Consider the following 57671-nt stretch of genomic DNA (forward strand, 5'->3'; position numbering starts at 1 on the left):
GGGGCCGCGCCGGGCGGGGGGCCCCCCCCCCGCGGGGGGGGCGGGCCCCCCGCTCGACGTACAGGCAGGTCGCGGACCTACTCGTCGTCCTCGGCCTTCTTGGTGTTCTCGGCGGTCTCGGCGTTCTCGGAGCCGTCGCCGGGCTTCTCGTCGGCGTCGCCGACCGCGGACTCCAGGCCCAGCTGCTCCACGAGCCACTTGTCGAACTCGATCGCCGCCCGCACCCAGCTCACCGTCGAGGAGACGAAGAGCTCGATGTTCACGCCGGCGCCGATCAGCAGCTGCGCCTCGCCGATGAGGCGGACGGTGCCGTCGTCGTGGGTGTGGGTGTAGACCTTGGGCCACAGGGTGCGGCGGTTCCAGTCGTCGATCGACTCGAGCAGCTGCGCCTTGTCGTCGATCCCGTGGGGCCGGTCGTAGAACGTCCGCACCGAGTAGACCGCCTGGTCACCCTCGCCGCGGAACATGAAGTACGTACGGAACTCCTCCCACGGCGCCGCGAGGTCACCCTCGTCGTCGACGACGTACTTCAGCTCCATCTGGTCGAGGAGCTGCTTCACGAGGTCCTGATCCGGGACGACGGGGCCCGCCGGTCCACCCTGGGGCTGCGGCTCTGGCTGGCCCCCGAAGTTCGGAATCGAGGACGGGTCGATGCTCACCGTGATTTTCCCTTCGTACGGATTCCGCCATCCTCCCCCATGCGGGGAGGGGGGTGGCAAGCCCAGCAGGGGTCTGTCAGCCCTGGGCTGACATGATCCGGCCTGTTGCACCAAGGCGCGGTAACAGGCGGAGGGGAATCGCATGGCGAACGAGCGAAGCGATACGGGCGAGCGACCCGAGCCGGTCGTGCGGCCGCAGCCGGCGGGCCGGACCAGGTGGGGCATGGTGGCGGCGATCCTGGCACTGCCGGTGTTACTGGTGGTCGGCCTACTGGTGCTGGTCGGTGTCTGGGTGCTGACCGACGACGAGGAACCCGATGGGGCCAGGATCAAGAAGGTGCCCTGTGCCGAGGCGCTGGCGTTCGGCGGGGCCGAGCTGCCGTCGGGTGCGCAGGACGCCGAGTGCACGGTGCAGTCCTGGATGGACACGAACTACCAGGCCGACTTCCGCATGCCGCGTGCGGACGTGAGCGCCTGGCTGACGGACGCCTATCCCGAGGCGCCCGAACCGGGCGGCCCGGGCACCCAGGCCTGTGTCCACGGCTCGGACTACTGCTTCCAGCTCGACGTCACCGAGCACCCCGGGGCGGACGCCTACTACGTCAACGTGAACGTGGCGTACGAGAACGCCGAGACCGCGCGGGTGCGGTACTCGGCGTTCACGACGTGACGTGAGCGGGGTCCGGGGGCGCTACAGCGCCTTGCGGGCCGCCGGACCCACGATCAGGCCCTCGCCCTCGCCGAAGGTGTCCACCCGGACCGTGTCGCCGTCCTTGACCTCGCCCGCCAGGATCTCCTTGGCGAGCCGGTCGCCGATGGCCGTCTGGACCAGGCGGCGCAGCGGGCGGGCGCCGTACGCCGGATCGTTGCCCTCGTCGGCGAGCCAGGCCAGGGCCGCGTCGGTGACCTCCAGGGTGAGGCGGCGCTCGGCAAGCCGCTTGGCCAGGCGGTCGATCTGGAGGCGGGCGATCCGCTCCAGTTCCTCCTTGTTCAGCGCCGAGAAGACGACCAGGTCGTCGAGCCGGTTGAGGAACTCCGGCTTGAACGAGGCCCTCACCACCTCCAGGACCTGCTCCTTCTTCTCCGCCTCGGTGGACACCGGGTCGACCAGGTACTGACTGCCCAGGTTCGACGTCAGCACCAGGATGGTGTTGCGGAAGTCGACCGTGCGGCCCTGGCCGTCGGTCAGCCGGCCGTCGTCCAGCACCTGGAGCAGGACGTCGAAGACCTCCGGGTGCGCCTTCTCCACCTCGTCGAGCAGGACCACGCTGTACGGGCGCCTGCGCACCGCCTCCGTGAGCTGGCCGCCCTCCTCGTAGCCGACGTAGCCGGGAGGGGCGCCGACCAGGCGGGCGACGCTGTGCTTCTCGCCGTACTCCGACATGTCGATGCGGATCATCGCCCGCTCGTCGTCGAAGAGGAAGTCGGCGAGGGCCTTCGCCAGCTCGGTCTTGCCGACGCCGGTCGGGCCGAGGAACAGGAAGGAGCCGGTGGGGCGGTCGGGGTCGGCGATGCCCGCGCGGGAGCGCCGTACGGCGTCGGAGACCGCCTGGACCGCCTCCGCCTGGCCGATGAGGCGGCGGCCCAGCTCCTCCTCCATGCGCAGCAGCTTCTGGGTCTCGCCCTCCAGGAGGCGGCCCGCGGGGATGCCGGTCCAGGCGGCGACGACGTCGGCGATGTCGTCCGAGCCGACCTCCTCCTTGACCATGGTGTCCTGCGCGGCCTCCTCCTCGGCCTCGGTCGCGGCCTCCAGGTCGCGCTCCAGGGTCGGGATCTCGCCGTACAGCAGCTTGCTGGCGGTGTCGAAGTCGCCGTCACGCTGGGCGCGTTCGGCCTGGCCGCGCAGTTCGTCGAGCTTCTCCTTCAGCGCGCCGACCCGGTTGAGGGACTGCTTCTCCTTCTCCCAGCGGGCGTCGAGCAGGCGCAGTTCCTCCTCCTTGTCGGCGAGGTCGCGCCGCAGCTTCTCCAGCCGCTCGCGGGAGGCGGCGTCCGTCTCCTTGCTGAGCGCCAGCTCCTCCATCTTCAGCCGGTCCACGGACCGCTGGAGCTCGTCGATCTCGACCGGGGAGGAGTCGATCTCCATCCGGAGGCGGGAGGCCGCCTCGTCGACCAGGTCGATGGCCTTGTCGGGGAGGAAGCGGGAGGTGATGTACCGGTCGGAGAGGGTCGCGGCGGCGACCAGGGCCGCGTCCGCGATCTGCACCTTGTGGTGGGCCTCGTAGCGACCCTTGAGACCGCGCAGGATCGCGATGGTGTCCTCGACCGTGGGTTCCGCCACCAGCACCTGCTGGAAGCGGCGCTCCAGCGCCGGGTCCTTCTCGATCCGCTCCCGGTACTCGTCGAGCGTCGTTGCGCCGACCATGCGCAGTTCACCGCGCGCGAGCATCGGCTTGAGCATGTTGCCGGCGTCCATGGCGGAGTCGCCGCCGGCGCCCGCGCCGACGACGGTGTGCAGCTCGTCGATGAAGGTGATGATCTGGCCGTCGGAGTTCTTGATCTCGGCCAGGACGGTCTTCAGCCGCTCCTCGAACTCGCCGCGGTACTTGGCGCCCGCGACCATCGCGCCGAGGTCGAGCGCGACGAGCCGCTTGTTCCTGAGGGACTCGGGCACGTCGCCCTTGACGATCCGCTGCGCCAGGCCCTCGACGACGGCGGTCTTGCCGACGCCCGGCTCGCCGATCAGCACGGGGTTGTTCTTCGTACGCCGGGAGAGGACCTGCACGACGCGCCGGATCTCCTGGTCCCGTCCGATGACGGGGTCGAGCTTGCCCTCGCGGGCGGCGGCGGTGAAGTCCGTGCCGAACTTCTCCAGGGCCTTGTACTGCCCCTCGGGGTCGGCGCTGGTCACCCGTCGTCCGCCACGCGCCTTGCGGAAGGCCTCCTGGAGCTTGTTCGCGGTCGCTCCCTGCCGGCTGAGCACCTCGGCGGCCTGCCCGCCCTTGGCGGCGATGCCGATGAGCAGGTGCTCGGTCGACAGGTACTCGTCACCGAGGTCACGGGCCCGGCTCTGCGCGTCGGCGATGACGGCGAGCAGCTCGCGGTTGGGCTGCGGGGGCGCGACGGTGGACCCGGTCACGCTGGGCAGCGCGCCGATCACCCTCTCGGCCCCGGACCGCACGGCGGCCTGGTCGGCGTCGACGGCGGCCAGAAGATCGACGATGTTGTCGTTCTCCTGCCCCTGGAGCAGAGCCAGGAGCAGGTGGGCGGGGATGAGGTCGGCGTGTCCCTGGGACACGGCGGTGTTGCTGGCCGCGTTGATCGCGTCCCGGCTCCGGTTGGTCAGCTCGGCGTCCACGTTCGCTGTCTCCTCCTTGCGTCAGCGCTCTCCCGTACTGACTGTGTCAGCGTACACAAAGTTGAGTCTATTCCACTCAAGGTGTGCGCCGGGAGTCCGGGACGGGTTAGGTTCCGGACCATGGCCGCATACCCCCAGGACCCGGGCGCCCCGGAAGCGCCGTATCTCGCCTTCTGGCGGGAACGGCATCTGTGCACACTGACCACACCACGCCCGGACGGCAGTCCGCACGTGGTTCCGGTCGGAGTGACGTACGACCCCGAGGCCGGGCTCGCCCGGGTCATCGCGCACGGGGGCAGCACGAAGGTGCGCAACGTCCTCGCGGCGGGCCCCGAGGGCGCCCGGGTGGCGGTGTGCCAGGTGGACGGCGGGCGCTGGGCCACCCTGGAGGGCAGGGCGCGGGTGCACCGGGAGCCCGACCGGGTCGCGGAGGCGGAGCGCCGGTACGCGCAGCGCTACGGGCGCACACCGAGCCCGAACCCCGCGCGCGTGGTGATCGAGATCGAGCTGACCCGGGCCATGGGACGTGGCTGACGCGGCCGACGCGGCCGACGTGGGTGACATGGGTGACATGGGGTGACCAGATCCGTCCCCGGCGTTTTTCGGCCAAGGCTCAAGCAGGCGCATGTGCGGAAATGTCGCCGCAAACTGCAGCGGCGTCACCGTGTTCAGGTCACGGTGACGCCGCTGCGGGGGGAAGCACCTGAGCGATCTGTTACGACGGGGGAATCGCGTCAGGCACTGCGGGGGGTGGCTGAGATGGTCTTCAGGGGCGGAGCCTCGGGCTCCACCAGCCTGTGGTCCCGCTGGTCCAGGTTCACGAAGATCATTCCGTATCGAATGGCGCACCGCACGGGCTGCGGCGCCCCCCGGGGCTTGCGCAGGCACCGGTAGGCCCGTACGTCCTCGTCCTCGTCGCGCGTCACGACCACCGGCTCACCGAACACGGTCACCATCAACGAGTCACCGCTGTGGGGGATGGCGGTGACCAGGTCGATGAAGTGCCAGCCGGAGCGGTAGGCGGTGGCCATTTCGCGGCGGAAGGAGCGGTCGTCGGGTGGAGTGGTCATGACTCGGCGACCCACGTGCTGTCGCTGGGCGCGACCCATGTGCTGTCACCCGGCACCGCCGCCGTGATCACCCATGTGCTGTCGCGTGGCGCGACCCACGTACTGTCCGCGGGCGCCGCGACGGTCTCGGTACCCGTGCTCCAGGTACTGTCGCGCGCCGTGTCACCCGTCGTTCCCGCAAGGCCGCTCAGCGCGCCGAAGGCCAAGGCGGCGGAGAAGGCGGCGGCAAGCGCCGAGCGAAGCATTCTCTTATGCATAGTCGGCTTCGTCCTCATTTGAAGGTCACCTCTCCCCCGTCCACTACGACGATGGCCCATTCGGGCACGTCATGGCCACACAATCGATGCATCATGTTCCTGCACGTTCAGGACCCTGGGGGGTGGAGATTTGACGAAAAATCAGACAAAGCAGACACATCCTCATGCGTCGACTGAGCTGTGCGAGGAAGGTCGCCGTCTCTATGGGAACGCTCTTCGGACGGGCCGCATAGCCCGTGCGGATGTGGAGCCTGCTCCGTGTTTGATGGAGTTCGCCCTGCTTCATGCGGACCCCGACGACGCGAACTGGCTACGTCCGGTGCCCCCGTCGATCGCCCTGTCCCAACTGCTCAACCCGATCGAACGCGAGATCACCCGGCGCAGACGGCTGTCGGTCGAACTCGCCGACGCTTTCGAGCCGTTCATGACCCTCAGCGCCCAGCCGACGCCGACCACACACTCGATCACGGTGCTGGAGGGCATCGACCGGATCAACGCGGCACTCGATCTGGCCACGTCCCAGTGCCAGACCGAGATGCTCACCGTCCAGCCGAGCCGCCGGCGCCTCGAGCACACCCTCGTCCAGGGACTCGAGCGCGACAGACCGCTGATCGACCGCGGCTGCCGTATCCGGACCCTCTACCAGCACACGGCCCGGTACAGCCCCGAGACGCTCGGCTACGTCTCCCGGTTCACCGACGGCAAGGTGGAGTACCGCACCATCGACGAACTCGTGGAGCGGCTGATCATCTGCGACGAGACCGTCGCCTTCATCCCTACCCGGGACGACGGACAGGTCGCCCTCGAACTTCGTCACCCGGGGCTCGTGCGCTACCTGATCAAGGTCTTCGAGTTCATGTGGGGCCGCGCGGTGCCGCTGGCCACCGGCGCCCCCTACGAGACCGCGCCCGACGGCATCACGGACATCCAGCACTCCATCGCCAAGCTCCTCGTCGAGGGGCATGTCGACGAGGCCATAGCCCGCCGACTGGGCATGAACGTACGGACCTGTCGGGCCCACATCGCCAAACTCGCCACCGCGCTGGGCAGTGGCAGCCGCGCCCAGCTCGGATTCCTCATAGCCCAGTCGGGGCTCCTCAAACAGGAACCCTGACAGCCGCCCGGACAGCCGCCCCCGAATGCCGCCCCCCACCGGCCCGGAACCATCGAACAGGAGAAGGAAACGCAGTGAAGGCGCCGCCGCACCCCCACCACGGCGTGGAGAACCTGTGCGCCGCGGGCACGACCCTCTACGAGCAGGCCCTGCGCGTCGGGCGCGTCAAGGCCGAGGAGGCCGAGGCGGCGGCCCCCTGTCTGCTGTCCTTCGGCCTGCTGCATCCGGTCGTGGACGACCCGGACCTGCTCGAACCCGTGTCCCCGGCCCTCGCCCTGCACCGGCTGCTGCGCGCCTCGGGCACCCGCATCGCCGACGAACGGCGCCGCGAGGAACGACTGGCGACCCTGTTCGAACCCCTGATGCGGATCACCGGCAGCCGCACCGCCGGCCCGGATCCCGCCTCCCTGCGTCTGCTCAGCGGCACGGAACGCATCAACGGGGCAATCACCGAGGCGACGGACGAGGCGACGGACGAGTTGCTCTGCGTCCAGCCCAACGTCCACTACAGCGGGCCGCGCGCCGAGACGGCCCAGACCGTCGCCATGGCCCGCGACCAGGCCCTGCTCGACCGGGGCTGCCGAATCCGCACCCTCTACCAGCACACCCAGCGCCACCAGCCCTACGTCCTGGCCCGCTACGAGCAGCTCCGGGGCGACGTGGAGGCCCGCACCCTCGACGAGGTCACCGACCGTCTCATCGTCATCGACGGCACGGTCGCCTTCATCCCCGCGGGCGAGGACGGCCGGCTGGCCCTGGAGGTCCGCCACCCGGCCCTCCTGACGTACTTCACCGTCACCTTCGACCGCCTGTGGCGGCTGGCCACCCCCATGTACCCGCAGGCGGTCCGCCGCCCCTCCTTCAACGGCGTCACCCCCCGGCAGCAGGCCATCGCCGCCCTCCTCGTCGAAGGGCACACCGACGCCGTCATCGCCGACCGCCTCGGCATGAACATCCGCACCGCGCGCGTCCACATCGCCAAACTCGCCACCACCCTCGGCAGCGAGAGCCGCGCCCAACTCGGCTACCTCATAGGGCAGTCGGGGATCCTTGACCGGGAACAGAGCCGGACCCGGGCGCAGGGGCAGGAGCCGGAACCGGGCCGGGATCAGCCACCGGCGCCGGAAGACTGACCGGCGGCGGATCCGCCTCCCCGGACGGCCGGTCGAGGCCGACCTGCGCGATCCGCACCCCCAACTGGGTCCGGCTGGCCGCGCCCAGGGTCTCCGAGAGACGCGCGATGTGGGCCCGGCAGGTGCGGACGCTGATGCCCAGGCGCTCGGCGATCACCGCGTCCTGGTGGCCCTCCGCCAGCAGCGCGGCGATGGACTGCTCGCGGTGGGAGATGCCCTCGATACGGGTCTCGGGCAGCGGCGCGGTGAGCGGGATCGCCAGCCGCCAGAGCCGCTCGAAGACCGTCACCAGGTAGGAGACGAGAGCCGGGTGGCGCAGCTCCAGGGCCATCGTCCGGTCGCTGTTCGCCGGGATGAAGGCGACCGTGCGGTCGAACAGGATCAGCCGGTCGATGACCTCGTCCAGGGTGCGGGCCTCGACCGCGTCGCCCATCAGCTCCAGATAGGTGAGCAGGCCCTGGCCGTGCCGGGCCACGTGGTTGTAGATGTCCCGCATGCGCACGCCCCGGCCGCGCAGCTCCAGCGCCCGGTGCAGGCCCTCCGACAGCTCGTGCTCCCGCCGGATGCCGCCGGGCTGCACGGTGAGCACCTCGGCCGTACACGCCTCGGTCGCCGCGTCCAGGGCTGCCTGGATGCGGGAGGCGCCGTCCAGGACACGGATCGCCGCGCCCTCACCGGCCGCCGCGCCCCGGCCCGGCCCGCCGAGGCCCGCGTACCACTCGAAGGCGGCGACCGCCGAGCCCATCCGCCGACGGCTCGCGCTCACCTCGTCGTACAGGCCGCGCAGCAGCCGGGTCATGACCTCCTGCGGGGAGGTCGGCACCAGCCAGTCCATGTCGTCGGGGTCGGGGTGCAGCAGGGCGAGTTCCAGGAGGCACGGGACCGGCTCGGCGTCGGTCCGCGTCACCCGGCCGCGCCGTACGGCCCGGGAATACACCCGATCCCCGGCCTCGCACAGTCGGTCGGCACCATGTGGATGCTGCTCCGTCCCGTGCCCGGTCATCGCCCATCCCACCCCCGCCGTACGCCTCTTCCGGAGCGCAACTATGCGCGGCCCGGACCGGCTCCGCAACACGGCTCCTTCGGCCGACGCCAGGGAAAACCGCCCATCTGTTCCCGTTTCTCCCCGCCTCCTCCCGTCGCACTGCAACAAGCTGACGGTGGTGCAGGGGGTACCTGACGGTGCATCGTTGATCCCGCTTGCCCCCGGGTGCTCCCCACTCGGGGGAGAGCGCGGCCGACCCGGCCGGACCACGGGGGAGTCCGGCCGGGCGACAGGCCGACCCCGCGCGCGCGGGCTCCCGCAGGGGATTCCACCTGCGCGAGGGGACCGCGGACCCGCGGGTCCTCGTCCTCACCCGGGGCCCGGCAATGCCGCCCACTTCGAACACGACGTGCCGACACGGCTGACGGGCGTGCGGCGGACCTCACTGTCACGGCGTACAGCCTGGTGCAGACGGCTCCTTGGGACGCGCTGCCACCGACCCGACTGGCCGGAAATCGCCGCCCGCACAGCCGGCTCCCGGCGGCCTCGGCGGGGCGGCGCCGAGCGGGCCGGCGATCGGCCCGCCGGACGGGCGCGCGCGGTTCAGATGAGCCTGAGGGCCTGGCAGGCGGCCTTGAACTTGGCGGTGCAGATGTCGGAGACCTTGTAGATGCCGTCGGCGATGACGGTCGTCTTGATGTTGTCCTTCGTCAGCGCGACCACGGGCACCAGTTTGGCCGGGATGTTCTTGTTGGTCGGGCTGTCGACCTTGTCGCGGGTCAGGGCGTCGAACTGGAGGTCGCGGCCCTGGACCTTGGCGACGGCCGCCTCGGCGGCGGCCTCGGCCTCGCCGGGGTACGGCTTGTAGACGCTCATGAACTGCTCGCCGCTGATGATGCGCTGCACTGCCGCCAGCTCCGCGTCCTGCCCGGTGATCGGGGGCAGGTCGGCGTCGGTGACACCCGCGGCCTTCAGGGCCTTGATGATGCCGCCGGCCATGGCGTCGTTGGCGGAGTAGACGCCGGCGATGTTGGCCACGCCGAGCGCGTCGATCGCCTTCGTCATGCTGGCCTGGGCGACGTCCGGGCTCCACTTGTCGGTGTCGTACGACTTCGCCACGGTGACCCGGCCGTTGAGCTCGCTGAGCGCGCCCGCCTTGAACTGCCCGGCGTTCGGGTCGGTGGGCGAGCCGTTCATCATGACGATCTTGTCGCTGGGTTCGACGTTGGTGATGGCCTCCACGAGGGTGCGGCCCTGCACCTCGCCGACGAGCTCGTTGTCGAAGGAGACGTACCCGTCGATCGGCCCCTGGGCCAGGCGGTCGTAGGCGATGACGGGGATCTTCGCGTCCTTGGCCTTCTGCACCAGGGTCGCGATCTCCTTCGAGTCGACGGCGTCCAGCAGGATGACGTCGACCTTGTCGTCGATCATCTTCTGCATCTGGGTGTTCTGGGTCCTGGCTTCCCCGTCGGCGTTCGCGTACTCGGTCGTGCCCTTGTTCTGGGTGAGCTCGGCGACCTTCTTCTTGATGATGGGGTAGTCGAAGTCCGCGTACCGGGTGTTGGTCTCCTCCGGCATCAGCACGCCCACCGTGAGTTCGTCGCTCCGGGTCGGTGTCGCACTGCTGCTGTTCTCCGAGGCCCCCAGCACCCCGCACCCGGCGAGTGAGAGGGACATCGTGGAGGCGACCACAGCTATGGCGATACGACGCATTCGGGGGCTCACTTCAGGTGCGTTTAGGTGCGATCCGGACATGGGTGCGGCATGTTGGACCCAGGTGTCTGAAAAAGACAACGCGGCGGCGGCCACCGGCGTCAAGCTGAACTACTTAACGAAGTAGCAACATCACCCTCCGCTTAGCGAGTGAAGACACATGGAGACGACGCGGAGGGATAGCGAAGAACCGGCGCGGACCCGGCGGGGGACCGAAGGGGAACAGGGGCACGACGACGTCGCGCTCACCCCGCCCGGCGGCGCGATGCGACGGTGGACGGCACCGCGTCGCAGTCGGTGCGCGACGCTCCGGCCATCGGCCCCTGACCAGCGGAATTACCGCTTCCGGCGCTGTTGCGAAGTGGTGACGAACCGGCGATTGATCAAATATGAGAACCGGGTGAAGATGAGTGCACCGCGAGCCGCCGGGGGGACAGGCAGAACCGGCGGTAACGCGCCTCTCACCTTTCGCGGCTCTCTCGTCGCGCAGCTCTCTCAGAACTCTCGCTCAGCGCTCCCGGCATTCTCGGCCGGCCCGACTCGCTCGGCCGGCTCAACTCTTCCGTCTTCGTAGACCCTTGTTGATTCCTTGGGGGGATTCATCATGTCCGCTCGTTCCGTCGCCGCCCGCCGCATGCGTACCGTGGCCGCGACCGCCGTCGTCACCGCTGTCGCCGGCGCCGCCTTCGTCCCGGCCACCGCCGTCGCCGCCGACAAGGCGGGCGGGCACGCGCTGAAGATGTCGCTCGGCGCGCCCACCCCCGACGGTCCGCTCAAGCGCGGCGGGGCGACGGAGTCGATGATCCTCACGGTCACCAACTCCTCCGACAAGGCGCAGGACTTCTCCGCCTGGCTGCCGGGCGAGCCCGACGGTCCGAGCCCGGTGCTGAAGGACTCCATCGTCTTCGACGTGACCGCGATCGACGCGCCCGCGACCAAGTCCGCCATCGGCCACCAGGACGGCTTCTTCCAGGGCGAGTTCTACCCGGCCTCCGGCAAGGCCTTCTCCGCCTTCTCCATCCCGGCGAAGACCGAGTTCACCTGGAAGGTCACCGTCGGACTCGGCGCCTCCTACCCCACCAACGACGGTGACTTCACCCTCACCGCCGGCCGGCTGGTCGGCGACATCGACGACGACCCGGCCCGCAACACGGTCCACTTCAAGGCCGACCCGCAGATCAAGCCCGGCAAGCTCGACCTGACCTGGGCGAAGAACACCGACGTCGTCGCCCGCCCGGGGCAGCGTGCCTCCCTCACGCTCAGCACCAAGGCCGACGGTCCCGGTGAGTTCCCCGCCGAGCTGCACCGCACCGTCTCCGCGCAGGACTTCCGCGACGGCGCCGGTCACCCCGACTTCGTCCTGGAGGCGAAGATCGGCGGCGAGATCGTCAAGCTGAAGGAGACCAACGACAGCATGTGGGAACTGCCCACGCTGCCCAAGGGCTTCGGCGCGGCCTCCGGCACCGCGAGCATCGACCTCTACCTCTCGCTGGGTGAGCACAGCGACATCAAGAAGGACACGGCCGTACCGCTGGAGGCGCTGATCTCCATGGACGACTCCGGATACTTCAAGTCGAGCACCACCAAGGTGACGGCCGGGCCGGCCGAGGCTTCGGGCTCGCCGTCGGCGACCCCGTCGGGGTCCGCGTCGCCCTCGCCCTCCACCTCCGCCCCGGCGACCCCGTCGGCGTCCGCGTCCAGCTCCGCGGCCACCACCACGGGCGGCACCGCCACGGGCGGCACCGCCACGGGCGGCACCACCGGCGGCACCACGAGCGCGACCGGTTCGCTCGCCAACACCGGTTCGGGCGGCGTCCTCTACGGCGCCCTGGCAGCCGTCCTGCTGGCCGTCGGCGGTGCGGCGGCGTGGTTCGGCACGCGTCGCCGGCGGACGGTGGGCATCTGATCCCCCACCCCCTGAGCGGTGGAACGACGAGGGGCCCGCAGGCATCAGCCTCCGGGCCCCTCTTCGGTGTCGAGGTACGGACGGAGTCGAGGTACGGACGGAGTCGAGGTACGGACGGAGTCGGGCTACGGCCGTCAGCGCGCCCCGGGGTCGTACTTCTTCAGTGAGGCCTGGACCTCGGCGGCGTACGCGCCCTCCCACCACGGGACCGTCTCCACCAGCACCGGCTTGGTGCCGGAGGCGAGGACGAGGGCCCGGCCGGGCGGCATCGCGCCGAGGTCGGAGACATGCAGGACGCGTTCCCGGCGCGTGGACTCGCTGATCGCGCGGTTGCCGGACCAGCCGCCGAACTCCGACTCACGGCTGGTCTGGTACTCACGCAGCTCGAACTCGCCGGCCAGCTCGCTCAGGTCGCCGAGGAAGCGGGTGTCGGAGACGCCACCGCCGTAGACCCGGACGTTCGCGGCGGACCACAGTTTCTCCATGCCGCGCTCGCCCCACACCTCGATGCCCTGCGCCCAGGACTGGAGGATCGTCATCAGGATGATGCCGCGCGAGCCGTAGTGCGAGTACAGGTCGGGCAGCGTCCGCCAGCGGCACACGTTGGCCGCCTCGTCGAGGACACCGACGAGGGGCAACGGGAGGCGGCCGCCGCGCTGGGTGGTGGCGTACTCCTCGGCGGCCTCGACGACGGCCACGGTGAGCGCGGTGACGAGCGGCCCGGCGGAGTCGCGCCCCTCCCGGCTCAGGGAGTACAGGGTGCCGGCCCCGCGGACGAACGCGTGCGGGTCGAACTCCCCCGCGTACTCGTCGGCGGGCGGCGTGACCCAGCGGTTGACCTCGGGATTGACCAGGCAGGACGCCATCTGCTGGGCGACGCCGTAGATTCCGCTGCGCTGCTTGTCGGGGGCGTTGATCACGCCGGCCAGCCCGTCCGCGGACATGGCGTGCCCGGCGCCGCGCAGGATCCGCTCCGGGGCGTCGTCCCTGGGGTTGGACAGCCAGGTGTAGATCTGGGTGATCGGCGCCTTGGCGCAGGCGGCGGCGAGCAGCAGGTTGGCGAGCAGGTCCTGTCCCGCCGGGTCGAAGAAGGCGTCGGTGGAGGCGTTGGCGTCACGCGAGCCACTGGCGAAGTGGTCGGCCATCTTGCGGGCCTTGGCGACGTCGGTGACGTACGACAGCGGGTTCCACCACCAGCTCGGCTCCTCCTGCGCGACCTGCTGCGGGTCGAACACCCACACCGGCCCGCGCGCGGTCCGCGGACCCCGGGTCGCGTCCACGATGTCGCGCTTGTTGGAGGTGACGAGGACGGCGCCGGGCCCGTCGAGGATGGCGGGGATGGCCCGCCGGGTCGTCTTACCGGTCCGGGGGCCCCAGATGTCGACGTGCATGTCCTCGTACGACCCGTACAGCGGCTGGCGCCCCCTGACGGACCGGCCGATGAACACGCCGGGCGTGCGCGACTGCACGCCGAGGCGCTCGGCGGTGGCGGCCGCGCCCTTCATGGTCAGCTTGCCGAGCTCCTCGCCCTTCGCGAGGTGCTGGGCGGCGCCGTCCACCTTGGGCTTGTTCCTGAACCGCTCCCGCACCCGGTAGGCGGCCAGGCCGAGGATCCCGGCCACCACCGCCTCCCCGGCCGCGACGGCGCTGGCCGCGGAACCCGGCCAGCTGTAGTCGCCCTTGAGCACCTCGACGAGGAACGTCAGCGGGTTGGCGGCCGGCGCGGGCGCGTCGGAGTACCCGGCCCCGATCTTCGCCGCCAGCCAGGCACCGGCCCCCACGAGGAGCACGACAGCGACCGCGATGACGATCTCGAAGGTCCAGTCGTCCTCGGCGCGGGGCTTCTTCTGCTGTTCTGCGGTCACCCGCGGGTCCGTCCTTTCTGGACTTCGGAAAGTGTCTGGGGGGCTCGGTCGAGGGTCCGGTCAGGACTTCGTCGCCGCGAAGGTTAAGAGGGCGGTGCCGAGCGGGCAGCCGTCGCCCGTGAACTCCATCGGCATGTCGGCGTCCTCGGGGAGCGTGCCGAGCAGTGTCCCGGTCCCCCCTCTCCATGGTCGCGTCCTCCTGACCGAGCTCGGCGTACAGGGCACCGCGGGTCACGGCACGCGGCCGGATGTCCTCGTCGCCGGCGTCCTGTGGTTCGCCCGGGCAGAGCGCCGGTCGGGCCGCGGAGGCCGACGTGCCGGGTCCGGCCCGGCCGGCCGCCTGCGCCTGCGCCTTCGCGTCCGCGTCCGCGCCTGCCGCAGCGTCACCGCTTCGGCAGCAGGTGACGAGTTCCGGAGACAGGACGGTCCCGGCGACGACCGGCCTCAGGTGCCGCGAGGTCGCCACCGGCTCAGGCGCCCTTCGCCTTGCCCGTGCCGTCGCCCTCGACCGGGTTCGTGCCCTGGGGGATCGGGACGCGGTAGACGCCGGTGATCTGGTCCTGGTAGTCCCACTTGCTGAACTCGACCGACTTGCCCGGACGCGGAGCATGGATGATCTTGTGGCCCTTGGAGTCCCAGACCAGGCCCACGTGCCCCGAGTGATTGCCCTCCGGCCGGAAGAAGATGACGTCGCCGGGCTGGGCCTCGGACAGCGGCACCTCGTACTTCTTGAGGTAGGGCTCCTGTGTGTAGGTCGTCGTACCGATGTCGATCTTCCCGCCGCTGGCCATGTAGTACGCCCACTGCGTGAAGCTGGAGCAGTCGAAGCTGGTGGGGTTCTCGCCCTGGAGCCGCGGGGCACCGAACACGTACGGGACGCCGATGCCGCGCTGGGCCCAGCCGAGGACCGCGCGGATCACCGGGTCGTCGGAGTCGGGGATGACGCCGGAGGCACCGGCGCCGTCCGGGGCGACGGCCGCGCTGCCGTTCTCCTGCGCGCAGGCGGCGTACTGGGCGTCCTTGCCCTGGTCCTGGCCCTCGTCGGTGGATCCCGGAACGGTGCCGTAGTCCGGGCTGGCGGTGATCCGGCCCTTCATCCACTCCTGCGGGTCGACCATGCCCGGGCCCGCGTCCTGACCGGCGACGAACGGGTTGTCCACCCCCGGCATGCGGACCTCCCAGTGCAGATGGGGTCCGGTGACGTTGCCGGTCGCGCCGACGGTGCCGATCTGCTGGCCGCGCTTCACGGTCTGTCCGACGGACACCTTGATCGACGTCTGGTGGGCGTAGAGCGTGATCACACCGTCCGCGTGCTGGATCTCCGTCTCGTTGCCGTACGAGCCGCCGGGACCGGCGTGGACGACCTTGCCGTCGGCCGGTGCGTAGATCGGGGTGCCGGAGGTGGCCACGAGGTCGAGGCCGGTGTGGTAGCCGAGGCTCCACATGCTGCCGTTCTCGTGGTACTTGGTGCCGAGGGTGTAGGTGCCCTCCTTCAGGGGCCACTGCCAGCCGGCGCCGCCCGTGGGCTGCTTGGCGGCGGGGAACGCCACGGTGGTGACACCCGTCGAGTCGAGGGTGCTCGTGCCGTACGCGGCCGGTGCCATGGCCGTGGTGGTCTTCGCCCCGTCGCTCCCGTCCAGTGCCGGGGTGGACCACGAGCGGGGCGATGTGGCGGCGATGCTGAGCGCGTTGCCGGGCTCGGCGTTGTTGCCGACCGGCTCCGGGATGTCCGACTGCTGCCCGAGAGTGGGGAAGTCGGGGTTCTTCTCGACGGTCGCCTTCAGATGGGCGTACCAGCGCTTGATCAGGTCCTGATCACCCGTGAGCACCCCGTGGTAGCGGGTGGCCTGGGTGATGACGACACGCGGGTAGATCGTGTTGGACGCCGTCGAACCGGAGTAGGTCTGCAGTGCCTTGAAGGGAGCGGTCTCGGCCTTCTTGGCGTGCAGGAAGTTGGCGGCGGCCCAGGCCGCGTCGTCGATGTTGTAGAGGTCCTTCTTGCCGTCGCCGTTGCCGTCGGCGCCGTAGTCGGTCCAGGCGGGGGTGCCGAACTGCAGGATGCCCATGTAGCCGAGGGAGTTCTTGCCCCCGGGCGCGGCCGACTTGTCCTGGCCGTACTTGGTCTCCTGGTACATCTGTCCGGCGATGAGCCCCCAGTCGAGGCCGTCGTAGCGGGCGGCGGCGCGCATCGCGGCGAGGATCATCTTCGGCGGTATCTCGTTGCGCGCGGTCTCGCTGGGCATGTACATCTTGCCTGCCGGCAGGATCGGATTGGTGGCCGCGGCGTCACCGGTGTTGCCGGCGCTCGCGTTGTCGGCGTAGTCGCCGCAGGCGGCCGCGACGGCGCCGTTGCCGGTCCCGCCGATCATGCCCATGAGGACGACGATCGCCAGGGACATGCCGCCGAAGGTCAGCAGCCCCCCGCTGCCACCGAGGACGAGCCAGAGCTTGAGGTTGCTCTTGCCCTTGCCCTTGCCGTCGTCCCGGCCACCTCCCCCGGACGCGGCCTGACGGGCCTTCTTGGCGGTCTTGGCGACCTTCGCGGCCTTCTGCGCGGCCGCGAGTACGGCGGGTGCCACCATGTCGGCTCATTCCCCCGATTCGTCGGAGGCGCCCACGTCGCCGAGACCGAAGATGTCGAAGCCGGAGACGACCCACTGGCCGCTCTCCTCCTTGACGGTCACCAGCCACTTGTTGGACTCCGTGGCGGTGCCGCCGTTCGCGGTCCGCGCGGCGGTCACGCTCACGACGCTGGAGATCGAACGGCCACTGTCACGCACCAGATCATCCGAGATCATCGCGTCCCGCTCGACGGTCGCCGTTCCCTTCGAGGAGCACCGGTCGGCCTCGCACTGGGCCCACTCCTTGCCGGTGGGCAGGGTGGTGGCCTGCTCCATCTGCGTTTCACCGGTGGTCAGTCCCAGCAGCGGGCCGCTCCAGGCCGCCGGCTTGCTGGTGTGGTCGTACGTGCTGAGGCCGGCCATGTACTTCGTCATGACCTCGTGCGCCTTGGCCACCTCGGTGAGCGCGACGATGGGGGTGGCGCCCCCGCTCGGCTCCTGTGTGCCGTCGGCTCCGGTGTCCCCGTTCGCGGCGTCCTGCCCTTCGGACGGCGCGGAAGGGGTCGCCGAACCGCTGTCGCCGCTCTCCTCGTCCCCGTCGAAGACGGTGAACACCGTGAGCACGGCGATCAGAAGAACACCGAGCACCGCCAGGGCCAGCAGCCCCGAGCGCTTGCCCTCCGCAGGCAGATCCACGTTCCCGCGCCTCCCTTGTGCTGAGCCGGTACGGCGGGTGACCGGGACACGGTAGGTGGAGGCGGGCGAGGGGGGCTGCGAGGATTCCCGGCGAGGAAAGGGGGCCGCTCACTCGGGAAAGTCGAGCGGGAATTCGGGAGAGGACGACGGTGCAGGAACTCGCCCCGGTCGCGCTCCGCCAAAGGCCGCGGTCACTCCGTCGGAGCCCACTTCACCGCGGTGCCGTAGGCGACGTAGTAGCCGTTGGCGTGCTGGTAGGGCGCGGGGTACGCGCAGATGCTGACGCCCAGGACACCGTCGGCGCCGAGCGACTCCGCGTGTGCCTGCATGCTCAACACCGCCTCCATCGCGCTGTACCTCTCCTGCCCGACGGCAAGGCCCAGAGCGGTGTGCGGGTGGGGCGGCGCGTCGAGCGTCGTCATGTAGAGGAGGTCGTCGGCTTCGTAGGCCGCCTGCACCTTCTGCAGGCGCTGCTCTCGCTCCTTCTTCTCCGAACGGTTCACGGCGTCATCCTCCCCCGCCCGCTGACGGCGATCACTCCGGCCGCGGGTCGACCGGCAGCGGGTCGAACGGGTAGGCCGTGTGCCCTTCCTTTGGCGAACAGGCCGCGAACGGACCCGAGTCGGCGTCCATCAGGACCCGCAGATGCGGGTCCGCGTGGTGCAGCCACCACGTCGACATGCCGAGCGCCGGGTCCTGGCGCAGATGCTCCCAGGCCAGCCAGAGCGCGGACAGACGGGCGCCGGCCTCGGGGTGCTCCCACCACTTCGGGCACCAGGTGGCCGACGAGCCGTTGACACGGCGGCGGATCACCTGGGCGAGGTAGTCGGCGACGAAGAGGAAGACGTCCGCGAAGTAGAACTCCGGTTCCCCGGCTGCGGGTTCGGTATCAGTCATCATTCGACTCCTGCGGTGAACTGCTCGACATGGGTCCCCTTCGGTCGTTCTCGGTCAGGAGATCACTCGATCTGTCAGCGCTCTCAGGTCAGGAAGATACCGAGGAGCAGCAGCCCGACGACCACGGCGCCCATCACGATGCGCGCCGTCGGGTCCTCGCGTTCCCACAGGTCGTGGACGACGGCCCAGCCGGTCATCCGCGCGGCACGGCCGCCCTGGAGGCGCGCGCCCAGGTGCGGCTGCTCCCCACCGTCGTCCTCGTCGTCGGACGGCGACGGCTGGGAATCGTCGTCGATCCCGACCGGCAGGCCCTGTTGCTCCTGGGCCACCAGGACCATCTGCTCGAGGAGTTCGGGAATCGTGTTCGGTGTGAGCGGATAGGCGAAGGTTCCGTACGGCGTCTCCACGCACAGGCGGGCCTGCCACGGGTTGCCGGGCTCGTAGCCGTCGACCCAGGCGTGGTCGCTCTGGAAGACCTGCGAGGCCTGGGGAACCTGGAGGGGCGGTGGCGCCTGGCCTCCCGTCGGCGCCTGCTGGGGCACGCCCAGGAGGCGGGGGTCGGGCTGCTGCGGATGCCCGCTGTGGTCGCTCAACTCTCGTCCTTCGCCGGGTCCGTCGGGTCCAAGGGTGGTGCCGGGTACATCGGTACGTCGGGCAGACCACCTGCCCCGCGCATTGTGGGCCGAGGGCAGCCGGTGCGACGACCCACCTTCCCGACATGTCCCTGCCAGTTTTCCCGACATCTTTCCCGATGAGCACCGGCCGGGAATTCCTCCTCTCCCGACGAGGAAAGCGACACCGGTCCCGTGGCAGGTCTTTGTCACACTGCCGGGGCACCTGGCTGGGGCCAGGGCCCGTCGTGCGGTGCGGTCGTGACGCGCTCAGGCGGACGGGAATCCGACTCGCTGGAGTATCCGACTCGATGACAGACCACAACAGCCCTGCTGGCGCGGTCGGCGGAGGCGAGCCTTCCGGGCAGCCCGGGTCCTTCGGTCCTCCCCAGCAGCCGCAGCAGCAGGCGTGGCAGGGACAAGGGCAGCAGGCCCCCGTCCCGCAGCAGCCGCAGCCCACCGCCCCGCAGGCTTCCCAGCCCCAGCCCCAGCAACTCCCCTCCGACGCGGCCCGCGCGCAGGTCGCCGCCGCCTGGGTGCGCAACACGCCCCGGGCCGGCCAGGCCGCCGTACCGTCGCTGCCGCCGCGTGAGGCGCCTTCCCAGGGCGAGTCGAAGAAGGAGAAGCGCGAGCGGGAGCGCGCGGCACGCAAGGCGGCGTACGAGCAGAAGAAGACGGAGAAGGAACAGCGCAAGAGGGGCGGTGCTGCGACGGCCGCCGCGCCCCACGCCGCCCCTCCCACCGCCCGGGCCGTCCCGCACCCCGCCCAGGCGGCCACCGCGCCCGCGCACCGGGCCCCCGCCGCCGGCGCCCCGACGGTCTCGCCCGGGCCCACGGCGGGCGTCTCCGCCACGGCGGCCCGGACCACCGTCCCGGCCGAGGCCGCCCCGAAGCCCCGCCCCCAACGCGACTTCGTCGTCCCGAAGCCCGGTGGCCGTGTCTCCACCGGTGGCCGCCGCACGCACGTCGCGCTCCGCGCCACCCTGCTGATCACCACCTGTGTTTTCGCGCTGGGTTCGTGCGGTGTGATGGGGCTGGTGGTCGGGAAGTCGTCCGGGCCCAAGACCGCCGGGTTGGACACCGCCGACGTCACCAAGTACCGCCTCACCGAATTCCCGACGCAACAGGCGGCGACCTTCGCGGAGCAGTACGCCCTGCTGTGCATGACGTTCTCCCCGGAGACCGCGTCCGCCCGCCGCGTGAACCTCGCCCGCTACGCCTCCGCCGGCGTCGACGCCGAATGCGGCTGGAGCGGCGAGGGAACCTCCACCGCCGTCTCCGCCGCCTGGGACGGAACCGCCGAGACGCTTGCCGAGTACGGCGACCACGGCCGCTACATCGGGGTCCAGGTCCGTACCGACGACGGCACCCTCACCACGCTCACCGTCCCCGTCTACGTGAAGGACCTCACGACGGGCGAGGGCATGCGCGTCGCCGGCGACGTCGGCCAGATGCCGCTGCCCGCCCGCGCGGACGTGCCGGAGATCGACCAGGACAACGAGGTCGCGGACGACGCTCTGGGGCAGCAGCTCCAGCAGCAGGTGCTGCCGGGCTACTTCACGGCCTGGGGCGCCTCCGACGCCACCGCGATGACCCGCTTCACCACCACCGACGCCTCGCAGTCGGCCACGTCGGGCCTGTCCGGCCGGCTGACGACTCCGACGATCAACGACGTCGTCGCGCTCGTCCCGAAGAGCCTGCAGAAGACCGACCCCTACACGTACCCCGTCGGGCAGCCCGTCGAGGTTCGCGTGGTCGTCGACTGGGGCGACCCGAAGGGCGAGACGGTGCGCCGCGCCTACCGGATGACCGTGGTGAACACGGCCCAGGGCTGGTTCATCAAGGACATCCGCGGCGGTGTGCTCGACTCACAGGGCGGACGGGCCGACAACGACGCGGGCGCCGCCACAGGCACCGCTTCCCCCTCACCCGGCCCTTCGACGTCCGCCTCCGCATCCGGCCCCGCCTCCGCACCCGCGACCACTCCGTAGTCCGAGAGCCGCAGCCCGGCGGTTCCCGTCCGGGCCCGTACCGCCCTCCCCCTGCCACCGTCCTACTGCTCGACCACTTGAGAGGAAACACCGTGTACTTGGCCGCCACCACCATGGAGGACATGTTCGGAGAGATCGAGACGATCCTCCGCAACGCCGGCACGATGGTCGCCGTCATCGCCCTCCTGATCCTCGGCATCCGCATGCTCCTGTCGATGAAGCGCGGCGACGGCATGCGCGAGGCATTCCAGGGCTTCGGCATGATCGCGCTCGCCGCCCTCATCATCGGCGGCGCCACCGGCCTCGCCGGTCTGCTCATCGACCTCGGCGGCCAGATCGGCGGCGGCAACGGCTGACGGACCCGTCGCCGGATGGATCGTCAGTAGCCGTCCCTAACAGGGGAGTTCGCAGTCATGAGCCAGGAGGCACCGGAGCCGCTGGTCGCGTACGACCACACCGACCTGGTCAACCGCCCCAAGCGGATCTGGAACTGGGGCAACATCCCGCTGCCGGGCCTGCTGCTGCCCGCGCTGGGCGCAGCCTTCGGCTTCGGGCTGATCTGGCTCATCGCACTGTTCACGATGTCGGCCTTCCTGCCCTTCCTGGGAATGTCGATGTGGACGTCGATCCTCTACTTCGGGCCGCCGTTCGCCGTCTACTTCGTCTGGGGACGGCCGCTGCCCTCGGCGCTCACGCTGAGCCAGCAGATCGTGGTGTGGACCGACTGGTGGTTCCAGCCCAAGCGCCTCCAGGGGCTCGCCGCCGACCAGGAACCTGAGGAGCTGCACTGGCAGGTCATCCTCTTCACTCCCGGTTCGCCCCGCTGGCAGTCCCGCTACGAAGCCGCGCGCCGGGCCGCCTCCGAGCGCGGCAGCGCCTTCTCCACCTACCGCTGACCCCCTACACGTCAACTACCCCAGGGTGACTCCTCCATGTTCATGTTGATCCTTTTGGGCGGGGCGGCCGCCTTCTTCGTGGTCGCCATGATCATGGCCGCCTCGTCGAGCAAGAAGAACGGCCAGGGCGGCTCGAGGCAGTCGTCCTCCTCCCGCTCCAAGCCGTCCGGCTCGTCGGCCGCCGCCCGTCGTGAGGACCTCCGCCTCCCCTACCGCTACGCCGACGACATGATCTTCGTGCACGGCGACTCGGTGTGGACGGGCATGGTCCTGCCCAACGCCATCGACGAGTACCTGAACGCCGGCGAGCTCCAGGCGATGGCAGAGGGCCCGGCCCGCGGTCTGCTGAACCTGGCCCGCGGCGACCGCAACGTCGAGTGCCACTACCGCAAGGTCTACCAGCCGATCACCGCCATGACCTGGGCGGAGGAGCTGAACGCGATCGCCTGGGAGCCCACCGAGAACTACAAGGCGTACAACCTGCGCAAGGCCGAGTACCAGGAGCGCATCGGTGCCAAGCGCGAGCGCAACATCCTGCTGGTGAAGCTCGGTTCGCTGAAGCGCACCAACGGCGGCAGCGGTGTCGTCGCCCAGGACGACGAGCCGTACGACGAACCCGGCCTCCTCCAGGGCGTCCGCGGCGCCGCCGACCAGGCCGCCGCCACCGCGACCGGTGTCACGGACGAGTATCTCTCGCCACACGTCCTCGCCGAGTGGACGCAGGTCGCCATCGAGGTCCACGAGAGCCTGGAGGGCCTCAAGGGCACCCCGCTCAGCCGCGAGGAACTCGTCTGGCTGATCCGCAAGCCACTCCACGGCGACCTGCCGGTCCCGCCGGAGCCCGTGCTCGGGTCGCGCGCCTGGGGACCGAACCAGTTCGACCTGGTCGTCGACTTCTCCGGCGAGAACCGCAAGACGCACATCGTGCTGAACCAGTACGACGAGGTCACCGGCGAGCAGCAGACCAGCTACACCACCACCCTCGTCGCCGCCAACTGGCCGGCCGAGACCCGCTTCCGCCAGTCGACCGCGTGGGCGCGTTACGCCGCCCAGCACGTGGATTTCCCGGTCGAGATCGACATGCGGTTCACGCTCATCCCGTACCTGAAGTTCAAGGATCGCGCCGACAAGATCCGCGGCAACCTCGTGGACGAGATGAACGACATGGCCAACTCCGGCCGCAGCCCCGACACCAAGCTGGGCAGTCAGGTCACCCGCGCCCAGGAGCTCGTCGACGACATCGACGAGCACAAGATGCCGGGCATGGAGGCGCAGATCCGCTTCACGATCTCGGCGCACGACGTGAAGGAGCTGGAGCGCCGGCGCCGCGTGCTGGAGATGCAGTTCAAGCAGGACCTGAAGGTCACGCTGCTGCGTCCGACGCGGCAGCAGTGGCGTCTGCTCCAGTCCCAACTTCCGGGAGATGCTCCCAAGTTGCCGATCGCGCCTTACCTCCGTCTCCAGGAAGTGGAACAGCTGGGTGCCGGACTGCCCACCGCGGGAACGGAGTTGGGCGACAACCCCGAGCACCGTTCCGGCAAGCGCCTCGGCTGGGTCGGCAACCTGGTCGGCTGGGCGGGCAAGATGCCGGTCCACTACTCGCTGCACGTCGGCCCGGCCCGCAACGACGGCGGTGGCCTGGCCATCGTCGGCGCGTCCGGCGGTGGCAAGTCCTCGCTGGCCCTACAGAAGTTCTACGAGGAGTCGGAGTCGGGCGTCCGCTGCCTGGTCATCGACCCGAAGACCGACTTCGCCCAGCTCTGCTACTACCTGGGCTTCGGCGCCCAGGTGAACGACCCGGACTTCGCGGGCGACGCGGAGGCGGGCCTCCTCGGCACTCCGGCCAGCAAGTTCCAGCCGGTGAACCCCGATTTCTGGGCGGAGACGGAAGTCGTCGACCTCCTCAAAGGCCAGGCCGGCGTCCTGGACCCGTGGGTCATCGCCCGCGACGTCCCGGCGGGCCGCCTGCTCGCGGAGACCATGCTCCGGGGCTTCCTCGGCGACGAGGACTACCAGCGTGTACGCCTTCCCGTCATCGAAGGCATGGCGACCGTCATCGGCCGCTACAACTCCGCGATCCGCCAGGCCGTCGAGCAGGGCCTGTCGGCCCGCGACGCCGAAGTGGCCGTCCCCCGACCGACGTTGTGGCAGGTCGTGGACGAGGTCGTCGCGGCGTACGACCAAGCGGTGGCCAGCGGCGACCGGGAAGCGATCAAGGACCTGAAGCTCGCGCAGATGCTCCTGACCGAGCTGCGCACGCTCCCCTACGCCCGTCTCTCCTTCGCGGAGCGCCCGCAGACCCTGTCCAGCATGCGCAAGCGCCGCACGGTCATCACCCTGCGCGGTTTCCAGTCCCCCGCCGCCTCCGACCCGCGCAGCTGGAACCCGGCGGAACGCCTCGCGGCAACGGCCCTGATGGCGGTCGTGGAGCTGGGCAGCCAGATGCTCGACGTCGGCTACGAGAAGAACCCGGTGACCGGCGAGATCGGCCTGCGCCCCAAGGCGCTCTTCGTCGACGAGGCGTACGTCGTCACGGCGACCGAGTCCGGTCGCGACCTGATGCGCCGCGCGCTGAAGCAGGGCCGCTCCTACCTGGCGGTCACCGTCCTGATCACCCAGCAGGCCATCGACCTGGTCCAGATCGAGGACTCCGAGGCCCGCAGCGGCGGCGCCAACCAGATCCACACGGTCTTCGCCTTCAAGCAGAAGTCGGCGCAGGAGGCGTCCCTGGTGGCCCCGCTCCTGGGCCGCCCGGAGAACGACCCGAAGGTCATCGCGGCCCTCCAGGAACTCCGCACGGGTGTCTGTCTCCAGCGCGACGTCGACAAGCGCGTCGGCACGGTCGCCGTCGACCTGGTCTTCAAGGAGATCCTCGCCGCCACGGACACCAACGGCACCACCCGACCGGCCCGGCAGGGCGTCAACCCGCCCCTGAGCGTCTGGGACTGGACGTTCCTCCAGGAGGCGGAGGAGGACCCGGCGACGGTCCAGGAGACGGAACGGGCCCGCGCGGCCCAGGCCGTGTGACCCCACCCCCCCCATCAGCACTGAGGACGGACACCATGCGAATCAAGCGAGCGCTCGCGATCGGCGCCACCCTCGCCGCGTTGACGGGGGCGGCGGGGTGCGGCGGTGACGACGGCAACGACAAGAGCAGCAGCGGCGGCGGCAAGAGTTCGGCCTCGGCCGGCAGCACCGAGGAGACCGCGGGCAGCAGCCTGCCCAAGGCGTCGGACATGGCCTCCGTCTCGTACTACCTGAACAAGTACACCCCCTGCCTGGACCTGGCGACGGGCGCCGACTACGACGCCAACCACGACGCCGACAACAGCGCCTGGGGTGCTGACGAGGCGGCGGACCCCTCCTGGAGCATCAAGGAACGCGGCGTCTGCACGGACGAGTCCGGCCACCCCATCGCCTTGCTCTCCGTCCAGGACATGGAGAAATTCCAGACCGCCGTCAAGAAGGACGGGGCCGATTTCCTGGTCGGCCAGGACTTCGCGGTCGTCCCGGTGGGCGACACTGCACTCCAGGCCCTGCAGAAGTCCGGACTCCGGTATCTCACGTGCGACGCGGACTTCTCCGTGCCGAGCGGCTTCACGAAGGAGGCGGGGGCAGTCGACGGCTGCGTCCTGAGCGACTACTTCCCCAGCTGATCCGAGCCCCGACCTTCCCCATCCCGCCCCCGTGTTCCCCGAAGGACTACAGATGCCCTCGCGCACAGCGCTGCGCCGCGCCCTCACCAAGGCAGGCACAGCCGTCCGCGCCCTGCTCTTCGTGGCGCTGACCCTGACGGCCCTCACGCTGGCCATGCCGACCCCGGCGTACGCGGGCTTCTCCTGCGACTTCACCGGCGACGACAGCTACCAGATGGACACACCGGGCAACAACGGCGAGTCCATGTTCGCCGCAGTGATCCAGTGGGACAAGGACACCAAGCAGGCGACGACGCTCCTGGACGACTCCGGGACGACGACCGGCGCGGTGAAGATGCCCAAGAGCCCCGACAAGTACACGATGTACGAACTCGACGGCATGCGCGGCATGAACTGGTCCCAGACCTTCAAGGGCCGCGGCGACGCCTCCGAGAACAACGGAAACGTCGGCAGCGGCGCCGACAACTGCTCGGTGATGTCCTACGTCAACAACGGCATCGCCGACTCCATCTTCAACGGCACCAAGATCCTGACCCGGGCCGCGATCTCCATCAAGGAGTCCGCCTCCAACCCCAGCCCGCTCGCCGGCCTCTACGACGGACGCGACAGCGTCGTAAAGACGCTGAAGGAGAACGTGCTGCGCCCGGCCGTGCCGGTGATGATCGTGCTGGTCGGCCTGTGGGTGTTCACCAAGTGGCGCAAGGGCGACATGCGCGAGGTGTGGGCGGGCATCTCGTGGTCGGCTCTGACGATCGTCGCCGTCACGGCGTTCCTGACGGGCGGCAACTACGACAAGTTCGTGAGCACCGCCGACTCCTACATAGCCCGGGCCAACTCGGCCCTTACCGAGACCGTCCTCGCCGGGGTGTCCGGGGAGACTCAGTCACCGTGCGACCTGGACAAGGGCGAGTACAACCGCGGGCTGCGCATCTCCAGCTGCGCCATGTACGACACGCTCGTCTTCCGGCCCTGGGCGCTGGGACAGTTCGGGGACCCGGGCAAGAACTGCGTATTCAAGAAGCCGGAAAAGGGCGGCGGCCAGATCCGGGACGGCGTCTGCATCCCCGCCGACAAGAACAAGACGTGCGACTGGGGCAAGGGCGCCCGCTGCGAGGACCTGCGGGTGATCCAGCTCGTGGCCCAGTCCAAGACCAACAAGGACGGCGAGAAGCTCAACAAGTTCGAGGACAAGTGGGTCCCCATCCGCCAGGACATCGCGGGTGGCAAGGACAAGGGCGACGACGTGGGTGACATGAACATCTACCGGGTCGCCTTCGCCGACTGGGCGGGCAACAACGCCGGCAACCGGGTGGGGCTCGCCTTCTACTCCATCATCGCCGCCCTCATCGTCGGTCTGATGGTCATCGTCCTCAGCGCCCTGACCCTGCTGTGGCACGCGGTCACCCTGATCCTGGTCATCCTGCTGCCGCTGGTGGCCACGATCGGCATCCACCCCTCCCAGCAGAAGATGCTGAAGAGCTGGCTGGAGACGTTCATCCACAGCTTCGTGCTGCGCGCGGGCTTCGGTGTGATCCTGACCGTGCTGCTGGTCCTCTACCAGATGATCCTGCCGGCCAAGGTCGCCCTCGGTACCCAGCTGCTCATGCTGCTCCTCGTCACCATCGCCATCGTGATGATGCTGAAGAAGCTCCTCGGCGGGAACTTCACCCCGCAGGTCGCGGGCGGCGAGGACGTGCTCGGTATCCGGGACACGGCGGGCAAGGTGACCGCCATGGCACCGGGTCTCGCCGCGTCCGCCGCCAAGACCTCCGGCCGCGTCGCGAGCGGCACGGCAAAGGGAACCGCGTGGACGGTGGACAGGGTCGCCGCCGGTGGCAGGGGGCGCGACAAGATGCAGCAGTGGGGCTGGATCGGTGCGTCCAAGCGCGAGCAGCGCAAGACCCAGCGCCAGGGCGCGGAAACGACACGCATGAAGTACGAGCAGACCCGCGAGGAGCTCGAGGCACGGCAGGCACCGGACCCGGAATCGGCCCCCGCGCCAAAGCGTGGTCGCCGGGTCAGCGGCGGCACCGGCCAGCCCGCACCGCAGCCGACGCCGCCGTCCGAGTCCCGACCGGCCCCGGCCGCCCAGCAGCCACCGCAGCAGGCCCAGCCACCGGCCCCCCGGCCCCGCCCCGCACCCGCGGCGCCGTCCGCGCCCGCGTCGGCGCCTGTCTCCCCGCCCCCGCCGCCGCCCCGGGACCCGCGCGGCCCCAGCGGCCGCGTCTGACCCCGCCCACCTGCCCGTAAGAAGCTTCGAGGAGCCACCCCATGCCCGCCCTGACCGCCGACCGCACCCCTGCCCAACTGGTCGGGGAACTGGAGCGGCTCATCGGGGTGGACTGGCCCATGGTGTGGGCGGGGGTCCCGGAGGACGCGGAGAAGCGGGCGAGGTGGTGCGCGGAGTTCGGCTGGCGTCCGCTGTGGGCCGAGGCGGGACTGCGCGTCCGTACGGCACTTGGCGGCCGCCTGTATCTCGCCTCCGCCGCCCCCGGCGGCCCGGTCACCCGGATCGATCACACGGTGTGGTCGGCCCGGGCCCGGGACACGGACGAGAACGCCCTCGTCACCGACCTGGCGGAGGCCCGCTGGACCGCCTCCCTGACCGCCCTGCGCGGCCTGCTGGGAAACCCGGCCTGGCACGGCACCTGGGACACGCCGGACTTCCCGGAACTGCCGGGTCCGGGGGCCTGGCCCGACGCCCGGTGGCGTACGGAACACCAGGACCCGCACCGCGTCGCAGTGTGGCGATTCCGGGTGCCGCAGGCACCGGTGTTCGAGCTCAGGGCGACGCTCGGTGCAACGGCACGAAGTGGTCCGGTGCCGGCCAATGCGAGGATCGAACTCGTCTGCCATGACCCCGACCACGCGGAGTCCCGTCGGCAGGCGCGACACGGATGAACCGGAGCCGTGCGGAACGCGAGGAAGGTGACAAGCGATGACGACCCTCAGGATCGACCGCGGCCCCGAGCAGTTGGCCGAGGAACTTAGGGGACTGGAGCACGTGGACTGGCCGGCCGTCTGGGCGGGCCCGCCGAACCCCGGTCAGGCACTGGACGACTGGTGCGCGCTGTTCGGCTGGCGTCCCCTCCCGGGTGAACGGATCCTGAGCGTCCAGAGTGCCACCGGGCAGCGCATGGCGCTGTACCCCGTCCACGGCGGTGGATGGGCGCCGGTGCAGAACCTCAACTGGAGCACCTGGCACCTGCGTGCCGACAGCGCGGACGAGAATGATCTGGTGTTGACGCGAGCGGCCGAGGCTTGGAGCGCGTTCGAGTCGGCGGCCCGCACCGCGCTCGGCGATCCCGCGTTCTCAGGCAGCTGGGACGACCCGGCGTTCCCTGAGCCTCCGCGTGAGCACCACTGGCTCGTGCAGCGCGAGAACCGCCTGGAGGACATGGATCCCTACCGAATGGCCGTGTGGCCGGCCGCCGGGCCAGAGGGCCGCGTCACGGTGCTCACCGTGAACCTCGGGCTCGCGCCTCTCCCGGGAGAGACGCGAGGCGCACTGATCAATGTCGACTGCTATCCGCCGGAGGCCTTGTGACCGAGCAGCAACTGGCCGATGAAGTCGTCACGGGTGCGCGCGAACGGGCCACGTTGGCCCATCTGGACACAGGCCTCTCGGACGCCAAAGCCAGGAAGATCGCCAGGGAGCTGAGAGCGGGCGCCCTGCGGTTTGGTATCAAAGCGGAGGATCTGACGGAGAAGTTGCCCTCCTACATCGTCGGCCTCGTCGCCGAGATGGACGTCGACCTGCCGGCTCCGGACACGAAGTCCGCTTTCTGGTCCTGGGCCCTCGAGAATCACCCGCAGCTGGGCGAGGGCGAAAAGATCCGCAGCATGCACGTCGCTGCCGCCTATGCCGACGTAGAGAATGCGATATCCCAGGATTCCGTGCGCTACTTGGAGGGAACACCCGGCGGTCAGCAGCTGGGCGAACTGCATCTGTGGGACAAGACCCTCCACGGCGTCCTAAATCTGGACGCGGCCAGTGGTGAGGCCATGGCTGCGAGTGCCTGGGACGCTCTCTCACAGAAATACGCCGCGAAGACGGAGAGCGAAGCCCTCTTCTTCATGGCCGAGCTCAACCCTGGAACCGTCGCCTACCAGACGGAGTCCCGGCAGCTACGTCAGGACGGCAAGCTCGACATCATCCAGTTCATGTATCCGGCGCCGATACACAAGTATGCGGAACTAACCCCGGAGACACAGGAGTTGCTGGCCTCCCAGGCCGTCCGCGCGCAGATCCACACGTTCCCGTACAAGGAGACGGATGCCACGCCACTGATCAAGGCGGGCCACCTCGACCTGGAGCAGTTGAAGGCGCTCCCCACCCCCGAGGCCCAGCGCGCCACCGTCCTGGAGGTGTGCGCCCGGGTGGCGACCATGGACGGTCCGGCCCGCGCGGCGGACGTGGAGAAGCTCGTCGAGGAGATCAAGGTCCTGCGCCCGGATCACGAGATCACCCTGCCCAGCGTCGAGGACCAGCAGTGGGCGGCCGAACTCCGCGGCCAGGAACAAGAGTCGCCGGCGGCACCACCGCCCGTCGCCGTCAGCACCCACGGCCAGTACCTCCCAGGTGTCGAAATCAACGCCAAGATAGGACCGGCGCTGCTCAAGTCGCTCCCCTTCCCCACAATGGAGGCAACCGCCGTCAACGCCCACAACTTCCTGCCCGGCGTCACCCCCCAGGCGAAGCAGGTCATCACCCCGGACAAGACCACAGCTCCGGCAGCTCCCACGCAGGCCCCTCCGGCTCCCGAGCAGTCACGCGACACCGGAATGGGAGTGTGACCCCACCCATGAGCCGCACTCCGCGCACTCCCCGCACCACCCCGCAGCCCGCCACCGACCGGCCGGACGCACCCACCGCACCCGCCACGCGGCTCTCCCACCTCCGCCGTTTCCTCCGCCAGGAGAAGAACGACGCCTGGGCCGTCCGTCTCCTCCCCCGCATCGTCTTCGGTGTGGCCGCGCTGTACACGGTGATCACCCTCGCCTCCCAGAGCGGCTCCAGCTTCGTCACGGTCTGCGCCCTGATCCTCATCGGCGGACTGGGCTGGCTGCTCCGCCGCCGCGCCCAACTCCTCCTGGGCCTAGGGGCGACCATCCTCTCCGCGGCCTTCACCGGCTACTTCTCCGCGGTGGGGGACTCGGTCCGCCTGTCCACCAGCGCCACCGTCACCGGCCAGGCCGCCTTCGGCTATTGGGCGCTCGGCGGCATGGCCCTCCTCGGCGCCTGGATGGTGAAGGACCACCCGGGCCGGCGCGGCCTCACCGTCGTCCTCGCGGATGTGATCCTCGTCATCGCCTCCGTCGTCGGAATGTTCCTGCCCGAAGCCGGGGTACCGCTCGGGTTCCTCGGAGTGATCGGCGTACTGGCCCTGCGCGGAAGCGGCGCGAAAGCGGTTGCGGGCCGTGCGCGCCAGGCAATCGGCCGCCTGCGGACGAGCAAAGCCAGTGACCCGACGGACAGTTGAGGCCCATGTGAACGTTTCGTCTCGTCACTGTGCCAAGTCGGCACACGCTTTGCAGATGCGTTGCACCGGGTTGACAGAACGTTTTAGGCTCCCCCCCGATCACGTATCGCCACGGGGGACAACACACATGCCTATGGCCAGCCATACGGCGCTGCCCACGCGCCCCGCGCGCGGGCCGGCACGGGGAGCGGGGGCGGGGGCCCACACTCCCGACGCCGCTCTGCCCTGCCAGCGCCGACCGGACGTCTTCCAGCACCCGCTGCTGGAGGCGCCCCCGGATATCCCGCACACCTCGCCCGAACAGCGCCACCAGCACCTCGTACTGCTGCGCACCGCCCGTGACCTGTGCGCTTCCTGCCCGTTGTGGGCGGAATGCCTCCAGGACGCCGTCGCCCACGCCGAGCCATACGGCTACGCGGCCGCGACCACACTCGACGACCGTCGCTGGCTCCGCCGCGCCCTCGGCGTCGGCGACGTGGACGGCGACCTGCCCACCCACTTGGCGCACGGCCCCGGCTACAGCTCCGGCGAAACGTCCCGCCGTCTGCTCCGCCTGCGCTCCCGGACCAACGACCCGGCCGCCCGGCACGCCGCCGAGCGCGGCCTGCCCACGCTGGAGCGAATCCTCGACGCGTTCGACGCACGTCAGGACCAACTGGCCAGCGCACGAAGCGCGTTGCCCGCCATCCCGAGGCAGTTGCACGAGCACACCACCACACGGCAGACACACAGCAGCGGCCACCATCCCAGACCCACCCACCCGGAAAGCAGGAGCGAGGACATGGCAGCGGCCGAGTCCGGGCAGCGGATCGCCTTCTCGTACGAGGATCCCGCCCAGGCCGTACGACAGGCTCTGCTGGCCCCTCTGATCCGCTCCGCCCTGCCCACGCTCACCGGCCTGGAGCAACTGGTCATGATGCTGGCGAGCGTGCCCGGCGGCGAGATCGCGCCGGAGATGCCGGAGAACCTCCGCGCCGTACGGAAAGCCATCGAGGCGCTGGCACCGGAGGGCGGCCAGGGCTTCTGCGGCCCCGCCGAGGCCGCCATGGAGGCCCTCAGCCCCCTCCGCACCATCACCGGCTCGGTCTCCGTCGAACTCGCCACCACCGACCCGGTGGCGGCACTGCGCCGCGACTTCCTGGAACCGCTGCTGCGCGAACTGGCCTCCTCCCTCGCCAATATGGAGAAGGTGGTGACCATGCTGGCCGCGACCTCGGACGGCGACGAGGTCCACCTGGAGCCGATCCGCACCGCATTGCAGGGCATCCGCACGCACCTCCCCCACCCGGCCCCCGCCGGCAAGACGTCCACCACCACGGGTCAGGCCACCTTCCCTCCCTCCGGCACCCGCCGCCCCGCCACCCCAAGCATCCGCGCCGCCGTGGAAACGGCCGTGTCGACCTTCCCCGGCCCCTTCTCCGCCCGTGAAGTACTGCGCGCCCTCCCGCCCGGCGTCTACGGCGACCCCTCGAAGACGATCAGCAACGTGCTGTCCGCCCTCGTCAAGTCGGGCCGCCTTCAGCGCCTCGCCCGAGGCACGTACGCTCGCACCGTCGACGTCACCATGGACGTCACCGCGGACGTGGCCATGGACCTCGCCGCGGACGTCCCCGAGCAGGACGAGGCGAAGAGCGCCCGAGCCGGAACGAGCCGGAACCGAGCCGGAAGGAACCCAGACCCCCGATGACCGAACCGACGCCGCCACCCCCCGCCACGGCGGACGCCCAGGTGCACGTCTTCTCCCCCAACGCCGGTCTGATCGACGGCGTCCCGGTCACCGCCCCGCCCTACGGCGACATCCAGGACGTGGTCCTGGCGATCCTCCAGCAACGCGCCCAGCAACTCGGCGCCCCCACCCCGGCCACCATCACCGACAACCGCTACGGCGGCGCCATCCGCCTCCTGATCCACCCGGACGGCACGACGGAACAGCTGGGCTGACGGCCCCGCACGACAGCCCCCTCTCACCACTTCACGGAACAGTTGAGCCGACCGCATGCACTCCTCCCCCGAATTCGTTGCCCGCTGGTGGACCACCGCACCGGCGCACACGGCCTTCTCGATGGACAGCTCCTACAAGGGCGAGCAGCGTGTGCAGGAACGCCTCGGGACTGACCCGGACACCTGGTGGGCGGCCGTGGCACTCCTGGGCGACGAATTCCCGGATTCCATGGCGGAGTTGGCCGACACAGCCAAGCAGTACGTACGCACCGAGCGGCCTTGCCCGTGGCCTGTCCGGTCGTCCCTCCCGGAGGGGATCCCCAGCCACGTCCGAACTCTGATCTCCTGGGCCCCGGAACCCGCCCTCGACCGCATCGTCGACCGGCTCGGCCCGGACGGCCGCCTCCTGCTGGCCGAGCAGACCACCTACTGCTCGACGACCGCGCGGGCCCTGGTCAAGGGCGGGGAGTTCCCTGTGCACCGAGAACTGGCCAAGGACCGGGAAAGGGACCAGTCCTACGGTCCCCACCCGCCGGCCCCGAACGGTGACATCATCACGGCCCTGCTGGAACGGGACGATCCCGCGCTCAACCTCTGGATGCTGCAGGCGGACCGTATCCGCAGCTCCAAGCACCTCTTCGACGTCCTCACGGGCGTCCCCTTCGCACCGGGCCGCACCGCTCCCGTCCACCGCCTTCCCGAAACACTGGCCTTCGCCGACCGGATCGCCGAGCTCGTCGATCCCTGGGAGCTGGCCCGACACTTCGAGTCGTCGGAGCCGGAGCACATCCTCCTGGCCCTGGCCGCGGAGAAGCCCCCCGGCCAAGCCGTGCTGTGGCCGTATCAGCAGCTGGTCGCGGGCCTGCTGCTGGCGCGGTCCGACCGCATCGACCTGCTGACGCGGGCGCAGGCGCTGCCCGCCCTCCACCAGGGCGTCGGGGAGTGGTACGCCTACGCGCTGTCCGCGGCCGAAGGCGCCGTCGCGGCCATGGAACGCGCCGTCAGCCTGCACCAGCAGAGGAAGGAGTTCTTCGAGGAAGCGCGCGACAATCTCTTCCACCGCCACCTCGACAGTCATGGCCAGGCAGGCCTCGACCGCCCGGATCACCTCCTCGCCCACAGCCGTGCCCTCTCCGAGGACCCCTGGTACCCGATCGACTGGGACGCGGCCCGCCGCTGGGCCGATGCGCCCGCCCAATGGAACGAACGAGGCATCCCGTCCCACGAGTTGTGCTTCCTGGCCGACCACGCGGACTGCCCTGCGGATCTCGTCCGCCGTCTGGTGGTCGAGGACGTCGACGAGTACGTCTTCCTCCACCTGTTCCGCACCCGGGAGGACGGCCTGGATCTTCTGCGCACCCTCGCCCTCACCCGCGAGACAGCACCGCTCGCCCTGTGGGCGGCCGTGCCGGACGGCGACTGGCAGCCCGAGATCACCGTCGAGGACGTACTGCGGCAGGCCCGCCCTGCCCACGCCCTGCTGCAGACACTCCGGGAACGCTTCTCCCGGGGCCTCCAGGACTACGTCCGGGCCGCCGCCACGCCCGCGCTCGAGGAACTGCTGCACGACTGCACGTCCGAACAGCGGACCGCCCTGGACGAACTCCTGCCGACGTTCAGCGGCACGCTGCCGGAATTGATCGCCCTGGTGAAAGGCTCGGAGTGACGGTCACCCTGCACACGCGGTACGGCGGCACCAGGGTCGTCCGCGAGCAGCACCTGCACCTGCACCTGATCGAGCTCTGCACCCTCCAGGAGACCCGATGGACGAACTCGGCTGCCGGAAGTCGACCTTCAGCGGAGGCCCCGAAGGCGAGTGCCTCTCCGACACCCCGGACGTCATCCTGGCCACTGCCCAGGAGACCTTGAGCGCCCTCGTGCAGCAGCTCAAGGCGCGCCCATGAGCCCTCAGAACCACACTCCGCAGGAATTCGTCACCGAACTGCGGGGTCTGTCGGAGCTGAACTGGAGGAATGTCCTCCACTACTACAGGCAGCAACCGGAGCTGGACACATGGTGCGCCCAGTTCGACTGCCCCTATCGGATGGCCTACTGGCTACCCGAGTCGCGCATCGGCCCGTTCGTCATCATGCGCGTCACCCTCGCCGTGGGAACGGCGCACGGCGTCTGGGGCGGCGGCGCGAACCTGTCCGTGACGTTCCGTGCGCGCCCCTCGGCCTCTGATCCGGAGGACGATCTCTCCCCCAACAAAACGGCGCTCCTCACCCAGGACGACCCCCCGCTCAACGCGCGCCTGGTGCGCGAGCACTTCGTCTGGAGCAGCGACGCTGAGCGCGTGCGCGCGGTCCTTTCGGGTACGCCGTTCGGCCGAGTGCCGAACCTGTGCCCGCCGCGGCAACGATCGCCGAGGCCGGGCGCTTCGACCTCCTGCGGTACGTCATCGACCGCTGGCACATCCGCTACCCCTGGCGCGACCACCTCGTCGAACGAGAACTGTTCGAAGAAGCGGTGATCCTGCGCTCGGCCGAGCCGCTCGAGCCCCGCCTGAACGAACTGCCCTGAGTCGGCCCTCTCCTTCTCACTCGACCCGAGTGAGAACGACCGTCCAGTCTCCCGCCGGGGAGTCGAGGTCCTCGATCCGCTCCAGCTTCCATTCCTGGTCGCGAACCGGGAACACGTCACCGGGCTTCAGCGAATGGTCTTCCTCGGCGCCGTCGACAACGACGACGAGGTCGACGAGCGGCGACAGACCCTCACGCTCGGAAAGATGCCTGACGAAAAACCGGGCAAACCCTTTGTTCGCCTGCATGTTGCGCCAGAGCGCAATTTCCTGCACCGTCACTTTTTCTCCAAGGTGACATAATTCGGAAGGATGCTGTCTTTCAGTTGATCGAACGTCAAGGGTTTCGGGTGGCTGGCATTGTACGGATTCCTCAACAGGAACCGTCCGCGGTCGTCGATTCCGGTCAGTTCATAAGCATGACCATCGACCAGCTTGCCAGGCAACGGCGACTCGTCCTTCTTGAGACACCGCGTCGCGACGATGACCGGGCACCCGTCCGCGAGCTTCTCCCCGATGTCCTCTCTGAACTGTGTCTTCGGGTTACGGCCACTGTGATCGAACCCGGTCGGGAGATCCCAGACCTGCGCGGGCTCGCCCGTCAACTGCACAAGCAGCTCGGCTCTGTCACCTGACTTGGTCCCGACGTTCAACCGTGTGTAGCCGGTGGGCAGTCCATCCATTTTCGAGTGGGTCGACTGCCATGTCGCCTCCTGATCCTCGCTCCACGTCTGGTCGATCCCCGCGACCGCTTTCTCCATGATCGGCGCCCATGCGACTCCTGTATTCGTGGAATCAGCGAAAGCCGGGGTGTAGGGCATTTCACTGTAGACCGGAAGATCACGGGTCACCGTCAACTTGACGATGGCACCCGTCGGCTCGAACCGCCCGGATCCCACCCTCTTCGCCTCGTTGAGTGACACTTCGTAAGTTCCATCCTCGTTCTCCTTGACGCGATCCATGATGTCCTGTGGACGATGCTCGGCGACCGCTCCCAGTGTCGCGATGATCCCGCAGTCTCCCAGGGCACCTTGCTGTGTCTGTTCCCGCCCGGGAACACCGTCGAAGAGCGGAGTACGTGTTCCGTCAGGCCGGTCCAGTGGAGTCCCGTAAGCGTCGGGCCCGTACATCCTTCCGGGAAGCTGGAAATCCGGCCTGTCCACCGTGTCAGAGATCTCCCGCACCCGGTCGCCACCGCCGAACGCGCTCTTCACCCGATCCAGGAATTGCCCGGTCGCCGGTGGTTCATCAGCTTCGGCTACGAGGCCATCACTCGGCGGCCCGGAGCCACCCGCCGTGTCGGTTTCCCGGACTTCCGCCGTATCCGGAACTTCACCCGAGTCCGTCGACAGATCATCCCTGTCACGGGCTTCAGGGGCGACGGGTTCGCTCCTTCGGTCCGGCCCCCACCTGTCTTCCCGGACCTCCCGCACAAGCGGGGCACCTTCGGCAGGATCTTCGACTTCTCGCGGCGGCGCGGATTCTCCGGCCGCGGACGACACCGCATCGGAACCGCCGGACACGCTGGCCGACTCCGCCGCCGGTTCCTCGGGCACCTCGTCCTCGTCGAGCCCTTCGGACGGCCCCTCGGACCCACCCGCGCCTTCGGACTCTCCACCCCCGTGGAACCCGTCCGGGTCGACCGGCTCGTCCGCGTCGACCGGCTCGTCCGGGTCATCCGGATCCTCCGGGGCGTCCGGGGCGTCCGGGCCATCCGAGACCTCTGAAACCCCCGGCGCGCCTTCGCCTTCCGCCTGGGCCGGGCTTTCCAGTCCGTCCGGCCCTTCCGGGTTGTCCGGCCCTTCCAGGTGGTCCGAATCATCCGGCTCCTCCGGCCCCTCGGGGTCGTCCAGGCCCGCCAGCTCTCCCTGGTCCTTCAGTGCTCCCTGGTCCTTCGGCTCTTCCGGCTCGTCAACGCCTTCGGGGTCCCCGGGCGCCTCTGACTCCCCGGGCTCCTCGGGTGCCCCCAAGGCATCGTCGGAGTTCCCCCGCCGCCAGGGCGAGGGACCGTCGACGGTCTCCGCATCCTGGCCGTTCTCAGCCGTACGCAGCTCGCTCATCCTCGAACCCCCCCGGGCCGGGTGGGCGCAACGGGCTTCCGGATCTTGCGCTCGAAGCCGGACAAAGTCGAGGAGAACCGCTTTCCCCACTCCTCCGACGGATCCCCACACCCGACGATCTTCTCCAGCACCGACGGCGCATACCGCCCGTGGTAATACACCCGCGTCTTCGTGCCCTTGCGTGCCTTCAAGTGCGGCTCGCCCACCGGGCACGGGTCCTGCCCCTCCAGCTGGGCGCGCATCATCGCAGCCACATGCTCGGCGAGCGCGCCCGGGTCCGCGGGAGTTCCCACGCGGCTGTGCACCGCCCCGTCCACGGCCTGGCCGATCGCGCAGTCCAGGAGGCGTCCCCTGTACGGCTCCAGGTCGCGTCGCATCGCCTCGCCCGGCAACGGTGTCGTCCAGCCCAGCAGATGGGCCGCCACAGCCATCTCCGCCCACAGCGTGATCCGCACCTCGGCCTGTTCTGTGAGCCGTTGGGCCCTGCGCAGATCGCGCAGCGTGCACGGCGCCGTCGAGCAGTCGGCACCGCACGCACGACTGCGCGCCCCGGTCATCCCGGCCGCCGACGCCGGACGGACGACCCCCGCGTCCTCGCGGTCCGTCCCATCGCGCATGCGCACCAGCAGCGGGTAGTCCATGCCGTCGGTGAAGACGGCCGCCTCGCCCGGGCGCAGGGTGACCAGGTACTCGGACTGGGCCTGGGTGATGTTCATCGTGGCGCCGACCGCCTCGCGGTCGTCCTGTGCGGGCAGGCGGTGGACGACCTTCGCCGCCGTGTTCTTGATGACGTCGGGCAGCAGTTTGCTCGGGATCTGGTCCGCGATGACCAGCCCTTCCCCATACGCCCGGATCTCGGCCAGCAGGCCCGCGAACATCTCCACCGCGTGGGCGCTCGCACCGCCCTCCTCGGCGCGGCGCAGCAGGCGGTGCGCCTCCTCGAAGACGGTCAAGTGGCGCAGCGGGAAGGACAGTTGGCGGGTCACCCGCTGCTCCATGCGCAGGTATTCGACGAGCCTGATGAGGATCGTGCCCATCAGGAACGCCTTGTCCTTGTCGTCGCCGACGTCCTCGATCTCGAAGACCACGTTGCGTTTCAGCAGCTCGCCGAAGTCCAGGGGGCGTCCGCCCTCCAGGAAGCGGCCCGTCGTGCCGAGCCGCAGGCTGGCCAGGCGGATCTTGATGAAGCCCTGGACGTTGTCGGCGACTTCCTTGCCGTATCCGATGTCCGAGACGACCTTGAGGGCCGTGTGCTCCAGGTCCTCGAGCGTGGGGTAGCGCGGCTCGGTGCCGGGGAATGTCGGCTCGCCGAGGGTCAGGTCCCAGCCCAGGTCCTCGTAGCAGCGCGTCAGCGCGGCGCTCAGGACCTGCGGGAACGGCTCCTGCGGGTCGAACGAGGCGAGGAAGAGGGCGCGCACCATGTCGAGGTGCGTCTGGAGCGGGAAGCGCTCGCCGCTCGTGTAGGCGGACGGCTCCAGGGGGTTCAGGCCGGCCGGGAGCGACTCCGGATCCCCCGGCTTGATGACGATGACCTCCACCGTGTCCCCGAGCCGCGCCGACATGAAGCGGTACTCGGCCTTGGCCGGCTCCACGACCAGCCACGGGATGCCCGCGTACGTCGCCGACTCCAGCAGACCCCGCACGGTCTGCGACTTGCCGCCGCCGGTCGCCCCGCACACGAACGTGTGCCGGTTGAGGGTGGAGCGGGTCAGTTCGAGGTCGCCGACGGGACTGCGGTTGCGGTCGAGGACCGAGCCGAGCCGGACGGGAGCGGCCCCGGGCGACGCCGGACGGCCCGCGGTCTCGGGAGTGACGTCGAACTCCGGGCGCAGGGCGAACCGTACGCCGGGGATCTCCTGGGCGGGAGGCCGGGCGAGTGCCGCCAGCAGGTCCGAACCGGCGTGGAAGGGGTACTCCTCCGGGGCGGGCAGAACGCCGCCGAGAACTGTGGGCAGATCGCCGACCCGCCCGGTCGGGCGCAGCGCGTACGGCAGTCCCTCCAGGTCCGCCGAGGCGCACAGCAGGGCCGCCACCCGGGTCGCCTCCTCGGGCGTACGACCGCCGGCCAGCAGCCGTATGCGCCACAGTCCGGTGGCCGACGCCTTGGCCAGCTCCTTGTGCCGGCGCTCCAGCCGGGCCGCGGCGATGGCGTACTCGGGCGAGCCCTCCGCCTTGGCCTGTGCCCTGCGCCGTTCGTCGGCCACGTCACCGGTGAGTTCGTCGAGCTCCGCGGCCGGTACCGGTTCGGCGAACACCAGCCAGGCGAACGGTTCCTGCCACACCCCGAGGAGGCAGTCCTCCAGGGTGGGCCGCTGGAGAGCCGCTCCCGTACGCGCGGGCCTCGGCTCGTCGTCGACCAGCAAGCCGTCGGTCACTCCGGCGACCGCGCTCCAACAGGGGAAGGCGGCCATCAGGGCAGCGGCCGCACCCGTCGGCTGCCGCCGGCCCCGTGCGCCCGCGGGCAGCCGCAGCAGGGACACCGTCCCGTCGGCCTCGTCCGTCCGGCCGCCCAGCAGGGCACTGCCGCCGACCAGGACGTCGAGGGGGCCGTCGGCCGCTCGGCGCGCCCAGCCGACCAGCACCGCGCCCCCCGCCGGGTCGTGCGGGTGCGGTGCGTGATGGGCTGAGACCAGGGCGGCGAGGCGCTGCGCCCGAAGCTCGTCCTCGCTGCCGACGGGCCGGTCCTCGGACGGCCGCTGCCGCGGAACCTCGCGCAGCAGTGCGGCCTCCAGGCTCGCGAACCGCTGCCAGGTACGGCCGCCGAGTGGGCTGTCCGTCATATGCGTTGGGCCCGCTCGGTACGTCCGGCCCGATCCGCCCGATCCACTCGTTCCCGCTGCCACTGCCGCTCGGCGAGTTCGCTCTGGGGAACGAAAGGCATGAACCCCCAGATGCCCGACACTTCCGACTGCGTGAAGAAGCGCGCGGCGCCCTTCACCCGGGCAGGCTCTTGCGCGAGCAGTGTGGTTGGCAACGTCTCCCCCGTTGTCGATCTTGCGGGACCACCCTAGAGGCAGGGGCGAACGCGGCCAAGCCTTGCAACTGTGACGTCACCTTCGGTGTTATCAGGTGGACTTGGGAAGTCGATTCAGGCACCATGTGTCGGCTGCTGATCAATGACTGACATCCGCTCAGGCGGACACGGGGGCGAGTCCAATCATCAGAGGCGTCTTTTCTGCTGCCCTCGGGACGGTCATTTCTCACCTGTCCACATGTGAGCGCCTTCATGGTGCCCATCTCCCTCAGGGCGAACTCATATGACCCATCCTGTTGACCCTCGCCAGCCGCAGGACCCGTACGGGTACGGCGGTCCGGGCCATTCCGACAGCCAGGCCGGCCCGCCCCAGAACCCCGTCACCCCGCCAGGGCCGCCCGTCCCGCCCGGCCAACCCGTCCCGCCGCAGCAGGCGCCATATCAGGCACCGCCGCCTCAGCAACAGCCGTACCAGGCCGCGCCGTACCAGGCCGCGCCCGCTCAGCAGCCGCCGTACCAGCAACCGCCCTACCAGGCCGCGCCGGCGCCCCAGCCGCAGTACCAGCAGCAGCCCCAGCAGCCGTACCAACCCGTCGCTCAGCCGCCCCAGTTCGCGCCGGGGCAGCAGCCGCAGTACCCGTCGCAACAGCCGCCGTACGCGCAGCCGCAGCCTCCCTACGGACAACAGCCCCCGTACGCACCGCAGCAGCCACAACAGTCGTTCGCCCCGCAGCAGTCGCAGCAGTCGTTCGCCCCGCAGCAGTATCCGCAGCAAGCGCCGCAGCAGGCACCGCAGTTGTCGTACCCACAGCAGCAGCCGCAGTACGCCCCGGCCGCGCCGTACGCCCCCGGCACCCCTCAGGTGAACCGCGGCGCCGACTCCTCGTCCGTGACCACGCTACTGCTCAACGTGCCCCTTTTCCTGGGCAGTCTGCTGGTGATCTGGCTGATCGCGCAGGCACTGCCGAGCGGCCTGGACATCGTCTTCATCGTCGCCTGGCTGGCGTCCGGCGCGCTGGTGTTCCACCGGCCGACCGAACGCGGCCTCGCACGGCTGTGGTTCAAGATGCGACCGCCCACCGGCGCCGAACTGGCAGTGCTCCAGCCCATCTGGGACGACATCACGCGCCGTTCCGGCGTCGAGGGCGCCAAGTACGACCTGTGGATGGAGGACACGGACGAGCTCAACGCCTCCGCCGCCGCCGGGCACATCGTCAGCGTGACGCGCGGGTCGATGCGACAGTTGCCGCCCGAGCTGTTGGCGGCCGTGATGGCCCACGAGCTGGGCCACCACGTCGGCGGCCACGCGTGGTCCGGTCTGCTCGGCTTCTGGTACGCCATGCCGGTCCGGGTGTTCATGCTCGTCCTGAAGGTCGTGATGAGTTTCCTGTTCTTCTTCACCGCCGAGCTCTCCTGCCTGGCGGCCGGCATCTTCGCCCTGGTCTTCGGCGGCCTCGCCGTCGCGACCTTCCTCGCCTTCCCGCCTGCCGTCGCCCTCTACGCGATCCCGTTCCTGCTCGCCTGGGCCGGCCGGCAGGGCGAGCTGCGGGCCGACCGGTTCGCCGGCCGGCTCGGATACGGACCCCTGCTGATCACCGTGTTCACGGGCTGGCAGGCGGAGGGCCATGACGACGCGGCTCGCAAGCAGAGCCCGATCGCCCGGCTCATGTCCACACATCCGCCGCTCCACCAGCGCATCCGCGCGCTCGAGACCTTCGTCGCCTGACCGGCCGGGAGCCTCACCCATGACTGTCGAAAGCACCGAGGCCGGACAGCTCGGCCGCTATGTGCGCCTCTTCGATTCCGGCCAGCGTCTCGGCTGGATCTACCGCGACCCCGAGTCGCTGCGCCGGCCGTTCGTCGAGCCCGAACCGCAGCGGGAGCAGGTGGCGGTCGGGTACGAGAACCGAGCGGAGGCCGCCCGGCTCGACCACGCGGACCGTCGCGGCTCCGCCCTCAAGATCGGCGGCGGTGTCGCCGCGGCCTGCTTCCTGCTGAGCTACTTCGTCGGCGCCGTCATGGCCGTCCTCGGCGTCGTGGCGATCGTCGTCGGACTGGCCCGCATGGCCCTCGCCTCGCAGCAGCTGAACTCCGCCACGGGTGATCTCGCGGCCCACCAGGGGTCCCTGGAGGAGCGGTTCCAGTCCTCCTGGCAGATGTGGCACCAGCGTCGGCACGACCACGAGGGCCGGCAGGAGCAGTGGGTCCGCGGCCTCGACGCCTGGGGGTCGCTGCCGATCCGCCCCGACACCCGGCGCCTGGACGTCTTCGGCGGCAGCCAGCGCGGCCGCGAGGGCTTCCTCACCGTCTTCGGCACCTCCACGCTCCAGGACCGGCCGGTCATCGTGGTCGACCTGACCCAGGCCCTGGTGTGCCGGGAGCTGTCCGTCCTCGCCGAGGCCGCCGGAGTACCCGTCGACGTACAGCTACTGCCAAGCCGTATGGCCGAGAGCGGCATCGTCGGTGGGCTGGCGCCGCACGAGTTGGTGCACGCGCTGGTCGAGGCGGTCCACGGGGACAACCCCGAGGCGGGCCGGGCCGAGCGTGCCGTCGACACCCGCATCCTCACCCAGCTGTGCGGCGCCCTCGGCGAGGACGTCTCCCTGGCCCGGCTGAGCGCGGGACTGCGGGTCCTGATGGGCGAGGCCGACGACACCAAGTGCCTCAGCCGCGACGAACGCAACCGGATCGCGGACGACCTGCTCAATGACAAGAACAAGGACCAGGTACGGGACAGCCTGTTCCGCCTGCTGTCCTTCGTGCACCCGCTGGAGCGGCTGGGTACCGCCCGTGCGGGACGCGGCCCGGGCTATCTCACCTGCCTCGCACTGGACTTCGGCGCGGGATCGGCGAGTACGGAGTTGCTGGCCGACCTGGCCGTCCAGAGCGTGATGCGGCGGCTGTCCTCCTTCCAGGAGACCGCGCCGTCCGTCCTCGTGGCCCTCGGCGAGCAGGGCCTGCAGCGGCGCCACCTCGAACAGCTGGCGCAGGTCTGCGAGCGCCACGGGTCCCAACTGGTGCTGCTGCACCCGCACCTGCGGGACGCGGCGGAGCAGATGATCGGGGGCGGTACGGTCGCCTTCATGAAGCTCGGCAACCACCAGGAGGCCAATGTCGCGGCGGACTTCATCGGCCGCGAGCACTCCTTCGTCCTGCATTCGTTGACGGACACCGAGGGCAGGACCGTCAACACCTCCGTCGCCAAGACGATCGGCTCCTCCGTCAGCAGGGGAACGACGTACAGCGAGTCCGCCACCCGCGGACGCAACTGGGGCAGCAGCAGCTCCACCAGCTACCAGGGCGGCGACAACCCGTTCTCGACGTCCTCCTCCAGCAACTCCGGTGGCAGCTACAGCGAGACGACTGGCACCTCCACCAGCTTCACGTACTCCACCAACGAGTCCACGACCCACACCACCGGCGACAGCGACAGCACCAGCCTGGCGACCGGGCAGCAGCGCGTCTACGAATACGTCCTTGAGCCCACGCAACTGCAGGCGCTCGCCGAGTTCAGCCTCCTGGTGGTGGAGCGGCACCCGGGCGGAGCCGTGCAGGTACACGCCGGCGACTGCAACCCGAACCTCGTCCTTCTGGACCGAGTGAGCATGGCACCTCTCCCGCAGTTCGACCCGGCACCGGCGGCGGCCCAGATCGCCGCGCCGCAGCCGCCTGGGCTCCAGCAGCCCTACCCTGTCGCCCCTCAGCAGCCGTACGTGCCCCCAACCCAGCCGACAGCACCTCAGCAGCCGTACGCACCCACGGGTCAGCAGGGACATCAGACGGCACCCCACCAGCCCTACGCCCCTGCGGTCCAGCCCGCCGCGCCCCAGCAACCGCAGTGGCCGTCCCAGGGGCAACCACAACAACCCGGTGGTGGCTGGACCCAGGGTCCACCCCCGAGCTGGCCAGGGCAGCAGCCGGGAAGCTTTCGGTGACCTCTAGTAACCTCTACTGCCTCCGAAAAGCCGAGGTGCGTACCAAGGCCGCGCTCATGCCCCGGTAGCCGCACCGCCGGGCGGGCTGCTGACCGTGTCGATGTCGGCGAGGATCTGCCGCGTGAGCCGGAGTTCGATCGCCAGAATGTCGTGGCGGAACTTCCCCGGATCCTTTTCGTAGCGGGCCCTGCCCACTTCGGAGGTGAAGGCGGATGCGGGGACCGCCTCCTGGCCCGGAGGAATGAACTTCTGGATCTCCTCGATGGCGGCCACCGCATACGCCATCGCGCCGCGGTGCTTGTGGTGCTCGGACTCGGGTGAGTTGAGCATCTCGAGTCCGGCGCGGGCGGAGACATCGGACGCGACCGCCGCGAACTCACCGGGATCGATGATCTCGGACGGCTCCGGGCCACCGAAGGCGGGAGGCGGCGGTGGAATCTCGTCCGCCATCAGGAAGGTGAAATTCCGGTTGCGGCCGCACTCTCGGCAGGCGCCCTCGTAGACGGCGACGATGTCGCCACCGCGCTGTTCCAGACGGTGCCGACGGTCGAAGTCGGGACTCCCGCACTCGCACAAATGCAAGTCCATGTACAGGTGCGCTTCCAACGAGGAGCGGGCTCTCAACATGACATGATCCTAGGGCTGTTGTGCGATTTGAGCAGGTACCGGGCCCGGGAGGGGCATCAACATGGACAGTTGGGCCAATCCCCGGACGGCGATGGGCACACTGCCTCAGTACCCGCACGCGCACCAGGAAGAACTCGTGTCGGCCGCAGGGCGCGGCATGGCCTCGGTGGCCGCCGCTGTCCTCGGAGACGGGCTGGACTCCCTTGACGTGGATCGGACCAGCGAGGGACGTCAGTATTTCGTACTGAAGGACAGCCAGGGGGAGTCCGCGACGGTCTGGGTGGACGCCGTTCCACTGGTGAGGGGGACGATCGCCGACACGGCGACGAACACGATGTCGCAGAACTACGTGGTCCGCGTCTCCGACCGACTCCCGACCGAGATGCTGAGCCGGGTGCTCGCGCACGAACTCGGTGAGCTCATGGCCGTGCGCGAACGTGCCGCCCAGGGTCTGGCTCCGGTGCGGGAGGACCTGCTGCGCGAAGGAGCCCAACTCCCTTCGGATCAGGAGCTGTCCGCAGCGGACAGAGGCCGCATAGGTGAGCTCAACTGGCTCGCCGCGCGTAGCGCAGCCCCCGATCTCTCCCCCCAACAGCAGTTGGAGGCGCGTGCGGAGTTCTCCGCGCTGCTTGATCCGTACGGCATCCGTCCGACCGTCGCCATGAGCGACGAGGAGGCGTTCCGGCCCCAGGAGAGGGCGGCCCGGGTCCGGTACCGGGTGTCGTTCGGCTCCCTCTCCACGGACTCCGTGAGTCTTCTCGACGCCCTCGCCCACCCCATCGAGAACCTCCCCCCCGCCGACGCCACCGCCCTCCAGGCATCCCGGGACGCCGCTCTCCGGGCCGAGCGCCAGGTCGAGGCGTTCATCGGGCGGCGTGAAGTCACCATGCCGATGCCGGGCTACGACCAGAACGGGCTGCCGCTCCCCCGCGATGAGCTGGAACCCGCTGCCGAGCGGTGGGCGGAGTACCGCGCCCAGGTCAGCGAGCGCACCGTGCAGACGTTGGAGGGGCAGCTCGCCGAAGAAAGACTCCCGTTGCGCAAGGTCGTGATCGGCGGCGGCGCGAGTCTCACCGGGCGGGACCCGGAGGCGCTGCTGGTGGACGGGGCGGGCCGTTGGCACCTGGACCCCGGGAGCGGGATCGTGCAGTCGGCGGACCAGGACCGCGACCTCGCGCAGTGGATGGGCGTCGACCCGTACTCGGCGGTCGACGACCCCCGGCACCGGGTGTCCATCCACGCGGTACGGGTCTGGGAGGACCAGCTCGCCACCCAGGGCGACGTGGTGAACGGCCACGCCCGTCTGCGCCTGGGCCGGGACGGTGAACTCCTCGCCGAGGTGAGGGCGTTCGCCGAGGACGGCAAGGAGAGCGGGCCCCCGCTGTGGGTGGCGTGCGACGGGACGCCGAGCGTCGCGACCGGCCTCACGCCGGACGTGGTGCCGGGCATGCCGCGCGGCCGGACCGGGGTGGAGAGCCGGAGCGAGGCCGTACGGCTGATCGGTGACCGGCTGCGGGAGCTGGAAGGACAGGGAGTGGCCCGCGCGGGCGAGCTGCGCTCCTGGCTGACCCAGGCCGAGCGGGGCGGCGCGGACGCCCGGACCGTGCTCGGCGCCCTGGAGTCGTCCTCGCTGAAGGACGCCCTCACGGCGGGCCTGGACACCGATGCCACCGCCCGCCTGGACAACTGCTTCACCGCCCTCGACGCGACCCGGAAGTGGGAGGCGGCGCGCGAGGCCGCCGAGGGCCGGGCGCTGCTGGGCGACGAGGTCGCCGAGAACCGTTTCGACCCGCACGCCGCCCAGCACTGGATCATCGCGGGGTCCGGCGGCACCGGGGTCGCCAACGCCGAGATCATCCTGCGGGAGAATCCCGACGCTCGGGTCACGATCGTCGGCTCGAGGCCGCCGGCCGCGCTCCAGCACCAGGTCCAGTACCCGGAGATGCTCGCCCGGTACGGCACGGGCGAGGACCCGCGTCTGACGATCGGCCGGGCGGAGGTGGGCGCGATAGAGACCTACCGGCACGAGAACGGCGAGACCTGGTTCCAGGCGGAGTACGTGGACGAGGCCACCGCGGAACGGAAGACGGCCCGGGCCGACGGCTACGTCTCCAGCCTCGGCCGCACCAACCCGCTCCCGCCCGCCCTCCAGGTCCTCGCCAACGAGGTGCGCGACCGGGGCGGGGAGATTTCCGGGGACCTGCTGTTCGACAAGGACGACCAGTACATCGGCTACGGCCTCACCTTCACCGTGGACGGCAGGGAACACCGCGTCGACGTGGACGGCGCGGCCTCCTGGCAGCTGCCGCGAGAGATCTTCGCCCCGGAGACGGGAGTTCAGGGCGCGCTGAACGGGATGGGCGCCCGCGGTCTGCCGTCCGAGACCGGCAACGCGGCCCCCGGCTTCTCCCCGATCGCCCGCCAGAGCGCCCTGCGCGCACGCGCCGTCGCGGCGGCAGCGGCGGGCGACCCCGAAGCGGTACGACGACTGTCGACCGTCCCGGAACGCTGGCAGCGCCCGGACCTGGGCCAGGTGACGGAAGCGACGGAAGCGACGGAAGCGACGGAGCCGAGGGGAGCACGGGAGGCGAAGGAGGCGCAGGAGGCGCGGGAGGCAAGGGGAGCGACAGAGGCCAGGGGGGCGACGGAGGCCAGGGGGGCGACGGAGGCCAGGGGGGCGACGGAGACGACGAAAGCACCGGCCGCAGGCCCCGTATACCCCGCCCCGCCCCAGGAGAAGGCCGAGACGACGGAACGGACCGAGACGACGGAAAAGACCAAGGCCACGGAACAGACCGAGGCCACGGAACAGACCAAGGCGACGGAACGGGGTCCGAAGCCCGTCACCGCCCTCGCCCCCGAACCGGCCACAGCCCCATCCCCCACCGCCGAGACCCCCAGGCCGGCTCCGTCCCCCGCCCCGGGCATCTCCGGTTCGCACCTCTGGCAGCTGGGCGTACCCAAGGGCGGCGTCGGCCGCCCGCCCGCCCCCGCCCAGGAACCCCAGCCACAGCCGCCCGGCCACGAGCGGCCCGAGCCGGGCGTCGACATGGGCGACTGACGGGCCGTGGACGACACGCCGGAGGGACAAGGAGCAAGAGCAGGAGCAGAAGCAGGAGCAGGAGCAGGAGCAGGAGCAAGTGCCAGAACGGGAACAGGAACAGGAACAGGAAGGGGCCCGGAGTCGAAACTCCGGGCCCGTTCCCCTGGCTCATCTCAGTCGGCGGACGGCTGCCGTTTCGGCCGCCAGACCACCAACGCGCTGGTCTGCTGCACCTCCTGGTACGGCACCAGGTCGCGCCGGTAGGAGGCGTGCACGGCTGCCTCCCGCTGCTGCATGGCCGTGGCCGCGCCGTCCAGCGCGGCCTCCAGCTCCGCGGCCCTCGCCTGGAGCGCGGCCACCTGGTTCTCCAGCTCGATGATCCGCTTGATGCCGGCCAGGTTGATGCCCTCGTCCTGGGACAGGGCCTGCACCGTGCGCAGCAGCTCGATGTCGCGGGCCGAGTAACGGCGGCCCCGGCCGGCGGTGCGGTCGGGGGAGACCAGGCCCAGACGGTCGTACTGACGCAGCGTCTGCGGGTGCAGGCCGGAGAGCTGGGCCGCCACCGAGATGACGTAGACCGGAGTCTCCTGAGTCAGTTCATACGGGTTACGCCGACGGCCGTCCATCACGCTCAAGCTCCCTTCGCGGCCTCGAACAGCTCCGCCCGCGGGTCCTCGCCCGCGGTCGCCTCGCGATACGCCTCCAGCGCGTCACGAGCCTTCCCCGACAAGTCCTTCGGAACACTCACCTCGACGGTGACCAACAGGTCGCCGCGGGTGCCGTCCTTGCGGACCGCGCCCTTGCCCCGCGCCCGCATGGTGCGGCCGTTGGGCGTGCCGGGGGGAAGCTTCAAGGTCAGGGACGGTCCACCGAGCGTCGGCACCCTGATCTCGCCGCCGAGCGCCGCCTCGGTGAACGTCACCGGCACGGTCACCGTCAGGTTGTCCTCCTTGCGGCCGAACACCGGATGCGCGCCGACGTGGACGACGACGTACAGGTCGCCCGACGGGCCGCCGCGCTCGCCCGGGCCGCCCTTGCCGCGCAGCCGGATACGCTGACTGTCCGTCACCCCCGCGGGGATGCGGACCTGCATGGTCCTCGACGACTTCGCGCGGCCGCTGCCCTTGCAGTCCAGGCAGGGATGCTCGGCGATCAGGCCCCGGCCCTTGCAGTCCGGGCAGGGGTCGGTCAGGGAGAAACCGCCGCCCGAACCCCTCGCCACCTGGCCCGTGCCGACACAGGTCGGGCACACCCGTGGGGTGCCGTTCTTGTCGCCCGTCCCCGAACACGCCTTGCAGGGAGCCTGCGAGGACATGCGCAGCGGGACCGTCGCGCCCTCGATCGCCTCCGCGAAGGTCAGGGTGACCTCGGTGTCGATGTCCTGGCCGCGCCGGGGCTGGGTACGGGTCGTGCCGGGCCCGCCACGGTTGAACAGGCCGCCGAAGACGTCCCCGATACCGCCGCCGAAGCCGCCCTGGGCACCGCCGCCCTGGGCGCCTCCGAAGAGGTCGCCCAGGTCGAAGTTGAAGGAGCCGCCCGCGCCCGGCCCCGGGCGGTAGCCGCCGTTGCCGAAGAGGGCGCGCGCCTCGTCGTACTCCTTGCGCTTCTTGGGGTCACCGAGGACGTCGTTCGCCTCGGAGATCTCCTTGAAGCGCTCCTCCGCCTTGGCGTTGCCCTTGTTGGCGTCCGGGTGGAACTCGCGGGCGAGCTTCCGGTACGCCTTCTTGATCTCGGCCTCGGTGGCGTCCTTGGGGACGCCGAGGACCTTGTAGAAGTCCTTCTCGACGAAGTCCTTGGTGCTCATCCTCGACGTCCCTCCTTCCACCCGATCATCCGCTCGAGCTCAGCCCTCGTCCGGGCCACCGCTCTCCTTGTCGTCGCCCGCCGCCTCGGCCTCGTCGGCCTTCACCGCCTGCGCACCGGGCTGCGGTTCGGCCACGGCCACCCGCGCGGGGCGGATGGTGCGCTCGCCGATCCGATACCCGGGCTGGAGAATCGCCACGCACGTCGTTTCGGTGACGTCGGGCGCGTAGCTGTGCATCAGGGCTTCGTGGATCGTCGGGTCGAAGGGCTCGCCCTCCTTGCCGAACTGCTGGAGGCCCATCTTCGCCGCGACGGTCTCCAGCGATTCGCCCACCGACTTGAAGCCGCCGACGAACTCGCCGTGTTCCCGCGCGCGGCCGATGTCGTCGAGTACGGGCAGGAGTTCGGTCAGGAGGTTCGCGATGGCGATCTCCTTGACCGCGATCCGGTCGCGCTCGACCCGGCGGCGGTAGTTCTGGTACTCGGCCTGGAGGCGCTGGAGGTCGGCGGTGCGCTCACCGAGGGCGGTGCGCACCTGGTCCAGCTGGGCCACCAGACCGGCTGTCTGGTTCGCGTCCCCGGCCGGGGCCGCCCCCGCCGCCGAAGCGGAGGAGGGAGCGGTCTTCGGCTCGGCGTCTTCAGGGGTGGCGCCGGAGGGGACGTCGGGCTTCTCCTCGAAGCCCGGAGTCTCCTCCGTCACGCGGCACCGTCCTTGCGCTCGTCGTCCACGATCTCGGCGTCCACCACGTCGTCGTCGGCCTTCGGGGCGTCGGCCTGCGGGGCGTCGGCGGACTGACCGGCCTGGGCGTCGGCGTACATGGCCTGGCCGACCTTCTGCGAGACCGCGGCGACCTTCTCGGTGGCCGTGCGGATCTCGGCGGTGTCCTCGCCCTTGAGCGCGGCCTTCAGCTCCTCGACGGCGGCCTCGACCTCGGTCTTGACCTCGCCCGGGACCTTGTCCTCGTTGTCCTTGAGGAACTTCTCCGTCTGGTAGACGAGCTGCTCGCCCTGGTTGCGGGCCTCGGCGGCCTCGCGACGACGGTGGTCCTCGTCCGCGTACTGCTCGGCCTCCTGGCGCATGCGGTCGACCTCGTCCTTCGGCAGCGAGGAGCCGCCGGTGACGGTCATCTTCTGCTCCTTGCCGGTGCCGAGGTCCTTGGCCGTGACGTGCATGATGCCGTTGGCGTCGATGTCGAAGGCGACCTCGATCTGCGGGACGCCACGCGGGGCCGGCGGCAGACCGGTCAGCTCGAACATGCCGAGCTTCTTGTTGTACGCCGCGATCTCGCGCTCACCCTGGTAGACCTGGATCTGCACCGACGGCTGGTTGTCCTCGGCCGTCGTGAAGATCTCCGAACGCTTCGTCGGGATCGTCGTGTTGCGCTCGATCAGCTTGGTCATGATGCCGCCCTTGGTCTCGATACCGAGGGACAGCGGGGTCACGTCGAGGAGCAGGACGTCCTTGACCTCACCCTTGAGGACACCGGCCTGGAGCGCGGCGCCGATGGCGACGACCTCGTCCGGGTTGACGCCCTTGTTGGCGTCCTGACCGCCGGTCAGCTCCCTGACGAGCTCGGCGACGGCGGGCATCCGGGTCGAACCACCGACGAGAACGACGTGGTCGATCTCGGAGAGGTTGATGCCGGCGTCCTTGATGACGTTGTGGAACGGCGTCTTGCAGCGCTCCAGCAGGTCGGCCGTCAGCTGCTGGAACTGGGCGCGCGTGAGCTTCTCGTCCAGGTGCAGCGGGCCCTCGGCGGACGCCGTGATGTAGGGCAGGTTGATCGAGGTCTCGGTGGACGAGGACAGCTCGATCTTCGCCTTCTCGGCGGCCTCGCGCAGACGCTGGAGCGCCATCTTGTCCTTGGCGAGGTCCACACCGTGGCCGGCCTTGAACTGCTGCACCAGGTAGTCGACGACACGCTGGTCCCAGTCGTCACCACCGAGGTGGTTGTCGCCGTTGGTGGCCTTCACCTCGACGACGCCGTCACCGATCTCCAGGAGGGACACGTCGAAGGTGCCGCCACCGAGGTCGAAGACGAGGATCGTCTGGTCGTCCTTGTCGAGGCCGTACGCGAGCGCGGCCGCGGTGGGCTCGTTGACGATGCGAAGGACGTTGAGACCGGCGATCTCACCGGCTTCCTTCGTCGCCTGACGCTCGGAGTCGTTGAAGTACGCCGGGACGGTGATGACCGCGTCGGCCACCTTCTCGCCCAGGTAGGCCTCCGCGTCGCGCTTGAGCTTCTGCAGGATGAACGCGCTCATCTGCTGCGGGTTGAAGTTCTTCCCGTCGAGCTCGATCGACCAGTCCGTGCCCATGTGACGCTTCACCGAGCGGATGGTCCGGTCCACGTTCGTGACTGCCTGGCGCTTTGCCACCTCGCCGACGAGCACTTCACCGTTCTTGGCGAAGGCGACGACGGACGGCGTGGTCCTGGCACCCTCGGCGTTGGTGATGACGGTGGGCTCGCCGCCCTCCAGAACACTTACGACGGAGTTGGTGGTGCCCAGGTCGATGCCGACCGCACGTGCCATGGTGATCTTCCTCCAGCTGACTTGAGTGGAACGGACTCAAGTGTGCACGACACTCACCGTGCGGTCAACAGACCTGAGTCCAACTCACTCAACTCTTATCCGTTCCTTACGCGCAAGGAAGCGTTGACCTGCGGAGATACGGAGCGCCCGGCCCGCCGATCCGAGGATTCGGGGTGGTGCGCATGGTCCTCAGGTTGACGCCGGGGCGCGTACACGGGCGCGGAACCCGCCCCGGGACGCGGCGCGGGACGACCCTCCTGATGTCCACCAGCCCCGAAGGTCCCGCCGGCGCCACCACCGGCCCCGCGGGCAACTCCGGCCGTACGGGCCCCGCGAGGGCCACGCGCGCGTGGCGTGCGTCCAGCCCGTCCGGGGCGACGGCCACGCGCGCGCGTCGGGCCGTACACCGCGACCCGCAGCAGACCGAACACGACGACGAGTGCCCCGCCGGCCACCCACAACACCGCCCGTACATCCATCCACCCGGAGTGCACCAACACCCCGACGAGCACCGCGGCGAAGGCCGCGACACCGAGCAGGACGGTCACCCCCTGGGCCGTGAGCCCGAGCCGCCGCAGCCGGTGGGCGAGATGGTCGGACCCGCAGCGCAGCAGCGGCCGCCGGGCCAGCCGCCGCGACAGCACGACCAGGACGACGTCGGCCCCGGCGACCGCGGTGAGCGCGAGCAGCACGCCCGCGCCGACGACGGGATCGTGTCCCGCGCGGGCGGTCACGGCGGCCGCGGCGAGCAGGAAGCCGGCGAAGAGCGACCCGCACGCCCCGAGGGCGACACGCGCGGGCGGCCAGTTGTGCATCAGGAACCCGGTCAGCGCGGCGGCGAACACGCTCAGCAGCACCGCCAGCCCGTCCATCACCTCGACGGCGGCGCAGGCGGCCACCCCGAAGGCCGTGACCACCCCGACGGTCCCGGCCACCCCGTCGGCGTGGTCGAGCGACCGGAAGGCGAGGGCGACGAAGGTGATCCAGCCGACGCCCGCGACTCCCGCGATCACCCCGGTGTCGCCGTACGGCACCACGAAGGCGGCCGCGAGGGCCGTACCGATCACCAGGAACCGCGCGTTCAGCCGCCATACGTCCGCCACGAGCCCCAGCGCGGCCACGGCGCCCCCCGCGGTGAGCAGCACCTCGATGCCGTCCCCGAGCGGGGCGATGCCCGTCCAGTCCCCGGCGACGGCCACGAGACAGGTGGCGAGCACCACGGCGGCACCCCCGAACAGAGGCACCCGTCGCTGCCGCTGCCGTCGGTCGAGCAGCCCCAGACGCAGGGCGGGCACACGCAGCAGCGCGGCCAGGACGGCGGCGAGGAACAGGGCGGTGATGGCGGCGACGATCCCGTAGAGCACGGATATAAATTAGTCATAAATGTACCAATTTGGTACGAATAACACGGCCGAGTTTACGACCAAGCCACCCTTGGCCCCCAGTCATGGAGCCGGCCCGCAAGTGACCCGAACCGATCGGATCCTGAGGCAACCCTGAGCGACTGAGATCACTCCGCATCCCGCTACAGTGCGGCGGAGAATACGGGGTAGTCTCAAACGGACTGCATAAGTTACCGCTTAGTAATTTCCCTCGCAGGCCCGAGGAGCCCCCGAATGCAACTCGCCGCGATCATCGTGTCGCTGCTTCTGACCGCGGTCGGCGTCGCGCTGATCGCGCGTGCCATCGGCCAGTTCGTCCGGTACTTCAAGCTGGGACAGCCGCTGCCCGCAGGAGCCCGGACAGACAACCCCTACGCGCGCAGCGTGACACTGGTGCGGGAGTTTCTCGGCCACACGCGGATGAACCGCTGGGGCATCGTGGGCTTCGCCCACTGGTTCGTGGCCATCGGCTTCCTGACACTGCCACCGACCCTCGCCCAGGCCTTCGGCCAGCTCTTCGAGGCCGACTGGGTCCTGCCGTTCGTCGGCGACTTCCTGCCGTTCGAGCTCTACATCGAGTTCATCGGCGTGATGACGATCCTGGGCATCGCCGTCCTCATGGCGATCCGGCTGCTGAACCTGCCCTCCCGCGCCGGCCGCAAGTCCCGCTTCGCCGGCTCCAAGGCCGGCCAGGCCTACTTCGTCGAGTACGTCATCCTCACCATCGGCCTCGCCATCTACACCCTGCGGGGCCTCGAGGGCGCGCTGCACCACGTGGATCACTACGAGGCCGGCTACTTCGCCTCGTACCCGCTCGTGCTGGCCTTCAAGGGGCTGAGCGTCACCGCGCTCCAGAACCTGGTCTACCTCGTCGCGATGATCAAGATCGGGACGTCGTTCATCTGGATGATCGTGGTCTCGCTCAACACGAACATGGGCGTGGCCTGGCACCGCTTCCTGGCGTTCCCGAACATCTGGTTCAAGCGCAACGCCGACGGCGCCACCGCCCTGGGCGGCCTCCAGCCGATGACGTCCGGCGGTAAGCCGATCGACTTCACCGACCCCGGCGACGACGACGTCTTCGGCGTCTCCCAGGTCGAGCAGTTCTCCTGGAAGGGCCTGCTGGACTTCTCCACGTGCACCGAGTGCGGCCGCTGCCAGTCGCAGTGCCCCGCCTGGAACACCGGCAAGCCCCTCTCCCCCAAGCTGCTGATCATGTCGCTGCGCGACCACGCGCACGCCAAGGCCCCCTACCTGCTGGCCGGCGGCGGCAAGTCGATGGAGGGCGAGGAGAAGGCGTCCGAGGAGCAGCTCAAGGACGTGCCCGCGGCCGCGCTGGCCGAGGCCGAGCGCCCGCTCATCGGCACCGCCGAGGAGAACGGCGTCATCGACCCGGACGTCCTGTGGTCCTGCACCACCTGCGGCGCCTGCGTCGAGCAGTGCCCGGTCGACATCGAGCACGTCGACCACATCGTCGACATGCGCCGCTACCAGGTGATGATCGAGTCGGCGTTCCCGTCCGAGGCGGGCACGATGCTCAAGAACCTGGAGAAGAAGGGCAACCCCTGGGGCCTGGCGAAGAAGCAGCGCCTGGAGTGGACCAAGGAGGTGGACTTCGAGATCCCGGTCGTCGGCCGTGACATCGAGGACCTCACCGAGGTCGAGTACCTGTACTGGGTCGGCTGCGCCGGCGCCCTCGAGGACCGCGCGAAGAAGACCACCAAGGCCTTCGCCGAGCTGCTGCACATCGCGGGCGTGAAGTTCGCGATCATGGGCGGCGACGAGAAGTGCACCGGTGACTCCGCCCGCCGACTGGGCAACGAGCCCCTGTTCCAGGAACTCGGCATGGAGAACGTCGCCGCGCTGAACATGGCCTTCGGCGAGGAGACGGACGACGAGGGCAACGTCACGCCCGAGTCGAAGAAGCCCAGGTCGGCGAAGAAGATCGTCGCGACCTGCCCGCACTGCCTCAACACGATCGGCAACGAGTACCCGCAGCTCGGCGGTGACTACGAGGTCATCCACCACACCCAGCTGCTCCAGCACCTGGTGGACGAGGGCAAGCTGATCCCGGTGACCCCGGTCGAAGGGATCATCACCTACCACGACCCCTGCTACCTGGGCCGCCACAACAAGATCTACACGCCCCCGCGCGAGATCATCGCCAGCGTCCCGGGTCTGCGCAACGAGGAGATGCACCGCCACAAGGAGCGCGGCTTCTGCTGCGGCGCCGGTGGCGCGCGGATGTGGATGGAGGAGCGGATCGGCAAGCGCATCAACAACGAGCGCGTCGACGAAGCCCTCTCCCTCAACCCCGACATCGTCTCCACGGCCTGCCCGTTCTGCCTCGTCATGCTGACCGACTCGGTCAACGGCAAGAAGAACGACGGCAAGGCCAAGGAGTCCATCCAGGTCGTCGACGTCTCCCAGCTCCTGCTGGAGTCGGTCAAGACCCCGGCCGCCGACGAGCCCCCGGCGGGCGAGGCGGAGACCGAGAGCGAGCCGGAGCCCCAGCCGGTGAAGTAGCCCGAACGGCCGAACCACGCTGTACGGACGCCGTACGAACGCCGTACCGACGCCCCCGTGTCCCCACCCGGACCCGGGGGCGTCGCCGTCCCACGCCGCCTCCCACCCTTGCACCCACTACAACCCCTACAACCCCTACAACCCTTACGGCCCCCTACAGCCCCCTACGAACGGCTGGGGCTGCAACCCCTACATCCCTGATGACGCTCCCCTGACGGACCATCGAATCCCGCCCCGTTACTCCCCTTAGGGGATGTCACAGCTCAGCAGCAAAGCCGTACCCGGACGGCAGGCACGGGTACGTCACTCTGCGGGACCAGGTACGTTCGAAGACGTGGCTGGATTCAGGATCGGACGCGGCGGCCGGGACAACCGTGCCCCGCAAGCGCGACCGCAACACCCTCCGTACGGGCAGCAGGCGCCCCAGGGACCGTCGAGGTCCTCTGGACCGTCGGGTGCGCCGGGGCCCTCCGGTGCGTCAGGACCCTCGGGGCCGTCGTACGGCTACCCGTCGGCCCAGCAGCCGTACCCGCAACAGCGGCCGCAGTACGGCGGCACGGGCGCGGGCGGCGGCCAGTGGCCCCAGGCGAACGGCGGCGGGTACGGCGGACAGAACGGCGAGGAGCCGGAGTACTTCGGCGGCGACGCCCCGTACGGCGCTCCGGGCGGCCCCGGTGGTCCCGGCGGCCCTGGGGGTGCCCCGCACGACCCGTACGCCGCGAACAACCCGGGTCACACCCAGGCCTTCTCCATCGACGACCACAACCAGTACGACCAGTACAACCAGGGTGGTACGTACCACGCCGGTTCGGCGCCGGCGGGCCCGATCGGTCCGCGCCTGCACTGGAAGGAACTGCTGAAGGGCATCGTCCTCACCCCCAGGCAGACCTTCCTCCAGATGCGGGACTACACGATGTGGGGCCCCGCCCTCGTCGTCACGTTCCTCTACGGCCTGCTCGCGGTCTTCGGCTTCGACGGCGCGCGCGAGGACGCGATCAACGCGACGCTCTCCAACGCGATCCCGATCGTCCTCACGACGGCCGTCGCGATGGCGCTGAGCTCGTTCATCCTGGGCGTGGTCACCCACACCCTGGCCCGCCAGCTGGGCGGCGACGGCGCCTGGCAGCCCACGGTCGGCCTCTCCATGCTGATCATGTCGCTCACGGACGCCCCACGCCTGGTCGTCGCGATGTTCTTCGGCGGCGACGCGTCGTTCGTACAGCTGCTGGGCTGGGCGACCTGGGTGGCGGCCGGCGCCCTCCTGACCCTGATGGTCAGCCGCTCCCACGACCTGCCGTGGCCGAAGGCGCTGGGCGCGTCGTCGATCCAGCTGATCGCACTGCTGTCGATCGTGAAGCTGGGCACGTTCTAGCCGGCACCTGGCGGACAACCCGTAGGACCCTCGGCGAATCGAGCGCCGGGGGTCCTTTGTCGTGCGACCACGCGACCACCTCGAACAGTCACCCTAGGTGAGACATAGCGCGTCCAGGCCGAATGAATGCGTCATATATACCGCATGTCGGACGGTCATGGCTA

General features: G+C 70.1%; 47 protein-coding genes. 26 read left to right on the top strand and 21 right to left on the bottom strand.

Features of this window, described 5'->3' with window-relative positions; genetic code table 11:
- Positions 1-77: 77 nt before the first annotated feature.
- Positions 78-659 carry a YbjN domain-containing protein gene (locus ACFWBB_RS27640; protein ID WP_385277695.1) on the bottom strand — a complete coding sequence of 194 codons (582 nt, stop codon included), beginning with the start codon at positions 657-659 and terminating at the stop codon, positions 78-80.
- A gap of 142 nt (positions 660-801) precedes the next feature.
- Between ACFWBB_RS27640 and ACFWBB_RS27645 the strand changes: the two genes are divergently transcribed.
- A complete protein-coding gene (locus ACFWBB_RS27645; RefSeq protein ID WP_385277697.1) occupies positions 802-1329 on the top strand; it encodes a hypothetical protein in 528 nt (175 codons plus the stop codon).
- Positions 1330-1350: 21 nt separating this feature from the next.
- On the opposite strand, the gene clpB is transcribed toward ACFWBB_RS27645, so the two are convergent.
- Positions 1351-3954 (bottom strand): ATP-dependent chaperone ClpB, encoded by a 2604-nt coding sequence (clpB, locus tag ACFWBB_RS27650; RefSeq protein WP_385277699.1) that lies wholly within the window; start codon positions 3952-3954, stop codon positions 1351-1353.
- Between the two features lie 120 nt (positions 3955-4074).
- On the opposite strand from clpB, the gene ACFWBB_RS27655 reads away from it, so the two are divergent.
- Positions 4075-4488, top strand: a complete 414-nt coding sequence (locus tag ACFWBB_RS27655) for a pyridoxamine 5'-phosphate oxidase family protein (protein WP_385277703.1) — start codon at positions 4075-4077, stop codon at positions 4486-4488.
- A gap of 200 nt (positions 4489-4688) precedes the next feature.
- Here the strand turns inward: ACFWBB_RS27655 and ACFWBB_RS27660 are convergent, their stop codons facing one another.
- Positions 4689-5024, bottom strand: coding sequence for a hypothetical protein (locus ACFWBB_RS27660; RefSeq protein WP_069768324.1), 336 nt, complete (start codon positions 5022-5024; stop codon positions 4689-4691).
- Positions 5025-5039: 15 nt separating this feature from the next.
- Between ACFWBB_RS27660 and ACFWBB_RS27665 the strand changes: the two genes are divergently transcribed.
- From ACFWBB_RS27665 to ACFWBB_RS27675, 3 genes are all read left to right on the top strand, one after another.
- Positions 5040-5303, top strand: a complete 264-nt coding sequence (locus tag ACFWBB_RS27665; protein ID WP_385277705.1) for a hypothetical protein — start codon at positions 5040-5042, stop codon at positions 5301-5303.
- A gap of 243 nt (positions 5304-5546) precedes the next feature.
- Entirely contained in the window at positions 5547-6395 is an 849-nt protein-coding gene (locus ACFWBB_RS27670; RefSeq protein WP_385277707.1) for a helix-turn-helix transcriptional regulator, read from the top strand.
- Positions 6396-6469: 74 nt separating this feature from the next.
- Complete coding sequence (locus ACFWBB_RS27675; RefSeq protein ID WP_385277709.1) at positions 6470-7528, top strand: helix-turn-helix transcriptional regulator; 1059 nt, start codon at positions 6470-6472, stop codon at positions 7526-7528.
- Here ACFWBB_RS27675 and ACFWBB_RS27680 read toward each other — a convergent pair.
- Together ACFWBB_RS27680 and ACFWBB_RS27685 are read right to left on the bottom strand one after the other, a co-directional pair.
- Positions 7425-8531 carry a LuxR C-terminal-related transcriptional regulator gene (locus ACFWBB_RS27680; RefSeq protein WP_385277711.1) on the bottom strand — a complete coding sequence of 369 codons (1107 nt, stop codon included), beginning with the start codon at positions 8529-8531 and terminating at the stop codon, positions 7425-7427. The genes ACFWBB_RS27675 and ACFWBB_RS27680 overlap by 104 nt on opposite strands.
- A gap of 585 nt (positions 8532-9116) precedes the next feature.
- On the bottom strand, positions 9117-10226 hold the full coding sequence (locus tag ACFWBB_RS27685) for a sugar ABC transporter substrate-binding protein (protein ID WP_385277713.1): 1110 nt from the start codon (positions 10224-10226) through the stop codon (positions 9117-9119).
- A gap of 604 nt (positions 10227-10830) precedes the next feature.
- On the opposite strand from ACFWBB_RS27685, the gene ACFWBB_RS27690 reads away from it, so the two are divergent.
- A complete protein-coding gene (locus ACFWBB_RS27690; RefSeq protein ID WP_385277715.1) occupies positions 10831-12132 on the top strand; it encodes a hypothetical protein in 1302 nt (433 codons plus the stop codon).
- A gap of 134 nt (positions 12133-12266) precedes the next feature.
- On the opposite strand, the gene ACFWBB_RS27695 is transcribed toward ACFWBB_RS27690, so the two are convergent.
- The 6 genes from ACFWBB_RS27695 to ACFWBB_RS27720 all read right to left on the bottom strand — a co-directional run bounded on the left by ACFWBB_RS27695 (position 12267) and on the right by ACFWBB_RS27720 (position 18744).
- Positions 12267-13997, bottom strand: a complete 1731-nt coding sequence (locus tag ACFWBB_RS27695; RefSeq protein ID WP_385277717.1) for a type IV secretory system conjugative DNA transfer family protein — start codon at positions 13995-13997, stop codon at positions 12267-12269.
- A 470-nt stretch (positions 13998-14467) separates the two neighbouring features.
- Entirely contained in the window at positions 14468-16579 is a 2112-nt protein-coding gene (locus ACFWBB_RS27700) for a peptidoglycan DD-metalloendopeptidase family protein (RefSeq protein WP_385277719.1), read from the bottom strand.
- Positions 16580-16585: 6 nt separating this feature from the next.
- Positions 16586-17254: a hypothetical protein gene (locus tag ACFWBB_RS27705; RefSeq protein WP_385277721.1), complete on the bottom strand. Its 669-nt coding sequence runs from the start codon at positions 17252-17254 to the stop codon at positions 16586-16588.
- A gap of 191 nt (positions 17255-17445) precedes the next feature.
- A complete protein-coding gene (locus ACFWBB_RS27710; RefSeq protein WP_385277723.1) occupies positions 17446-17757 on the bottom strand; it encodes a heavy metal-binding domain-containing protein in 312 nt (103 codons plus the stop codon).
- 31 nt (positions 17758-17788) lie between these two features.
- Complete coding sequence (locus ACFWBB_RS27715) at positions 17789-18151, bottom strand: DUF4913 domain-containing protein (protein WP_385277725.1); 363 nt, start codon at positions 18149-18151, stop codon at positions 17789-17791.
- A gap of 83 nt (positions 18152-18234) precedes the next feature.
- Complete coding sequence (locus ACFWBB_RS27720) at positions 18235-18744, bottom strand: hypothetical protein (RefSeq protein ID WP_385277727.1); 510 nt, start codon at positions 18742-18744, stop codon at positions 18235-18237.
- Positions 18745-19073: 329 nt separating this feature from the next.
- Between ACFWBB_RS27720 and ACFWBB_RS27725 the strand changes: the two genes are divergently transcribed.
- From ACFWBB_RS27725 to ACFWBB_RS27795, 15 genes are all read left to right on the top strand, one after another.
- On the top strand, positions 19074-20753 hold the full coding sequence (locus ACFWBB_RS27725; protein ID WP_385277729.1) for a conjugal transfer protein: 1680 nt from the start codon (positions 19074-19076) through the stop codon (positions 20751-20753).
- Positions 20754-20845: 92 nt separating this feature from the next.
- Positions 20846-21109 carry a hypothetical protein gene (locus ACFWBB_RS27730; protein WP_307164503.1) on the top strand — a complete coding sequence of 88 codons (264 nt, stop codon included), beginning with the start codon at positions 20846-20848 and terminating at the stop codon, positions 21107-21109.
- A 57-nt stretch (positions 21110-21166) separates the two neighbouring features.
- Complete coding sequence (locus ACFWBB_RS27735) at positions 21167-21649, top strand: hypothetical protein (protein WP_385277731.1); 483 nt, start codon at positions 21167-21169, stop codon at positions 21647-21649.
- A 36-nt stretch (positions 21650-21685) separates the two neighbouring features.
- Positions 21686-24676, top strand: a complete 2991-nt coding sequence (locus tag ACFWBB_RS27740) for an ATP-binding protein (protein ID WP_385277733.1) — start codon at positions 21686-21688, stop codon at positions 24674-24676.
- A gap of 35 nt (positions 24677-24711) precedes the next feature.
- On the top strand, positions 24712-25305 hold the full coding sequence (locus tag ACFWBB_RS27745; RefSeq protein ID WP_385277735.1) for a hypothetical protein: 594 nt from the start codon (positions 24712-24714) through the stop codon (positions 25303-25305).
- Positions 25306-25357: 52 nt separating this feature from the next.
- On the top strand, positions 25358-27535 hold the full coding sequence (locus ACFWBB_RS27750; RefSeq protein WP_385277737.1) for a hypothetical protein: 2178 nt from the start codon (positions 25358-25360) through the stop codon (positions 27533-27535).
- Between the two features lie 41 nt (positions 27536-27576).
- A complete protein-coding gene (locus ACFWBB_RS27755; RefSeq protein ID WP_385277739.1) occupies positions 27577-28206 on the top strand; it encodes a hypothetical protein in 630 nt (209 codons plus the stop codon).
- A gap of 37 nt (positions 28207-28243) precedes the next feature.
- The gene (locus ACFWBB_RS27760; protein ID WP_385277741.1) at positions 28244-28852 is read left to right on the top strand and encodes a hypothetical protein; all 609 of its coding nucleotides are present in this window, start codon (positions 28244-28246) and stop codon (positions 28850-28852) included.
- Positions 28849-30102 carry a hypothetical protein gene (locus ACFWBB_RS27765; RefSeq protein WP_385277743.1) on the top strand — a complete coding sequence of 418 codons (1254 nt, stop codon included), beginning with the start codon at positions 28849-28851 and terminating at the stop codon, positions 30100-30102. The genes ACFWBB_RS27760 and ACFWBB_RS27765 overlap by 4 nt, the downstream gene beginning before the upstream one ends.
- Positions 30103-30110: 8 nt before the next feature.
- Positions 30111-30788 carry a hypothetical protein gene (locus ACFWBB_RS27770; protein WP_385277745.1) on the top strand — a complete coding sequence of 226 codons (678 nt, stop codon included), beginning with the start codon at positions 30111-30113 and terminating at the stop codon, positions 30786-30788.
- Between the two features lie 133 nt (positions 30789-30921).
- On the top strand, positions 30922-32475 hold the full coding sequence (locus ACFWBB_RS27775) for a WhiB family transcriptional regulator (RefSeq protein ID WP_385277746.1): 1554 nt from the start codon (positions 30922-30924) through the stop codon (positions 32473-32475).
- Positions 32472-32729, top strand: a complete 258-nt coding sequence (locus tag ACFWBB_RS27780; RefSeq protein ID WP_020129155.1) for a hypothetical protein — start codon at positions 32472-32474, stop codon at positions 32727-32729. Before ACFWBB_RS27775 ends, ACFWBB_RS27780 begins: the two co-directional genes overlap by 4 nt.
- A 55-nt stretch (positions 32730-32784) precedes the next feature.
- Entirely contained in the window at positions 32785-34395 is a 1611-nt protein-coding gene (locus ACFWBB_RS27785) for a hypothetical protein (RefSeq protein ID WP_385277748.1), read from the top strand.
- Between the two features lie 97 nt (positions 34396-34492).
- Positions 34493-34633 carry a DUF397 domain-containing protein gene (locus tag ACFWBB_RS27790; RefSeq protein ID WP_385277750.1) on the top strand — a complete coding sequence of 47 codons (141 nt, stop codon included), beginning with the start codon at positions 34493-34495 and terminating at the stop codon, positions 34631-34633.
- Positions 34630-35202: a hypothetical protein gene (locus ACFWBB_RS27795; RefSeq protein WP_385277752.1), complete on the top strand. Its 573-nt coding sequence runs from the start codon at positions 34630-34632 to the stop codon at positions 35200-35202. Before ACFWBB_RS27790 ends, ACFWBB_RS27795 begins: the two co-directional genes overlap by 4 nt.
- A gap of 66 nt (positions 35203-35268) precedes the next feature.
- On the opposite strand, the gene ACFWBB_RS27800 is transcribed toward ACFWBB_RS27795, so the two are convergent.
- The 4 genes from ACFWBB_RS27800 to ACFWBB_RS27815 all read right to left on the bottom strand — a co-directional run bounded on the left by ACFWBB_RS27800 (position 35269) and on the right by ACFWBB_RS27815 (position 41059).
- On the bottom strand, positions 35269-35532 hold the full coding sequence (locus ACFWBB_RS27800) for a DUF6406 domain-containing protein (RefSeq protein WP_385277754.1): 264 nt from the start codon (positions 35530-35532) through the stop codon (positions 35269-35271).
- Positions 35529-37310, bottom strand: coding sequence for a C2 family cysteine protease (locus ACFWBB_RS27805; RefSeq protein WP_385277756.1), 1782 nt, complete (start codon positions 37308-37310; stop codon positions 35529-35531). Before ACFWBB_RS27805 ends, ACFWBB_RS27800 begins: the two co-directional genes overlap by 4 nt.
- Positions 37307-40090, bottom strand: a complete 2784-nt coding sequence (locus ACFWBB_RS27810) for an ATP-binding protein (protein ID WP_385277758.1) — start codon at positions 40088-40090, stop codon at positions 37307-37309. Before ACFWBB_RS27810 ends, ACFWBB_RS27805 begins: the two co-directional genes overlap by 4 nt.
- A gap of 462 nt (positions 40091-40552) precedes the next feature.
- The gene (locus tag ACFWBB_RS27815; RefSeq protein ID WP_385277760.1) at positions 40553-41059 is read right to left on the bottom strand and encodes a hypothetical protein; all 507 of its coding nucleotides are present in this window, start codon (positions 41057-41059) and stop codon (positions 40553-40555) included.
- 21 nt (positions 41060-41080) lie between these two features.
- Between ACFWBB_RS27815 and ACFWBB_RS27820 the strand changes: the two genes are divergently transcribed.
- Both ACFWBB_RS27820 and ACFWBB_RS27825 read left to right on the top strand, forming a co-directional pair.
- Positions 41081-42010: a M48 family metalloprotease gene (locus tag ACFWBB_RS27820; protein ID WP_385277762.1), complete on the top strand. Its 930-nt coding sequence runs from the start codon at positions 41081-41083 to the stop codon at positions 42008-42010.
- A gap of 19 nt (positions 42011-42029) precedes the next feature.
- Positions 42030-44219 (top strand): hypothetical protein, encoded by a 2190-nt coding sequence (locus ACFWBB_RS27825; protein WP_385277764.1) that lies wholly within the window; start codon positions 42030-42032, stop codon positions 44217-44219.
- A gap of 54 nt (positions 44220-44273) precedes the next feature.
- On the opposite strand, the gene ACFWBB_RS27830 is transcribed toward ACFWBB_RS27825, so the two are convergent.
- The gene (locus ACFWBB_RS27830) at positions 44274-44807 is read right to left on the bottom strand and encodes a hypothetical protein (RefSeq protein WP_385277766.1); all 534 of its coding nucleotides are present in this window, start codon (positions 44805-44807) and stop codon (positions 44274-44276) included.
- Positions 44808-44907: 100 nt separating this feature from the next.
- On the opposite strand from ACFWBB_RS27830, the gene ACFWBB_RS27835 reads away from it, so the two are divergent.
- Positions 44908-47907 carry a hypothetical protein gene (locus tag ACFWBB_RS27835; protein ID WP_385277768.1) on the top strand — a complete coding sequence of 1000 codons (3000 nt, stop codon included), beginning with the start codon at positions 44908-44910 and terminating at the stop codon, positions 47905-47907.
- 155 nt (positions 47908-48062) lie between these two features.
- On the opposite strand, the gene ACFWBB_RS27840 is transcribed toward ACFWBB_RS27835, so the two are convergent.
- From ACFWBB_RS27840 to ACFWBB_RS27860, 5 genes are all read right to left on the bottom strand, one after another.
- A complete protein-coding gene (locus ACFWBB_RS27840; protein WP_385277770.1) occupies positions 48063-48515 on the bottom strand; it encodes a heat shock protein transcriptional repressor HspR in 453 nt (150 codons plus the stop codon).
- 5 nt (positions 48516-48520) lie between these two features.
- Positions 48521-49693 carry a molecular chaperone DnaJ gene (dnaJ, locus tag ACFWBB_RS27845; protein WP_385277772.1) on the bottom strand — a complete coding sequence of 391 codons (1173 nt, stop codon included), beginning with the start codon at positions 49691-49693 and terminating at the stop codon, positions 48521-48523.
- Between the two features lie 39 nt (positions 49694-49732).
- Positions 49733-50392, bottom strand: coding sequence for a nucleotide exchange factor GrpE (grpE, locus tag ACFWBB_RS27850; RefSeq protein WP_385277774.1), 660 nt, complete (start codon positions 50390-50392; stop codon positions 49733-49735).
- Entirely contained in the window at positions 50389-52227 is a 1839-nt protein-coding gene (gene dnaK, locus ACFWBB_RS27855) for a molecular chaperone DnaK (protein ID WP_385277776.1), read from the bottom strand. Before dnaK ends, grpE begins: the two co-directional genes overlap by 4 nt.
- 95 nt (positions 52228-52322) lie before the next feature.
- Positions 52323-53591 carry an MraY family glycosyltransferase gene (locus ACFWBB_RS27860; protein WP_385277778.1) on the bottom strand — a complete coding sequence of 423 codons (1269 nt, stop codon included), beginning with the start codon at positions 53589-53591 and terminating at the stop codon, positions 52323-52325.
- A 252-nt stretch (positions 53592-53843) separates the two neighbouring features.
- Here ACFWBB_RS27860 and ACFWBB_RS27865 point away from each other — a divergent pair, with 252 nt between their 5' ends.
- On the top strand, positions 53844-56135 hold the full coding sequence (locus tag ACFWBB_RS27865) for a heterodisulfide reductase-related iron-sulfur binding cluster (protein ID WP_385277780.1): 2292 nt from the start codon (positions 53844-53846) through the stop codon (positions 56133-56135).
- A 253-nt stretch (positions 56136-56388) separates the two neighbouring features.
- Positions 56389-57507: a Yip1 family protein gene (locus ACFWBB_RS27870; protein WP_385277781.1), complete on the top strand. Its 1119-nt coding sequence runs from the start codon at positions 56389-56391 to the stop codon at positions 57505-57507.
- Positions 57508-57671 lie beyond the last annotated feature (164 nt).

This window comes from Streptomyces sp. NPDC060000, from assembly GCF_042737375.1.
Taxonomy (GTDB): domain Bacteria; phylum Actinomycetota; class Actinomycetes; order Streptomycetales; family Streptomycetaceae; genus Streptomyces.

Bases quoted from the DNA above. Each gene is read 5' to 3' on its own strand.
- ACFWBB_RS27745 (WP_385277735.1), top strand. From the start codon at position 24,712: ATGCGAATCAAGCGAGCGCTCGCGATCGGCGCCACCCTCGCCGCGTTG.
- ACFWBB_RS27715 (WP_385277725.1), bottom strand. From the start codon at position 18,151: ATGACTGATACCGAACCCGCAGCCGGGGAACCGGAGTTCTACTTCGCG.
- ACFWBB_RS27780 (WP_020129155.1), top strand. From the start codon at position 32,472: ATGACCGAACCGACGCCGCCACCCCCCGCCACGGCGGACGCCCAGGTG.
- ACFWBB_RS27660 (WP_069768324.1), bottom strand. From the start codon at position 5,024: ATGACCACTCCACCCGACGACCGCTCCTTCCGCCGCGAAATGGCCACC.
- dnaJ (WP_385277772.1), bottom strand. From the start codon at position 49,693: ATGAGCACCAAGGACTTCGTCGAGAAGGACTTCTACAAGGTCCTCGGC.
- ACFWBB_RS27750 (WP_385277737.1), top strand. From the start codon at position 25,358: ATGCCCTCGCGCACAGCGCTGCGCCGCGCCCTCACCAAGGCAGGCACA.
- ACFWBB_RS27685 (WP_385277713.1), bottom strand. From the start codon at position 10,226: ATGCGTCGTATCGCCATAGCTGTGGTCGCCTCCACGATGTCCCTCTCA.
- ACFWBB_RS27870 (WP_385277781.1), top strand. From the start codon at position 56,389: ATGTCACAGCTCAGCAGCAAAGCCGTACCCGGACGGCAGGCACGGGTA.
- ACFWBB_RS27775 (WP_385277746.1), top strand. From the start codon at position 30,922: ATGGCCAGCCATACGGCGCTGCCCACGCGCCCCGCGCGCGGGCCGGCA.
- ACFWBB_RS27840 (WP_385277770.1), bottom strand. From the start codon at position 48,515: ATGGACGGCCGTCGGCGTAACCCGTATGAACTGACTCAGGAGACTCCG.
- ACFWBB_RS27740 (WP_385277733.1), top strand. From the start codon at position 21,686: ATGTTCATGTTGATCCTTTTGGGCGGGGCGGCCGCCTTCTTCGTGGTC.
- ACFWBB_RS27700 (WP_385277719.1), bottom strand. From the start codon at position 16,579: ATGGTGGCACCCGCCGTACTCGCGGCCGCGCAGAAGGCCGCGAAGGTC.
- ACFWBB_RS27680 (WP_385277711.1), bottom strand. From the start codon at position 8,531: ATGACCGGGCACGGGACGGAGCAGCATCCACATGGTGCCGACCGACTG.
- dnaK (WP_385277776.1), bottom strand. From the start codon at position 52,227: ATGGCACGTGCGGTCGGCATCGACCTGGGCACCACCAACTCCGTCGTA.
- ACFWBB_RS27810 (WP_385277758.1), bottom strand. From the start codon at position 40,090: ATGACGGACAGCCCACTCGGCGGCCGTACCTGGCAGCGGTTCGCGAGC.
- ACFWBB_RS27835 (WP_385277768.1), top strand. From the start codon at position 44,908: ATGGACAGTTGGGCCAATCCCCGGACGGCGATGGGCACACTGCCTCAG.
- ACFWBB_RS27790 (WP_385277750.1), top strand. From the start codon at position 34,493: ATGGACGAACTCGGCTGCCGGAAGTCGACCTTCAGCGGAGGCCCCGAA.
- ACFWBB_RS27830 (WP_385277766.1), bottom strand. From the start codon at position 44,807: ATGGACTTGCATTTGTGCGAGTGCGGGAGTCCCGACTTCGACCGTCGG.
- ACFWBB_RS27645 (WP_385277697.1), top strand. From the start codon at position 802: ATGGCGAACGAGCGAAGCGATACGGGCGAGCGACCCGAGCCGGTCGTG.
- ACFWBB_RS27655 (WP_385277703.1), top strand. From the start codon at position 4,075: ATGGCCGCATACCCCCAGGACCCGGGCGCCCCGGAAGCGCCGTATCTC.
- ACFWBB_RS27725 (WP_385277729.1), top strand. From the start codon at position 19,074: ATGACAGACCACAACAGCCCTGCTGGCGCGGTCGGCGGAGGCGAGCCT.
- ACFWBB_RS27690 (WP_385277715.1), top strand. From the start codon at position 10,831: ATGTCCGCTCGTTCCGTCGCCGCCCGCCGCATGCGTACCGTGGCCGCG.
- ACFWBB_RS27805 (WP_385277756.1), bottom strand. From the start codon at position 37,310: ATGAGCGAGCTGCGTACGGCTGAGAACGGCCAGGATGCGGAGACCGTC.
- ACFWBB_RS27735 (WP_385277731.1), top strand. From the start codon at position 21,167: ATGAGCCAGGAGGCACCGGAGCCGCTGGTCGCGTACGACCACACCGAC.
- ACFWBB_RS27825 (WP_385277764.1), top strand. From the start codon at position 42,030: ATGACTGTCGAAAGCACCGAGGCCGGACAGCTCGGCCGCTATGTGCGC.
- ACFWBB_RS27755 (WP_385277739.1), top strand. From the start codon at position 27,577: ATGCCCGCCCTGACCGCCGACCGCACCCCTGCCCAACTGGTCGGGGAA.
- ACFWBB_RS27865 (WP_385277780.1), top strand. From the start codon at position 53,844: ATGCAACTCGCCGCGATCATCGTGTCGCTGCTTCTGACCGCGGTCGGC.
- ACFWBB_RS27670 (WP_385277707.1), top strand. From the start codon at position 5,547: ATGGAGTTCGCCCTGCTTCATGCGGACCCCGACGACGCGAACTGGCTA.
- ACFWBB_RS27770 (WP_385277745.1), top strand. From the start codon at position 30,111: ATGAGCCGCACTCCGCGCACTCCCCGCACCACCCCGCAGCCCGCCACC.
- ACFWBB_RS27785 (WP_385277748.1), top strand. From the start codon at position 32,785: ATGCACTCCTCCCCCGAATTCGTTGCCCGCTGGTGGACCACCGCACCG.
- ACFWBB_RS27795 (WP_385277752.1), top strand. From the start codon at position 34,630: ATGAGCCCTCAGAACCACACTCCGCAGGAATTCGTCACCGAACTGCGG.
- ACFWBB_RS27760 (WP_385277741.1), top strand. From the start codon at position 28,244: ATGACGACCCTCAGGATCGACCGCGGCCCCGAGCAGTTGGCCGAGGAA.